53 protein-coding genes and 1 other RNA gene (2 of these 54 running past the window's edge) are annotated in these 56,195 nt (G+C 68.4%); 30 read left to right on the forward strand and 24 right to left on the reverse strand.

Annotated elements, in window-relative coordinates:
• From PV781_RS16945 to PV781_RS16965, 5 genes are all read left to right on the forward strand, one after another.
• Window positions 1–215: the end of an MmgE/PrpD family protein gene (locus tag PV781_RS16945; RefSeq protein ID WP_274776816.1), read on the forward strand. 1,162 nt of this gene lie to the left of the window's left edge; only the last 215 of its 1,377 coding nucleotides appear in the window; its start codon lies beyond the left edge, outside the window; its stop codon occupies window positions 213–215.
• 798 nt (window positions 216–1,013) lie between these two features.
• A complete protein-coding gene (locus PV781_RS16950) occupies window positions 1,014–2,006 on the forward strand; it encodes a Bug family tripartite tricarboxylate transporter substrate binding protein (protein WP_274776817.1) in 993 nt (330 codons plus the stop codon).
• A gap of 10 nt (window positions 2,007–2,016) precedes the next feature.
• Window positions 2,017–3,441: a 3-isopropylmalate dehydratase large subunit gene (gene leuC / locus PV781_RS16955; protein ID WP_274776818.1), complete on the forward strand. Its 1,425-nt coding sequence runs from the start codon at window positions 2,017–2,019 to the stop codon at window positions 3,439–3,441.
• Window positions 3,438–4,142, forward strand: a complete 705-nt coding sequence (gene leuD, locus PV781_RS16960) for a 3-isopropylmalate dehydratase small subunit (RefSeq protein ID WP_274776819.1) — start codon at window positions 3,438–3,440, stop codon at window positions 4,140–4,142. Before leuC ends, leuD begins: the two co-directional genes overlap by 4 nt.
• Window positions 4,132–4,914, forward strand: coding sequence for an SDR family oxidoreductase (locus PV781_RS16965; protein WP_274776820.1), 783 nt, complete (start codon window positions 4,132–4,134; stop codon window positions 4,912–4,914). Before leuD ends, PV781_RS16965 begins: the two co-directional genes overlap by 11 nt.
• 6 nt (window positions 4,915–4,920) lie before the next feature.
• Here PV781_RS16965 and PV781_RS16970 read toward each other — a convergent pair whose 3' ends face one another.
• On the reverse strand, window positions 4,921–5,976 hold the full coding sequence (locus tag PV781_RS16970; protein WP_274776821.1) for an AI-2E family transporter: 1,056 nt from the start codon (window positions 5,974–5,976) through the stop codon (window positions 4,921–4,923).
• Window positions 5,977–6,131: 155 nt separating this feature from the next.
• On the opposite strand from PV781_RS16970, the gene PV781_RS16975 reads away from it, so the two are divergent.
• The 7 genes from PV781_RS16975 (at window position 6,132) to PV781_RS17005 (ending at window position 15,122) form a co-directional block, all read left to right on the forward strand.
• Window positions 6,132–7,265: an alpha/beta hydrolase gene (locus PV781_RS16975; protein WP_274776822.1), complete on the forward strand. Its 1,134-nt coding sequence runs from the start codon at window positions 6,132–6,134 to the stop codon at window positions 7,263–7,265.
• A 299-nt stretch (window positions 7,266–7,564) separates the two neighbouring features.
• Window positions 7,565–8,572, forward strand: coding sequence for a Bug family tripartite tricarboxylate transporter substrate binding protein (locus tag PV781_RS16980; RefSeq protein ID WP_274776823.1), 1,008 nt, complete (start codon window positions 7,565–7,567; stop codon window positions 8,570–8,572).
• 162 nt (window positions 8,573–8,734) lie between these two features.
• Window positions 8,735–9,238, forward strand: a complete 504-nt coding sequence (gene nikR, locus PV781_RS16985; RefSeq protein WP_274776824.1) for a nickel-responsive transcriptional regulator NikR — start codon at window positions 8,735–8,737, stop codon at window positions 9,236–9,238.
• Between the two features lie 171 nt (window positions 9,239–9,409).
• The gene (locus PV781_RS16990) at window positions 9,410–10,063 is read left to right on the forward strand and encodes a hypothetical protein (RefSeq protein WP_274776825.1); all 654 of its coding nucleotides are present in this window, start codon (window positions 9,410–9,412) and stop codon (window positions 10,061–10,063) included.
• 113 nt (window positions 10,064–10,176) lie between these two features.
• The gene (locus tag PV781_RS16995; RefSeq protein WP_274776826.1) at window positions 10,177–12,606 is read left to right on the forward strand and encodes an ATP-dependent helicase; all 2,430 of its coding nucleotides are present in this window, start codon (window positions 10,177–10,179) and stop codon (window positions 12,604–12,606) included.
• 151 nt (window positions 12,607–12,757) lie between these two features.
• Complete coding sequence (locus tag PV781_RS17000) at window positions 12,758–13,975, forward strand: GGDEF domain-containing protein (RefSeq protein ID WP_274776827.1); 1,218 nt, start codon at window positions 12,758–12,760, stop codon at window positions 13,973–13,975.
• A 199-nt stretch (window positions 13,976–14,174) separates the two neighbouring features.
• A complete protein-coding gene (locus PV781_RS17005; RefSeq protein ID WP_274776828.1) occupies window positions 14,175–15,122 on the forward strand; it encodes a 50S ribosomal protein L11 methyltransferase in 948 nt (315 codons plus the stop codon).
• Between the two features lie 156 nt (window positions 15,123–15,278).
• On the opposite strand, the gene PV781_RS17010 is transcribed toward PV781_RS17005, so the two are convergent.
• Together PV781_RS17010 and PV781_RS17015 are read right to left on the reverse strand one after the other, a co-directional pair.
• Window positions 15,279–15,449: a hypothetical protein gene (locus tag PV781_RS17010; RefSeq protein WP_274776829.1), complete on the reverse strand. Its 171-nt coding sequence runs from the start codon at window positions 15,447–15,449 to the stop codon at window positions 15,279–15,281.
• A 274-nt stretch (window positions 15,450–15,723) separates the two neighbouring features.
• Window positions 15,724–16,251, reverse strand: coding sequence for a thioesterase family protein (locus tag PV781_RS17015; protein ID WP_274776830.1), 528 nt, complete (start codon window positions 16,249–16,251; stop codon window positions 15,724–15,726).
• 222 nt (window positions 16,252–16,473) lie between these two features.
• Here PV781_RS17015 and PV781_RS17020 point away from each other — a divergent pair, with 222 nt between their 5' ends.
• On the forward strand, window positions 16,474–17,886 hold the full coding sequence (locus tag PV781_RS17020; protein ID WP_274776831.1) for an FAD-binding oxidoreductase: 1,413 nt from the start codon (window positions 16,474–16,476) through the stop codon (window positions 17,884–17,886).
• A gap of 226 nt (window positions 17,887–18,112) precedes the next feature.
• Window positions 18,113–21,940, forward strand: coding sequence for an AsmA family protein (locus tag PV781_RS17025; RefSeq protein ID WP_274776832.1), 3,828 nt, complete (start codon window positions 18,113–18,115; stop codon window positions 21,938–21,940).
• Window positions 21,941–22,128: 188 nt separating this feature from the next.
• Here PV781_RS17025 and PV781_RS17030 read toward each other — a convergent pair whose 3' ends face one another.
• On the reverse strand, window positions 22,129–22,449 hold the full coding sequence (locus tag PV781_RS17030) for a YbaB/EbfC family nucleoid-associated protein (RefSeq protein ID WP_274776833.1): 321 nt from the start codon (window positions 22,447–22,449) through the stop codon (window positions 22,129–22,131).
• Window positions 22,450–22,763: 314 nt separating this feature from the next.
• Here PV781_RS17030 and PV781_RS17035 point away from each other — a divergent pair, with 314 nt between their 5' ends.
• On the forward strand, window positions 22,764–23,000 hold the full coding sequence (locus PV781_RS17035; protein ID WP_274776834.1) for a hypothetical protein: 237 nt from the start codon (window positions 22,764–22,766) through the stop codon (window positions 22,998–23,000).
• Window positions 22,951–23,931: an MvdC/MvdD family ATP grasp protein gene (locus PV781_RS17040; protein ID WP_274776835.1), complete on the forward strand. Its 981-nt coding sequence runs from the start codon at window positions 22,951–22,953 to the stop codon at window positions 23,929–23,931. Before PV781_RS17035 ends, PV781_RS17040 begins: the two co-directional genes overlap by 50 nt.
• A 253-nt stretch (window positions 23,932–24,184) precedes the next feature.
• On the opposite strand, the gene PV781_RS17045 is transcribed toward PV781_RS17040, so the two are convergent.
• The 3 genes from PV781_RS17045 to ffs form a co-directional block, all read right to left on the reverse strand.
• Window positions 24,185–26,071: a DNA polymerase III subunit gamma/tau gene (locus PV781_RS17045; protein ID WP_274776836.1), complete on the reverse strand. Its 1,887-nt coding sequence runs from the start codon at window positions 26,069–26,071 to the stop codon at window positions 24,185–24,187.
• An 89-nt stretch (window positions 26,072–26,160) separates the two neighbouring features.
• Entirely contained in the window at window positions 26,161–26,385 is a 225-nt protein-coding gene (locus PV781_RS17050; RefSeq protein ID WP_274776837.1) for a hypothetical protein, read from the reverse strand.
• Between the two features lie 365 nt (window positions 26,386–26,750).
• An RNA gene (ffs, locus tag PV781_RS17055) (signal recognition particle sRNA small type) lies at window positions 26,751–26,849 on the reverse strand.
• Window positions 26,850–26,976: 127 nt separating this feature from the next.
• Here ffs and PV781_RS17060 point away from each other — a divergent pair.
• The gene (locus tag PV781_RS17060) at window positions 26,977–27,387 is read left to right on the forward strand and encodes an HIT domain-containing protein (protein ID WP_274776838.1); all 411 of its coding nucleotides are present in this window, start codon (window positions 26,977–26,979) and stop codon (window positions 27,385–27,387) included.
• 251 nt (window positions 27,388–27,638) lie between these two features.
• Here PV781_RS17060 and PV781_RS17065 read toward each other — a convergent pair whose 3' ends face one another.
• The gene (locus PV781_RS17065) at window positions 27,639–29,435 is read right to left on the reverse strand and encodes an acyl-CoA dehydrogenase family protein (RefSeq protein WP_274776839.1); all 1,797 of its coding nucleotides are present in this window, start codon (window positions 29,433–29,435) and stop codon (window positions 27,639–27,641) included.
• A gap of 221 nt (window positions 29,436–29,656) precedes the next feature.
• Between PV781_RS17065 and PV781_RS17070 the strand changes: the two genes are divergently transcribed.
• On the forward strand, window positions 29,657–30,688 hold the full coding sequence (locus PV781_RS17070; protein WP_425532413.1) for an L-threonylcarbamoyladenylate synthase: 1,032 nt from the start codon (window positions 29,657–29,659) through the stop codon (window positions 30,686–30,688).
• Window positions 30,689–30,690: 2 nt separating this feature from the next.
• A complete protein-coding gene (locus PV781_RS17075) occupies window positions 30,691–31,131 on the forward strand; it encodes a GNAT family acetyltransferase (RefSeq protein WP_274776840.1) in 441 nt (146 codons plus the stop codon).
• A 119-nt stretch (window positions 31,132–31,250) separates the two neighbouring features.
• Here the strand turns inward: PV781_RS17075 and PV781_RS17080 are convergent, their stop codons facing one another.
• A complete protein-coding gene (locus PV781_RS17080; RefSeq protein WP_274776841.1) occupies window positions 31,251–32,225 on the reverse strand; it encodes an NAD(P)H-dependent flavin oxidoreductase in 975 nt (324 codons plus the stop codon).
• Window positions 32,226–32,324: 99 nt separating this feature from the next.
• Here PV781_RS17080 and PV781_RS17085 point away from each other — a divergent pair, with 99 nt between their 5' ends.
• The 3 genes from PV781_RS17085 to PV781_RS17095 all read left to right on the forward strand — a co-directional run bounded on the left by PV781_RS17085 (window position 32,325) and on the right by PV781_RS17095 (window position 35,126).
• The gene (locus PV781_RS17085) at window positions 32,325–33,200 is read left to right on the forward strand and encodes a LysR family transcriptional regulator (RefSeq protein WP_274776842.1); all 876 of its coding nucleotides are present in this window, start codon (window positions 32,325–32,327) and stop codon (window positions 33,198–33,200) included.
• 173 nt (window positions 33,201–33,373) lie between these two features.
• On the forward strand, window positions 33,374–34,225 hold the full coding sequence (locus PV781_RS17090) for a type IV toxin-antitoxin system AbiEi family antitoxin domain-containing protein (protein WP_274776843.1): 852 nt from the start codon (window positions 33,374–33,376) through the stop codon (window positions 34,223–34,225).
• Complete coding sequence (locus PV781_RS17095; protein ID WP_274776844.1) at window positions 34,212–35,126, forward strand: nucleotidyl transferase AbiEii/AbiGii toxin family protein; 915 nt, start codon at window positions 34,212–34,214, stop codon at window positions 35,124–35,126. The genes PV781_RS17090 and PV781_RS17095 overlap by 14 nt, the downstream gene beginning before the upstream one ends.
• Window positions 35,127–35,180: 54 nt before the next feature.
• On the opposite strand, the gene PV781_RS17100 is transcribed toward PV781_RS17095, so the two are convergent.
• Genes PV781_RS17100 through PV781_RS17110 form a run of 3 tightly spaced genes read right to left on the reverse strand, consistent with a single transcriptional unit; the run spans window position 35,181 to window position 37,617 of the window.
• Window positions 35,181–35,765, reverse strand: coding sequence for a DNA-3-methyladenine glycosylase I (locus tag PV781_RS17100; protein WP_274776845.1), 585 nt, complete (start codon window positions 35,763–35,765; stop codon window positions 35,181–35,183).
• Window positions 35,766–35,770: 5 nt separating this feature from the next.
• On the reverse strand, window positions 35,771–36,805 hold the full coding sequence (locus PV781_RS17105) for an Ldh family oxidoreductase (RefSeq protein ID WP_274776846.1): 1,035 nt from the start codon (window positions 36,803–36,805) through the stop codon (window positions 35,771–35,773).
• Entirely contained in the window at window positions 36,802–37,617 is an 816-nt protein-coding gene (locus PV781_RS17110; RefSeq protein ID WP_274776847.1) for a creatininase family protein, read from the reverse strand. The genes PV781_RS17105 and PV781_RS17110 overlap by 4 nt, the downstream gene beginning before the upstream one ends.
• Before the next feature lie 285 nt (window positions 37,618–37,902).
• Between PV781_RS17110 and PV781_RS17115 the strand changes: the two genes are divergently transcribed.
• From PV781_RS17115 to PV781_RS17130, 4 genes are all read left to right on the forward strand, one after another.
• Window positions 37,903–38,394 carry a MarR family winged helix-turn-helix transcriptional regulator gene (locus PV781_RS17115; RefSeq protein ID WP_209105076.1) on the forward strand — a complete coding sequence of 164 codons (492 nt, stop codon included), beginning with the start codon at window positions 37,903–37,905 and terminating at the stop codon, window positions 38,392–38,394.
• Window positions 38,395–38,565: 171 nt separating this feature from the next.
• Window positions 38,566–39,318 carry an SDR family NAD(P)-dependent oxidoreductase gene (locus PV781_RS17120; RefSeq protein ID WP_274776848.1) on the forward strand — a complete coding sequence of 251 codons (753 nt, stop codon included), beginning with the start codon at window positions 38,566–38,568 and terminating at the stop codon, window positions 39,316–39,318.
• A gap of 11 nt (window positions 39,319–39,329) precedes the next feature.
• Window positions 39,330–40,280, forward strand: a complete 951-nt coding sequence (locus PV781_RS17125) for a DMT family transporter (RefSeq protein ID WP_274776849.1) — start codon at window positions 39,330–39,332, stop codon at window positions 40,278–40,280.
• A gap of 85 nt (window positions 40,281–40,365) precedes the next feature.
• Entirely contained in the window at window positions 40,366–41,259 is an 894-nt protein-coding gene (locus tag PV781_RS17130) for a type 1 glutamine amidotransferase (protein WP_274776850.1), read from the forward strand.
• 252 nt (window positions 41,260–41,511) lie between these two features.
• Here the strand turns inward: PV781_RS17130 and PV781_RS17135 are convergent, their stop codons facing one another.
• Both PV781_RS17135 and PV781_RS17140 read right to left on the reverse strand, forming a co-directional pair.
• Window positions 41,512–41,922 carry a group III truncated hemoglobin gene (locus PV781_RS17135; RefSeq protein ID WP_274776851.1) on the reverse strand — a complete coding sequence of 137 codons (411 nt, stop codon included), beginning with the start codon at window positions 41,920–41,922 and terminating at the stop codon, window positions 41,512–41,514.
• Between the two features lie 2 nt (window positions 41,923–41,924).
• Window positions 41,925–43,139, reverse strand: a complete 1,215-nt coding sequence (locus PV781_RS17140; protein ID WP_274776852.1) for an HPP family protein — start codon at window positions 43,137–43,139, stop codon at window positions 41,925–41,927.
• Window positions 43,140–43,495: 356 nt separating this feature from the next.
• Here PV781_RS17140 and recR point away from each other — a divergent pair, with 356 nt between their 5' ends.
• Window positions 43,496–44,101 (forward strand): recombination mediator RecR, encoded by a 606-nt coding sequence (gene recR / locus PV781_RS17145; protein ID WP_274776853.1) that lies wholly within the window; start codon window positions 43,496–43,498, stop codon window positions 44,099–44,101.
• Between the two features lie 106 nt (window positions 44,102–44,207).
• Here the strand turns inward: recR and PV781_RS17150 are convergent, their stop codons facing one another.
• Window positions 44,208–45,503 carry an aminotransferase class I/II-fold pyridoxal phosphate-dependent enzyme gene (locus PV781_RS17150; RefSeq protein WP_274776854.1) on the reverse strand — a complete coding sequence of 432 codons (1,296 nt, stop codon included), beginning with the start codon at window positions 45,501–45,503 and terminating at the stop codon, window positions 44,208–44,210.
• A gap of 60 nt (window positions 45,504–45,563) precedes the next feature.
• Entirely contained in the window at window positions 45,564–46,511 is a 948-nt protein-coding gene (locus PV781_RS17155; protein ID WP_274776855.1) for a LysR family transcriptional regulator, read from the reverse strand.
• A gap of 150 nt (window positions 46,512–46,661) precedes the next feature.
• Here PV781_RS17155 and PV781_RS17160 point away from each other — a divergent pair, with 150 nt between their 5' ends.
• The 3 genes from PV781_RS17160 (at window position 46,662) to PV781_RS17170 (ending at window position 49,217) form a co-directional block, all read left to right on the forward strand.
• Window positions 46,662–47,486, forward strand: a complete 825-nt coding sequence (locus tag PV781_RS17160) for an aldo/keto reductase (protein ID WP_274776856.1) — start codon at window positions 46,662–46,664, stop codon at window positions 47,484–47,486.
• 10 nt (window positions 47,487–47,496) lie between these two features.
• Window positions 47,497–48,708, forward strand: coding sequence for an MFS transporter (locus tag PV781_RS17165; protein ID WP_274776857.1), 1,212 nt, complete (start codon window positions 47,497–47,499; stop codon window positions 48,706–48,708).
• Window positions 48,709–48,830: 122 nt separating this feature from the next.
• On the forward strand, window positions 48,831–49,217 hold the full coding sequence (locus PV781_RS17170) for a VOC family protein (protein ID WP_274776858.1): 387 nt from the start codon (window positions 48,831–48,833) through the stop codon (window positions 49,215–49,217).
• A 27-nt stretch (window positions 49,218–49,244) separates the two neighbouring features.
• Here PV781_RS17170 and PV781_RS17175 read toward each other — a convergent pair whose 3' ends face one another.
• The 8 genes from PV781_RS17175 to PV781_RS17210 all read right to left on the reverse strand — a co-directional run.
• The gene (locus PV781_RS17175; RefSeq protein ID WP_274776859.1) at window positions 49,245–50,225 is read right to left on the reverse strand and encodes a Bug family tripartite tricarboxylate transporter substrate binding protein; all 981 of its coding nucleotides are present in this window, start codon (window positions 50,223–50,225) and stop codon (window positions 49,245–49,247) included.
• 68 nt (window positions 50,226–50,293) lie between these two features.
• Entirely contained in the window at window positions 50,294–50,986 is a 693-nt protein-coding gene (locus tag PV781_RS17180; protein ID WP_274776860.1) for a 4-carboxy-4-hydroxy-2-oxoadipate aldolase/oxaloacetate decarboxylase, read from the reverse strand.
• Window positions 50,983–51,705 carry a PIG-L deacetylase family protein gene (locus tag PV781_RS17185; RefSeq protein WP_274776861.1) on the reverse strand — a complete coding sequence of 241 codons (723 nt, stop codon included), beginning with the start codon at window positions 51,703–51,705 and terminating at the stop codon, window positions 50,983–50,985. Before PV781_RS17185 ends, PV781_RS17180 begins: the two co-directional genes overlap by 4 nt.
• A 26-nt stretch (window positions 51,706–51,731) precedes the next feature.
• A complete protein-coding gene (locus tag PV781_RS17190) occupies window positions 51,732–52,817 on the reverse strand; it encodes a 4-oxalomesaconate tautomerase (RefSeq protein WP_274776862.1) in 1,086 nt (361 codons plus the stop codon).
• A gap of 30 nt (window positions 52,818–52,847) precedes the next feature.
• Window positions 52,848–53,732, reverse strand: coding sequence for an amidohydrolase family protein (locus tag PV781_RS17195; protein ID WP_274776863.1), 885 nt, complete (start codon window positions 53,730–53,732; stop codon window positions 52,848–52,850).
• Between the two features lie 33 nt (window positions 53,733–53,765).
• Window positions 53,766–54,728, reverse strand: coding sequence for an amidohydrolase family protein (locus PV781_RS17200; protein WP_274776864.1), 963 nt, complete (start codon window positions 54,726–54,728; stop codon window positions 53,766–53,768).
• A 41-nt stretch (window positions 54,729–54,769) separates the two neighbouring features.
• A complete protein-coding gene (locus tag PV781_RS17205) occupies window positions 54,770–55,585 on the reverse strand; it encodes an NAD(P)-dependent oxidoreductase (protein WP_274776865.1) in 816 nt (271 codons plus the stop codon).
• Window positions 55,586–55,686: 101 nt separating this feature from the next.
• Window positions 55,687–56,195, reverse strand: partial view of a LysR family transcriptional regulator gene (locus PV781_RS17210; protein WP_274776866.1) — the 3' portion only. 427 nt of this gene lie beyond the right edge of the window; 509 of the gene's 936 nt are visible here — the last part of the coding sequence; the start codon falls outside the window, past its right edge; its stop codon occupies window positions 55,687–55,689.

The following is a 56,195-nucleotide window of genomic DNA, read 5'->3' on the forward strand; positions in this document are numbered from 1 at the left end:
CCCTCCGCTTCGCGGATGGCCGCACTGTGACCGAGGTGGTGGCCCATGCGCTGGGCAGCCGGGGGCGCCCGCTCTCGGATGGGGACTTGGAGCACAAGCTGCGCACGCTGGCCCCCCTCGCCGAAGGGTGCGCCCCCGATGCGCTCATCGACGCGGTGTGGGCCCTGGAAGACCTCCCCGACGCCGCCACCCTCCTGCGCCATGCGCGGCCGTGAGGCGGGGGCTTGAAGCCGCCCGCCCGCCGGCCCTGCTCCCTCTCCCGCGTGCGGGGGAGGGGTGGGGAGGGGGGCGTGCGGGGAAGGGTCGGCGCGACGGCCCGCTTTCGCCTTGCCCGGTTCTTCAGCATTGCCTTGGTGGCGCGGTCGCCCTTTCGCCCCCTCCCCTGCCCTCCCCCGCTTCGCGGAAGAGGGAGTCTGGCGCGCCGGGTGGAAAGCCGGGTGCAGGCTTCCGCAAGGCGGACCGAGGTTCGGCGCCCCGTGTCTTCTCAAGCGAAGGGAAGCATCCCGCCGGCCCTGCTCCCTCTCCCGCTTGCGGGGGAGGGGTGGGGAGGAGGCGTGCGGGGAAGGGCCGGCGCGGCGGCCCGCTTTCGCCCTGCCCGGTTCTTCAGCGTTGCCTTGGTGGCGCGGTCGCCCTTTCGCCCCCTCTCCACCCCTCCCCCGCTTCGCGGGAGAGGGAGTCTGGTGCGCTAGGTGGAAAGCCGGGTGCAGGCTTCCGCAAGGCGGGCTGAGGCTTGGCGCCTCGTGTCGCCTCGGCGATGAGAAACGTCCCGCCGACACGCTCCACGCCCGCGCCGCTGGCCGGCCCCCACCCTCCCCCGCTTCGCGGGAGAGGGGGCGCGGCGCGTCGGAGAGGGCAGAGTTGCACGATGCGGGAATCCAACGCCGGCTTGATCTTCATGTCTGATTGTATGATCATAAGACCATTCTGACGGTACACCCATCACACGCGCGGCGACGGCCGGGTTACCCGGACCGAAACAATCCAAGAAAAGCCGCGCCCAGGAGGAAACGCCAATGACCCTTCACGCCCTCTCCCGCCGCCGCGCCTTAAGCGTGCTCGCGGCCACCACCCTCGCGCTGGCTGCCGCGCCCGCATTCGCGCTGGATTATCCCACCCGCCCGGTGACCATCGTGGTGGGCTCGCCCCCCGGCGGCGGCACGGACATGGTGGGGCGCCTCGTGGCCTCCGGCCTCCAGAAGGAGCTGGGCCAGCCCTTCGTGGTGGAGAACAAGGGCGGCGCCTCCGGCAATATCGGCACCGGGGCGGTGGCCCGGGCGGCGCCCGACGGCTACACGCTGCTGATGGCCTATTCGGGCTATCAGGTGGTGAACCCTTCGCTCTTTCCCACCTCGCTGCAGTGGGACCCCATCAAGAGCTTCGCGCCCATCGCCTTGGTGCTGAAGGCGCCGCACATCGTCACCGTGAAGGCCGGCCTGCCGGTGAAGACGCTCGCCGAGCTCATCGCCTATGGCAAGGCCAATCCCGGCAAGCTCAATTATGCCTCCGTGGGCCAGGGCTCGCTCAGCCATATTGGCGGCGAGATGTTCTCCCAGCAGACCGGCGTGACCATGACCCATGTGCCCTATCGCGGCTCGGGCCCGGCGGTGACGGACCTGGTGGCGGGCAATGTGGACCTGTTCATCAACACGCCCCAGTCCCTGGTGGGCTTCCTCCAGAACGGCACGGTGCGTGGCCTCGCCGTGACCAGCGACCAGCGCCTGCCCATGGTGAAGGACATTCCCACCGTGGTGGAAGCCGGCCTGCCCAACCTTCAGCTGGAGGCTTGGTACGCCCTCTATGCCCCCGCCGGAACGCCGCCCGCCATCATCGAGAAGCTGGCCGAGGCGGTGAAGACGGTGGTGGCCACCAAGGCGTTCCAGGACGCGGCGGAACAGAGCGGCTCCTATGCGGTCTATATGGGCCCCAAGGAACTGGGCGCCTACACCGCCAGCGAACTGAAGCTGTGGTCGGGCGTGGTGGAGAAGGCCGGCATCAAGCTGGAGTGAGGACCGACCGATGACGCCAGCACGCCAGCGGCCCTGCACGCTTTACGACAAGGTGTGGGACGCCCATGTGATCCGCACCTATGAGGATGGCTCCTGCCTCCTTTATGTGGACCGCCACTTCGTGTTCGAGGTGACCAGCCCGCAGGCCTTCGAGGCGCTGCGGGACGCCGGCCGGCGGGTGCGCCGGCCGCAGGCCACCTTCGCGGTGGCCGACCACAACATCCCCACCCTCCCCGGCCGGTCTGACGACAGCGGCGAGGCAGACGGGCGCGCCCAGCTGGCTTTGCTGCGGGCGAACACCGCCGAGTTCGGCATCTCCTATTTCGATATGAAGGACCCTCGCCAGGGCATCGTCCATGTGATCGGCCCGGAACTGGGCCTCACCCAGCCGGGCCTCACCATCGCCTGCGGCGACAGCCACACGCCCACCCACGGGGCGTTCGGCGCCTATGCGGTGGGGGTGGGCACCTCCGAGGTGGAGCATATCCTGGCCACCCAGACCTTGCTCCAGAAGCGCGCCCGCACCTTGCGCATCCGCGCCGACGGGCGGCTCGGGACGGGCGTGACGGCCAAAGACCTCATCCTCACCGTCATCGGCCGCATCGGGGCGGCGGGCGCGACGGGGCATGTGGTGGAATTTGCCGGCGAGACGGTGGCGGGCCTGTCCATGGAAGGCCGGCTCACCTTGTCCAGCATGGCCATCGAGGCGGGCGCGCGGGCGGGCATGATCGCGCCGGACGACACCACCTTCGCCTATCTGAAGGGCCGCCCCTTCGCGCCGCAGGGGGCGGACTTCGACCGCGCGGTGGAGAAATGGAGCCGCCTCTTCACGGACACGGACGCGGAATTCGACCGGGAAGTGGCCATTGATGCGGCGAACGTGGAACCCATGGTCACCTGGGGCACCAGCCCTGACGATGTGGTGCCCGTCTCCGGCCGCGTGCCCGATCCCGCTTGCGCGACGCGTCCGGGAGAGGCCGAGGCCATGGAGCGCGCGCTGGCTTATATGCGCCTGACCCCCGGCCAGCGCATCGCCGACATCCCCGTGGACAAGGTCTTCATCGGATCGTGCACCAATGCCCGCATCGAGGATCTGCGGGCGGTGGCGGCGGTGGCCAGGGGCCGCAAGGTGGACCCGCGCGTGACCGCCTTGGTGGTGCCCGGCTCCGCGCAGGTGAAGCGGCAGGCGGAGGAGGAGGGCCTCGCCGCCATCCTGAAGGAAGCGGGCTTTGAATGGCGGGAGGCGGGCTGCTCCATGTGCATCGGCCTCAATGCCGACCGGCTGAAGCCGGGAGAGCGCTGCGCCTCCACCTCCAACCGCAATTTCGAAGGGCGCCAGGGCCCGGAGGGGCTCACCCATCTCGTCAGCCCGCCCATGGCCGCCGCCGCCGCGCTCGCCGGCCATTTCGTGGATGTGAGGACGTTGGCCCCATGAGCGCGCCCCCCATGAGCGACACCCCGATGAGCGAGACCCCGATGAGCGAGACCGTTCCCACCGAGCGGCGTTTCACGCGCCTGAAGGGCATTGCCGCGCCGCTGCCCATCGCCAATGTGAACACCGACATCATCGCCCCCAAGGACCTGATGCGCGCGGTGACCCGCAAGGGTCTCGGCTGGGGCCTGCTGCGGCCCTATCGCTTCGATGGCGAAGGCCGGGAGCGGCCGGACTTCGTGCTGAACCGCGCGCCCTGGCGGCACGCCGTCATCCTGGTGGCGCACGAGAATTTCGGCTGCGGCTCGTCCCGCGAACACGCCGCCTGGGCGCTGGCGGATTTCGGCATCCGGGCGGTGATCGCACCCTCCTTCGCCGAGATCTTCCAGAACAATTGCATCAAGAACCGCCTGTTGCCCGTGCCCCTCCCCCGCCCACAGCTGGACGCCGTGATGGCGGCGGCGGAGGCGGGCGAAGAGGTGGAGGTGGACCTTGAGGCGCAGGTGGTCCGGCTCGCCGATGGCCGCGCCCTGCCGTTCGAGGTGAGCCCGCTCGCCCGGCATCGCCTCCTGGAGGGCATCGACGACATCGCCGATACCCTGCGCTACGAAGACGACATCCTGGCCTTCGAGGACCGCCATTTCCAAGATAGCCCCTGGCTGGCCGGCCGTACAAAAATTGAGGAACAGACCCATGGATCTTGAGCTGAAGGGCCGCTGCGCCGTCATCACCGGGGGAAGCCGGGGCCTGGGTGCGGCCATTGCGCGGGAACTGGCCAAGGAGGGTATGAACCTCGTGCTGCTCGCCCGCGACGGTGCCGCCCTCGCCCGCTTCGGCGCGGAGCTGGCGCAGACGTTCGGCGTGAGCGTGGCCACCCACGGAGCGGACCTCTCCACGCTGGAGGGCGTGGAAGGCGCGGCGCGGGCGGCTGAGGCGCAAGGCGCGATCCATGGCCTCGTCAATTGCGCGGGCGCCACCAAGCGCGGCGACTTCTTCTCGCTTAACGAGGCGGACTGGGACACCGGCTATGACCTGAAGCTGCGCGCCGCCGTGCGGCTCTCGCGCGCGCTGTGGCCCAGCCTGAAGGCGGGGGGCGGCGCCATCGTGAACATTGCCGGCCTCGGCGGGCGCATGCCCGCCGGCGATTTTACCATCGGCGGGTCGGTCAATGCCGCCCTGCTCAATTTCACCAAGGCCCTGGCGGACGTGGGCATCCGGGACGGGGTGCGGGTGAATGCCATCAATCCCGGCTTCTTCCGCACCGACCGCCTCGCCCATTCCCTGCGGGCCACCGTGGAGCAGACCGGCTGCGCGCCGGAGGAGGCCGAGGCCGTGCTGCTGCAGAAGCTCGGCGTGCGCCGCTTCGGCGAGCCGTCGGAAGTGGGGGAACTGACCGCCTTCCTGCTCTCCCGCCGGGCGGACTATCTGAACGGCTCGGCCATCGAGATCGATTCCGGCGCCCGCCGGGGGATCTGAGCAAGGTCAGGCCGCCGGCGCCTCGTCCGCGGGAGGCGGGGCGACCTCGCCGGACAGGAGATCGGCGATCCAGCGCGCGGAGTTGGAATGGGCGCAGGCGGTGAGCGCGGCGATGACAAGGGGCACGCCGATGAACGCACCCGCCAGGCCCCACAGGAAGGCCCAGAAGAAGACCGAGAACAGCACCATCACCGGCGAGACGGCCACCGCCTTGCCGGCCATGCGCGGCTCCAGATAGCTCCCCGACAGGAACTGGATCACGTTCAGGCAGGCGAACACCAGGAGCGCCATCTGCCAGGATTCGAACTGGGCGAGCGCGAACAGGGTGGGCAGGAAGGTGGCGACGAACGGCCCGATGAAGGGGATATAGTTCAGCGCAAAGGCGATGGCGCCCCAGGCGGTGGCCAGCTCCATGCCCGCCGCCAGCGTGAAAGCCCATACCACCGCGCCGGTGGCGATGCTCATGAAGGTGCGCACGGCCATGTATTTCTGGAAGCGGGCGGCGATATGGGCGCCGGTCTCGGTCAGATAGGCGGCGATGTCCTGGCGCTTGAGCCGCGCCACCTGGCTCTTGAAGGCATCCACCTCCAGCAACCCCAGCAGCACATAGACCAGCGTGATGATGAGGAAGGAGGTGAGCCCCTGGAGGCGCCCCGACACCTCCTGCACGAGGCGCAGCATCCAGCGCACGTCGAAATTCTCGGAGAACACGGAGGCCACCAGGAAGCCGTGGCCCTCCAGCCATTCCGTGGCCTGACCATAGAGCAATTGGAAACGCCCCACATTGGCGAAGATCCACTGCGCCACCCGGCCGAAGCCCCAGACCACCGCGCCCGTCACCGAGGCCACCACGACCAGGGTGACCATCAGCGTGATCGCCACCGCCACGAGGTTCGGCAGGTGCTTCTGCAGTGCCCGCTGGAGCGGCCAGACGATGGCGATGGTGAAGAGCGCGAAGGCCAGCGGCACCACGATGGCCTGCGCCAGCGCCAGCGCGCCGAAGATCAGGATGGCCGCAATGAGCGCCACCGCCACGCTGGTGCCCCGATCCACGCCCGACATGCCCGCCCCTCCAGATCCCGAAAGCAGCAGTGGGAGCCGGCTGACCCATTGTCAACCGGAGCCGGCTGCCGCCCACACCGTTGTGGCGCCGTTCATTTCCCGTGCGCGATGAGATAGGAAGAAGGGACTGGCGGGACTGTGAGGGGCGCGTGGGCGTGGCAGCTGTGATCCGGGGCGTCTGCGTGGCGGGGCTGGTGCTCGCGCTTGCCGCCTGCGCGCGCCCTCAGGGCGTCCTGCTTCCCGTTGCCGATCCAACGGTCGCCACCGCCAAGGTGGACATGCTGGTGGCCACCACCCGCGCGCCGTCCGCAACGCCGGGCGAAGCCTTCACCGGCGAGCGCAGCGACACCTTGTCCTTCACCAATGTGGTGGTCTCGGTGCCGCCCGACCGGCCGGTGGGCTCCATCCAGTGGCCGCGCCAGGGGCCGGGCGATCCGGCGCGGGAATTCGCCGTGACCGAGATTTCCGCCTTGTCCCGCGCCGACCTGCTGCCCTGGTTCAAGGCCCATGCGGGCGGCAAGAGGCGGGTGCTGGTGTTCGTGCACGGCTTCAACACCCGCTTCGACGCCTCGGTGTTCCGCTTCGCCCAGATCGTCCACGACACCGGCTCGCGCTGGGTGCCGGTGCTGTTCTCCTGGCCGTCCCGCGGCAGCGTGTTCGACTATATGTACGACCGGGAAAGCGCCAATTTCTCCCGCTCGGACCTCGCCGACGTGCTGCGGTCGGCGGCGAAGAGCCCGCTGGTGGACGAGGTGGTGGTCATGGCCCATTCCATGGGCGCCTGGCTCACCGTGGAGGCGCTGCGGCAGATGGCGCTGACCGACGGGCGCATTCCGAAAAAGCTCACCAATGTGGTGCTCGCCTCGCCCGATCTCGACATCGACGTGTTCCGCCGGCAGGTGACGGAGATGGGGCCGAACCGCCCCAACATGACCATCTTCGTCTCCCGCAACGACCACGCGCTCAGCCTGTCGCGGGCCATTTCCGGCAATGTGACGCGGGTGGGGGCGGTGGACCTGTCGCAGGAGCCCTACAAGTCGCAGCTGGAAGCCACCAGCGGCATCGTGGTGCTCGACCTCACCGCCTTGCAGGGCGGGGATGCGCTCAACCATTCCAAGTTCGCCACCACGCCAGAAATGGTGCAGATCCTTGGCAACCGGATGATGGCGGGCCAGACCATTTCCGATCAGGAGCTGACGGGCGCCACCGCCGCCGAGGCGGTGGGCGGGGTGATCGGCGCGGTGGTCACGGCCCCCATCACGGTCTTCGCGGCCGGCGCGCGGAACTGATCGCCGCGGCGGGCACCTGCCGCCATTCCACGGATCCGGCGAAACGCGGCGCGACCCTGCGATCGGCGATGAACCGGCTTGCGCGGCCCCACCGGGCCTCGTCTCCCACCCCCCTCCAGCGCCGCGCCCCGCTGCCCGCCTCACGCTGCGGCAGGCCACCACCGGCCGCAGCGGGACGTGAGGCGAAATTGTATGATTGAATTACCGTACCACCTGCTTTAAGGCTCTTGGCCACGCGTCGGCGATTGTCCGTGCCCATCCCGGCGCCACCAATCACAAGGGCACGGGAGGACATGCTCATGCACCCGACCCTGCTGGCCCGCGCCGGCCGCCGCGCCGCGATCCTGGGCGCCGCCCTCGCCGCCTTCGTGGCGGCTCCCTTCCTCACCGAGGCCGCGCGCGCCGAGGACTATCCCACCCGCGCCATCACCCTCATCGTGCCGTTTGCCGCCGGCGGCGGGGCGGATGCGGTGGCCCGCATCGTGGCCCAGCGCCTCGGCGACAAGCTCGGCCAACCCGTGGTGGTGGAGAACCGCACGGGCGCCGCCGCCATCATCGGCACCCAGGCGGTGGCCCGCGCCAAGCCGGACGGCTACACGCTCCTGCTCGGCCAGTCCGGCCCCATCTCCATCAATCCGGCCGTTTACAAGGACCTGAAATACGATCCCATCAAGGATTTCGCGCCGGTGGTCCGGCTCACCGAATATCCCTATGTGATGGTGGTCAACGGGGCCTCTCCCTACACCACCGTCCAGGCCCTGGTGGCCGCCGCCAAGGCCAAGCCCGGCGCGGTAACCTTCGGCAGCTACGGCATTGGCGGGGCCAACCACCTGGTGGCGGAGATGTTCGCCGCCTCCGCGGGCATCAAGCTGCTGCATGTGCCCTATCGCGGCACGGCCCCCGCCGTGACCGATTTGATGAGCGGCCAGTTGGACCTCGTCTTCTCCGACCCCTTCTCGGCGCTGGCCAATGTGCGCGCCGGCAAGCTGCGCGCCATTGCGGTGACCGGCAAGAACCGCTCGCCCGTGCTGCCGGACGTGCCGACCCTGGCCCAGAGCGGCTTTCCCGAATTCGACGCGGTGGGCTGGCACGGCATTCTCGCCCCGGCCGGCACGCCCGACGACATCGTCGCCAAGCTCAACGGCGCCATCGTGAAGATCCTCGCCGACCCCGAGACCAAGGCGCTGCTCGCCGCCCAGGCCACCGAAGCGGTGGGCGACACGCCGGCGCAGTTCGGCGCCTTCATCAAGGCGGACGTGGCCAAGTGGTCGGCCATCGCCAAGGAGGCCAACATCACCGTGGAGTGAACGGTCTTCGCCCCGCGCGACGAGGCCCATGGACCTGCCGGCCCGCCTTCTATCTCTTTGTTTTGACGCATTTCCTTCACGCGAACCGGTTCCCACTTCGCTCGGAAATGCTCTAACAAGGAAAGAAGCGGGCCGTGCCCCGCCTCACCTGCGGGGGACGCCATGCAGCGCGTGACGGTGACGCTGGACGAAGACCTGGTGGCGGAACTCGACCGCTTCATCGAGACGCGGGGCTATCAGAACCGGTCCGAGGCGGTGCGGGATCTCGTGCGCTCCGGCCTGCGGGAAGCCACCGAACAGGCGGGCGAGAGCCAGCACAGCGTCGGCGCCCTGGTCTATCTCTACGACCACGAGGCGCGGAACATGGCCAAGCGCCTCACCGAGGCGCACCATCAGCATCATGACCTGTCCGTGTGCACCATGCACATGCATCTCGACCACGACCAATGCCTGGAAGTGGCGCTGCTGCGCGGCGCGACACCGGATCTGCGGCATTTCTCCGAACACCTGATCGCCGAGCGCGGCGTGCGCCACGGCCGCCTGGTGCTCATTCCCGCCGATCCGCCCCATCAGCACGGGCAAGAGGACAGCCACTCGCACGGCCACTCGCATAGCCACGCCCACGGCTCTTCCCATGCGCATGGGCAGGACGGTGGGGAAGGCTGAGCCCGGCGGGAAAGGGGCGTGCGGGCGGTTTGTTTGGCCGCCGGTTCCGGTATAGGGTCTCGCGCGCTCGACAGCCGGAACCGGCACCTCTCGTCGCGCGAGGCGGCCCAGCACGCGCGAAAGCGCGGGGATCAGGGCGCCCGGCGACGGCACATGAAGGAAGACAGGTCCATGCGTTTCATTGCACCCATGGCAGCACTCGTCCTGGCGGCTTCCGCGTTCGCGGCCTCGGCGCAGACGCCCGCCGCCCCGGCTCCGACCGCCCCGGCTCCGGCCGCGCAAGCCCCCGCCGCTCCCGCCCAGGGCAATGCGGCGCCGGCCGGCCAGGATGCGGGCATGACGGCCGCCGGGACCCCGAAGCGCCCGGAAGTCACCATCGCCCGCCCCATTGAGATGGTCATCATCCAGCAGGCAGCCGGCATGACCTTCGACGGCAAGGTGCTCACCCTCACCGGCGTGCCTCCGGTGACCGCCTTCGCGGTGGACCGGCCCGAGCGCATCGGCGGCACCATGACCACCGAGCAGTTCGTGAAGCTGTGGAACGCCACCGTCCAGGGCCTCAAGAACGATCCGCCGAATGCCGCCCTGACCGTGCTCGGCCCCACCCCCGCCCAGGTGGTGGTGGAACTGGGCACCGTGACCCAGGACGGCACCACGCTGAAGTTCCATGCCGGCCTGCTCGACGGCGACCTGCCCGCCAGCGGCGGCCCGGTGAACATCGTCACCGCCCCCACCGTCTACCGGCCCATGGAGCGCAACGCGACCTTCCTGAAGTGCTGGTGGAGCCCCTATTGGGTCCAGCGCGTCTGCCGCGCCGCCTGGTGAGCCGGCGATACGTCTTCTGATACCTCTCACACCGGGCAAACCGGATTGCGGCGGGCACGCCCCTCGCAATCCGGCCCCGCCGGTGCCATTTTGTTCTCGCATGAGAATCACTGATGCGAGACGAGAACCGTTCTTTGTCCATTCCTGCCGATCCTAAGGGCCCCCTTGCACGGGGCACCGTCGAGGCCCCCGCCCCCCGCCCAGGCGGCATCGCCGAGCGCGCGCGCGCAGGAGCGGCGCCGGCGCGGCCCTATCTGGCCGGCCTCAATCCCGAGCAGCGGGCGGCGGTGGAGACGGTGGACGGCCCGGTCCTGGTTCTGGCGGGCGCGGGCACCGGCAAGACGCGCGTTCTGACCACCCGCATCGCCCATATCCTGGCCACCGGCCGCGCCTTCCCCTCCCAGATCCTCGCCGTGACCTTCACCAACAAGGCCGCGCGCGAGATGAAGGAGCGCATCCATTCCATGGTGGGCGACGCCGTGGAGGGCATGCCCTGGCTCGGCACCTTCCATTCCATCGGCGTGCGCATCCTGCGCCGGCATTGCGAATTGGTGGGGCTGAAAAGCAGCTTCACCATCCTGGACACCGACGACCAGATCCGCCTCCTGAAGCAATTGCTCGCCGCCGAGAGCATCGACGAGAAGCGCTGGCCGGCGCGCCTGCTGGCCGCCACGATCGACGGCTGGAAGAATCGTGGCCTCTCGCCCGAGCACGTGCCGGCGGGAGAGGGCTCCGCCTTCGCCAATGGCCGGGGCAAAAGCCTTTATGCCGCTTATCAGGCGCGCCTGAAGGCGCTCAACGCGGTGGATTTCGGCGACCTGCTCCTGGAGGGCATCCGCCTGTTCCGCGAGCACCCGGACGTGCTGGCCGATTATCACCGGCGGTTCAAGTATCTGCTGGTGGATGAGTACCAGGACACCAACGTCGCCCAGTATCTGTGGCTGCGCCTGCTGGCGCAGGGCTCGCGCAATGTGTGCTGCGTGGGCGATGACGACCAGTCCATCTATGGCTGGCGCGGCGCGGAAGTGGACAACATCCTGCGCTTCGAGAGCGACTTTCCCGGCGCCACCGTCATCCGCCTGGAGCGCAACTATCGCTCCACGGGCCACATTCTCGGCGCCGCCGCCCATGTGATCGCCAACAATGAGGGCCGGCTCGGCAAGACGCTCTTCTCCGAAGGGGAGATGGGCGAGAAGGTAGCGGTGACCGGCGCCTGGGATTCGGGCGAGGAAGCCCGCGCCATCGGCGACGAAATCGAGGCGCTCAACCGCGCCGGCCATCCCCTCTCGCAGGTGGCCATCCTCGTGCGCGCCTCCTTCCAGATGCGCGAGTTCGAGGACCGCTTCGTCACGCTCGGCCTGCCCTATCGCGTCATTGGCGGCCCGCGCTTCTATGAGCGCGCCGAAATCCGCGATGCGCTGGCCTATCTGCGCTGCGTGCTCTCCCCCGCCGACGACCTTGCCTTCGAGCGCATCGTGAACGTGCCCAAGCGCGGCATCGGGGACGCCACCGTCAAGCAGATCCACGATGTCGCCCGCGCCGCCGCCGTCCCCTTGCAGGATGCCGCCCGCGTGCTGACCGAGAGCGAGGAATTGAAGCCCAAGGTGCGCGGCACGCTGCGCGGGCTGCTGCAATCCTTCGAGCGCTGGCGCGAGCAGGCCCGCGCCTTGCCGCACACCGAATTGGCCGAGATCGTGCTCGACGAGAGCGGCTATACGGAGATGTGGCAGAAGGACCGCTCCGCCGAGGCGGCGGGACGGCTGGAAAACCTGAAAGAGCTGATCCGCTCCATGGAGGGGTTCGAGAATCTCCAGGGCTTCCTGGAGCACATCTCCCTCGTCATGGACGTGGACAATGGCGCCGGCGAGGATGCTGTGCAGGTGATGACGCTGCATTCCGCCAAGGGGCTGGAATTCGACACCGTCTTCCTGCCCGGCTGGGAAGAGGGCCTCTTCCCCCACCAGCGGGCGCTGGACGAGCAGGGCAAGGCGGGGCTCGAGGAAGAACGGCGCCTCGCCTATGTGGGGCTCACCCGGGCACGGGCCAGCGCGCGGGTCTATTTCGCCTCCAACCGGCGCATTCACGGCATGTGGAACTCTACCGTTCCCAGCCGCTTCCTGGACGAACTGCCCGACGCCCATGTGGAAGTGCAGGAATCGCGTGGCGGGTTCGGCTGGGGCGGCTCCTCCTATGGCCAGAGCCGGTTCGACCGCGCGGCTACCGTCGAACCCTTCTCCTCCTCCACCTATTCCACCCCCGGCTGGGGCCGCGCCCAGGCGGCGCGGGGGTCTGGCGGCGGGTCGGGCTTTTCCGAGCGGGGGTCCAGCTATGGCCGCTCGGGCGGATCGCGCGGCGCGGTGATCGAGGGCGCGCTGGTGGCGTCCTCCACCGGCGTCGAATCTGCCTTCAAGCTGGGCGAGCGGGTGTTCCACATCAAGTTCGGCTATGGCACCGTGCGTGAGGTGGACGGCAACAAGCTCACCGTGGACTTCGAGAAAGCCGGCGAAAAGCGGGTGCTGGACAGCTTCCTCGACAAGCCCTGAGCCCGGGCCGGGCAGGTGGACGCACGGCACCGGCAGCGGACGGTGCGTTGAGGCGGCTTGTTTGCATGCAAGCCTTCGCTTCTTGGTACACAAGTGGTAACATGGAAGGTCTTCGGCCTTCCATGTTACCACTTGCCCCGTTTGCGAGGTCATGAGCGCGATCAATCCAATCCTCCTGGCCGTGGAAATGCTGGCCTATCTCGGCACCATGCTGGGCCTGTTCCGCATCCGGAGGTTCGTGGGCGTGGGCGCCCTGTGCAGCGCCATGGGCGTCGTGCATGTGATGGCTGTCTATCTCAGCCTCTCTTTCTACCTGACGATGCCGTTCGGACTTTCCGTGACCCCGAGCGGGGCCATCCTGTTTTCCGGGCTTCTGAGCGTGCTGCTGCTGCTGCGGGTGCGGGAAGGCGTCGCGGTGGCCTGGCAACCGGTCTATGGGCTGCTGTTCGGCTGCTTCCTGTTGGCCATCATGCTCGGCCTCCTGGGCCTGGAGAACGGACGGACCTACCTTGAACACATGGCCGACCTGCCGCGCCTCGGTCAGGCCATGATCCTCAACATGTGGTCCGCGCTCGTCATCTTCTTCAGCGCGCTGCTGCTGTTCCCGCTGTTCGACACCTTGCTGAAACGCTTGCGCCAGAAGCTCTGGCCGGCCCTGTGGCTGTCCATGCTGCTCATCGGCACGCTGGCCCAGGCGCTCTATTTTCCGGCCTTGCAGGCGGCGTTCAACATTCCCCTGAAGGTCGCCCTCGACAACTGGATCGCGTCCATCGCCCTGACCGCGCTTTATGCCGGGGTGCTGGTGGCCTTCCTCAAGCATGTGGAAGGCGTGCCGGTGAATGGGGGCCTTGCCGCCATCCTGAGCGCGGATCGCGCGGCCCGGCTGGACCCGCTGACGGGCGCCATCGAGGAGGACTGGTTCGAGGGGATTGTGGCTCGGCTGCTGGATGTGGGCGCCGCCGCCGCCCGGCCGGTGAGCCTGATCCAGCTGGACGTACAAAGCGCCCGGGAGGCCCGGGCGCGGGCCGACCTGGAGTCCGCCGACACCGTCCTGCTCCAGGTGGCGCGCACGGTGACGGGCAGCTTGCGGGTGGCCGACCTGCTGGTGCGGCGCAAGGGGGACGTGCTGCTGGTGGTCGCGCCCGGCATGCCCCACCAGGCCGCCGTCCAGGTGGCGACCATGCTCCGGGACCGCGCGCAGACCGCAGCGCGAGAGCTGAACGGGGCGGAAGTTACGCTGGCCATCGGGGTCGCGACGTCCCCCGCCGACGGAGAAACGCCCGCTACCCTCTTGTCCGCAGCCGATCAGCGGGTCTATGCCGCCAAGGTCGCCGGCCTCAATCGGGTCGTCGGCGCAACCGAAGCCTGACGCGCGCCGCACCCGAGCACGTCCAGAGCCGGGTCCCCTCCCGCTGACTCGTTCAGGCGATTCAACGGGAGGGGAGACTCCGCCTCTGTTCGCGAGTTTAGAAGGCGATCCACCGTTGAGAGCGCCGCGCTGCGGTTCCCTCTGGTCGGATCGTGCTCTAAACGCTCTCCACGGCCCCGCACGAAACAACGAGACCCTCATGTTCGAAGGCCTGCTGCCCTCCGACGCCACCCATTTCATGCGACTGGTCACCACGGAGGCCGAGGCGCGGCGCGTGTCCGACCTGCTTTCGGAGAGCTTCGACCCGGCCGAGGTGGCCGTTGCCAGCTTCGAGGAGGCGGAGGGCGTCTGGGCGGTGGAGGTCTATGCCGGCTCCGCCTTCGATCCCGACTTCCTGCGCGACCTGGTGGCGGTGGCCGGCGGCGAGGCCCTCGCGCAGACTCTCACCTTCGGCGAATTGCAGAAGAAGGACTGGGTGGCGGCCTCGCTGGAGGGGCTGGCGCCGGTGAGGGTCGGCGTCTTCCATGTGCACGGCTCGCACGATCGCGGGCGGGTGCCGCCGAACGGCATTGGCATCGAGATCGAGGCGGCGCTGGCGTTCGGCACCGGCCATCACGGCACCACGCAAGGGTGCCTCCACGCCATCATGGACGCGGCGAAGGCCGGCGGGGGACGCCAGTGGCCGCGCCGGATTCTCGATGTGGGCACGGGAACGGGGGTGCTGGCCATTGCCGCCGCGCGCAAGTTCCGCCGGCCGGTCATGGCGGGGGACCTGGACCAGGTCGCGGTGATCACGGCGCGCGAGAATGCCCGTGCCAACAAGGCGGCGCCCTTCGTGCGGGCGGTGCTGGCGGCGGGCGTGGATGCGGGGGAGATCCGGGCGGACGGGCCCTATGACCTCATCCTCGCCAATATTTTGCTGCCGCCGCTGAAGCGCCTGGCCAAGCCCATCCGCCCGCTGCTGGCGCCGGGCGGCCGGCTGGTCCTGTCGGGGCTGCTGCCCTCCCACGCCAATGCGGCGCTGGCGGCCTATCGGGCGCAGGGACTGAAGCTGGAGCGGCGCCGCGATATTGACGGCTGGACCACGCTGACGCTGGCGGATGCGGGCGCGAGTGCCGTTCCGCTGGCGCGGCGCTGGTGGCGCTGAGCGCCGGCCCCTCTCCCCTCGCCCCTGCGGGCGGCGGGGCGCCCCATCGCCCGCCCGTGAGGGCGGGGCGGCTTCGGTCAGGCCGATGGCGCGGCGAACCTATCCACGCTCACCGCGCGTGCGCAGCCTCCGCACGCGGACCCTCGGTCGTCCCGGTCACTTGCGGGGATCGAAACCGGTGCGCTGGATGTAGAAGGACAGCTCGCGCTCGGCCTGCGCCATGCGGGCGGCGACGATCGCGTCATAGATGCGGCGCAGCAGGGGCTTGCGCGCGATTTCGGACTTCTGGGACAGACCCTTTACGGAAGGAAGCGTTACGACGCTCATGACCGTATCTCCTCATGCTGGACCGCCCTTGCGGCCCGTGTTGCATTGCAAGATAGGCGCGTTTGCAACGCAGCAGAAGTGATAGGTCAGCATGGCTGTCCTGACTGGCCATGCAGGACTCACATGCGTGGGAGGTCGATGCAGGTGCGCGCACCCAAGTGCACGCTTGTCGAAGCACACGCTTCACCAAGCTCACGCTTGCGCGGGCCGGGGTTCTGCACCCCACCGGAGATGAAAGCGTGGGCCATGGCCAGGAGCCAGCCCCGCCTCTCCTTCAGCAGCGGGGAAAAATCTCCACCCGCCGGCCGAGATCCTCCGGCTCCGGTAGGGCGCCATGGACCGCCTTCATGCCCGCCACCCGCTCCAGCATGGTGTCAGGGATGGGCAGTTCCCGGCGCTGATCGGCATCCACATGGGACAGGATCTGCTCGGACGTGGCGCACACCCAGCCCTCGGTGCCGTGGTGAAGGCTCAGATAGACATGGATGTGCACGTGGTCATAGTCGATCAGCCGCACGGTCACCCGCACCGGCGTATGGGCCGGCAGGTCCTGCAGGTAGCGCACATGGGCTTCGCTGGCGATGAAGGTCGCGCGGTCCTCGCCCAGGATTTCGTCGTCCCGGCGCGCAAGGCCATCCTGGCCGAGCAGACGCAGGGCTTCTTCCAGCCCCCGCTCGAACAATACATTGAAGTAGGACGGCTTCACGAGCCCGCTGGGATCGCTCCACGCACCGTCGATCGCCATCATCGACGACACGAAGGGGGCAAAGAACACTGGTTCGAAGTCGATCCGGTTCCGCATGGAAATCCCCGTCATTGCTGGTGAATGCACGGTGAAGACGCAGTGTGACGCGTCTTGGAACATTGGTCACTTCCGAAGTGGCGCAAAAATGTCACCGCTGCGGAATAACCGTGCAGCTCAAGGCCCTTTTGCCGCCCCATATTGGGCCTTTGACGCGCGGGCCGGGATGGATAATCTGCACCGCGCGCCGCGCGTGGACTGTGAGTTTTAAAGGATTTTTAAATGGTTGCCGTTGCCGCCCAGGTAGAGCCTTCCCTCGCGCCCCAATTCGCCGCCGGGCTCGAAGCACTCACGGCCGCGCTTGGTAACAAAGTCGTGATGTCGCAAGCTGTGCGCGAGCAACACGCCAATATCACCACGTATTTGCCCAATGAGCCGGCAAATGCGGTGGTCTTCGCCGAGTGCACAGAGGATGTGCAGGCCGTTGTGCGGGTCTGCGCGGCCCATGGCATGCCGGTGATTGCCTGGGGCGCGGGCACTTCGCTGGAGGGCCAGGTGAATGCGCCGCGCGGTGGCGTGTGCATCGACATGTCCCGCATGAACCGCATCCTCGCCGTCCATCCCGAGGATCTCGACTGCGTCATCCAGCCCGGCGTCACCCGCAAGCGCCTCAACGAGGAACTGCGCGACCAGGGCGTCTTCTTCCCCATCGATCCCGGCGCGGACGCCTCCCTGGGCGGCATGGTGTCCACCCGCGCGTCCGGTACCAATGCGGTGCGCTACGGCACCATGAAGGACAATGTGCTGGCGCTCAAAGTGGTGCTGGCCAATGGCGAGGTCATCACCACCTCCCGCCGGGCCAAGAAGTCCTCCGCCGGCTATGATCTCACCCGCCTGTTCGTGGGCGCGGAGGGCACGCTCGGCATCATCACCGAAATCACGCTGCGCCTTTATGGCATCCCGGAAGCCATCACGGCGGGGGTGTGCCCCTTCCCCACCATCGAGGATGCCTGCAACGCGGTGATCGCCACCATCCAGTCGGGCATCCCCGTGGCGCGCATCGAGCTGCTCGACGAGATGCAGGTGCGGGCCTCCAACGCCTATGCCAAGCTCGATCTGGTGGAGACGCCCCATCTGTTCCTGGAATTCCACGGCACAGAAGCCGGCGCCGCCGAGCAGGCCCAGCGCTTCGGCGACATCGCGGCGGAATTCTCCGGTGGTCCTTTCGCCTGGGCGGCCAAGCCCGAGGATCGCACCAAGCTCTGGCAGGCCCGGCACGACGCCTATTGGTCCGTCCTGCCGCTGCGCCCCGGCGCCAAGGCGGTGGCCACCGATGTGTGCGTGCCCATCTCCCGCCTCGCCGAATGCGTGATGGAGACCAAGCGCGACATCATCGACATGGGCCTCATCGCCCCCATTGTCGGCCATGTGGGCGACGGCAATTTCCACACCACGCTCATGGTTGATGTGAGCGACCCGCAGGACCTCGCCAAGGCCAAGCTTTTCATGTCCCGCCTGGTGGACCGGGCGCTGGCCATGGAAGGCACCTGCACCGGGGAACATGGTGTGGGCCAGGGCAAGATGAAGTATCTTCCGGTGGAGCACGGGGAAGCCACGCTCGACGCCATGCGGGCGGTCAAGCGCGCGCTCGACCCGCAGGACATCATGAATCCCGGCAAGATCGTCGCGCTGTGAAGCGCGCGCTCGCGCCGGAGCAGGACGCCGACCCGAGACGGGAGATCAAACGGGACAAGGTCCTGCTCCCTTGAAGACGAGACGGGCGCGCGGTGCGGCCGGATCGGTTCAGAGCGCGATCCGATCAGATTGAAACAATCTGGCCGGAGAATCGCTCTCTGACTTTATGATCAGGCATGGCCCGTCCGCCTGCGGTGGGGCGGAACGTGCTTTAGCGAGGACCACATTGCAGGGCATCCTCATCACGCTGGCAACGGCGGTCATTGTCGCCATCGTGGCGGCCTTCGCCGCCCCCCTGGTGGTGGACTGGAACGCGTGGCGCGCCACCTTCGAGAGCGAGGCGAGCCGCACGGTCGGCGCGCCCGTGCTCATCCGCGGCAAGATCGATGCGGAACTGCTGCCCGTGCCCCGCGTGGTGCTGCGCAATGTCTCGGTGGGCGCCGACGCCATTTCCACCGGCGGCACCATTGCCGAGGTGCGGGCGGATTTCGCGCTGGGCGCGCTCATGCGCGGCACCTTCGAGGCGAGCGCGCTCCGCCTCGTCCAGCCTCAGCTGCGCCTGGTGCTCGACAGCGCCGGGCGGGTGGCCCTGCCCACCGGCGCCGGCGCCCCGTCTGGCCTCGCCGTGAGCCAGCTCACCGTGGACAATGGCAGCCTCGACATTCTCGATCGCGGCGCCGACCGGACCTTGCGCCTGACGGACCTGGACCTGAAAGGCGAGGCGCGCAGCCTCACCGGCCCATTCCGGCTGGAGGGCGAGGTGGAAACCGCCGGGCGGCGCTACGGCCTGCGCTTCAATCTCGGCAAGGCGGGCGCGGAACCCGCCCGCCTGCGCCTCATCGCCGACGACCGCACCCGGCCGCTCACCCTCGACCTCGACGGGAATTTCCGGCTCGACCAGGGCACCCCCCGCTATGACGGTCGGGCCTCCCTGGCCCGCCGGCCCGCCGCCACGGGCGTCGATGGCTGGCGGCTCGCCGGAAATCTGCGCGCCAGCCCCGAGGCGCTGGTGGCGGAGAGCCTCGACCTGACGCTGGGCGACGAAGCCCGCCCGGTGCAGCTCAACGGCTCGGCACGGCTCGCACTGGGGCGGGCCATGGGGCTCGACGTGGTGTTGAACGCCCGCACCCTGGATGCCGACCTCCTGGCCCCGCGCACCGGCACCGCCGGCCGCACACCGGCCGAGACGGTGGCGGACCTCGCGGGGGCCTTCGGCGCCCTGGAGCCCACCGATTTCCCGGTGCGCATCGGCATCGGCGTCGACCAGCTGACCGTGGGCGGCACGGTGGTGCGCGATGCGCGCCTGGACCTGAGCGCCGACGGCGCCGCCTGGCGCGTCGACACGGCGGAAGCCAAGCTGCCGGGACAGACCGTGTTGCGCCTCACCGGCACGCCCGCCGCCGCGCGCACGGGGTCGAGCTTCCTCGGCGACGTGACCTTCGCCTCCGAGGATCCGGTCGCCCTGCTGCGCTGGGCCGCCCCGCGGGCGCCCAATGATTATGTGGCCGCCTTGCGTGGCCCGGTGCGGCTGACGGGGCGCATCAACGCCACCGAAAACGGCACCTCCATCGCCAATCTCTCCCTCGCCCTCGGCACCGCCCGGGCCTCCGGCTCCGCCGCCTACACCCTCGGCACCCCCGCCAGGCTCGACGTATCCCTGGCGCTGGATGGGTTCGACCTCGACCCGCTGCTCGCCGCCACCCGCCTGACGCTCGCCTCCGACATCCCCTTCGCGGGCGACATCGCCATAACCGGGCGCAATCTCGTCCTGTCCGGCCTGCCGCTCGGCGCGCTCGCGGTCGCCGCCAGCGGCCGGGACGGTGCCTGGACGCTTTCCCGCCTCCAGCTCGACGACCTCGCCGGCCTGCGCCTCGACGGCAAGGGCCAGTTCGCGCGCCTGGTGGAGCCGGTGGCCGGGCGGGTGGACGTGTCCGTCTCCGGCGCCCGCGCCGACGGCCTGGTGCCGGTCACACGCATCGTCTCGGGCGCGGAGACCGCGGACATCATCCAGCGCCTCCTGCCAGTGGCAGCGCCGGTCAAGCTGAACGCCTATGCGGAATGGGCCGATGGCGGCCAGCGCACCTTGCGCGCCGAAGGCCAGCTCGGCCAGGTGTCCGGCCTGCTGGCGGTGCGCCGCTCCGCCCATGGCGCCCCCGAAAGCGCCGACCTCTCGCTCGCCGCCACGGACGGCGCGCGGGTGCTGGACGCCATCGGGCTGGGCGGGCTGAAGCCGGGCCAGGGCACCGGCCGCCTCGATCTGTCCGTGCGCGGCGCCGAGACCGGCGGCAGCACGCTGGAAGGCCGCCTCGCCTTGGGCGAGGCCGTGATCGAGGGCCAGGGAACGCTGACCCGTGACGGAGCCGGCAGCCTTCAGCCCAACCTCGCGCTGCGCCTTTCCAACGGGGACCTCGCCCGCATCTTCGCCGCCGCCGGGACCGAAGCCGGCCCGCTGCCCGCGAGCCTCTCCTTCACCTTGTCGCGCCCCGAGGGGCGCTGGCAGCTGGACGGCCTCGCGGGAACGGTGGCCGGCGCGCCAGTGGCCGGATCGGTGGGCATCGAACCCGGCCAGATGCCCCGCCTCACCGGCCGTCTGGAACTGGAGGACGTGTCGGTGCCCCGCCTCATCGGCGTGTGGGGCGCCCGCAGCATCGGGCCCGACGTGGGCACCGGCCCCTGGTCCGCGGCCCGCTTCACCCAGGCGGCAGGGCCCGGCATTGCCGCGGACCTGGAGATCCGCGCCAAGCGCCTTGCGGTGTCCGACAGCTATCGCCTCGCGGAGGGGAGCCTGCGCGTGGTCTCCACGGGGCCGAGCCTGGAGGTGCGCGACCTGTCCGGCCGCCTGGGCGGCGGCCAGGTCTCCGGCACGCTCACCTTGCGCCGTCGCCCCGACACGCTGGCGGCCGACGGCCACCTGACGCTGGACAATGTGGATTCCGCCGCGATCCTGCTGCCGCTGACCCCCCAGCCACGCAATCCGCCGCGCGCCAAGGTGAGCCTCGTCGTGGACCTGTTGGGCACCGGCCGCACGCCGCTCCAGCTGGTGCAGAGCCTGGTGGGCCAGGGCACGGCGACGCTGAGCGACCTGGAAATCCCTTCCGCCGACCCCACCGCCATCGAGGCGGTGCTGGCCGCTACCACCATGGGCCCGCCCCCCGATGAGCGGCGCACGGCCCAGTTCCTGGACCGGGCCATGACGCGCGGCCCGCTGCGCCTGAAGAGCGTGGAGACCACGCTCGGCGTGGTGAATGGCATCGTGCGCGCCTCGCCCGCCCGCACCCAGGCGGCGGGGCTGCGCACCACCTTGTCGGGCAATCTGGATCTGGCGCGCCTCACCCTCGATGCCACTCTGGACATGGAATCCCTGGAGACGGCCGGCGCCGCGCCGGGCGGCACCGTCACCTGGCGGGGACCGCTGGCCGCCCCCGACCGGCAGGTGACCGCCGCGCCGCTGACCGCCGTCATCGCCATGCGCGCCATCGAGCGGGAAACCAAGCGCCTGGAGGAGCGCCAGGGCCTCGGCAGCGAGCCCGCCCAGACGCCGCCGGCCCAGGCACCGCAGGCCCCGACGCAACCGGCCACGCCGCCCGCCGCGAGCCCGACCATCCAGAGCGCGCCGCTGCGCCCCATCCCGCAGGCGGGACCGGCCGCGCCCGCCCCTGTCGCCCCCGCCGCGCCGGCAGCGTCGAACACGGCACCCCTCTCGGCGCCGGGCGCCGGGGTTTCCACCGGGGATGAGCCGAACAGTCCGGCCGCGTCCGCGCCGGGGGGCGAAGCTGCGCCGCAGCCGACCCAGCCCAGCCAGGCTCAGTCTCCGGCCAGCGCGCCTCAGGCCCAGCCGCGCCAGACCCAGCCCCGGCAGGCGGAAGGACGCTCCAGCGCCCCGCCTCTGCCGCCGCCGGTGGATATCGGCCCAGCCAACCGCGCGCAGCCGGCACGCCCGAGCCAGAGCCAAAGCCAAAGCCAGGGCCAGGGCCAGAATGACCTGAACCGCCTGCCGCCGCCCTCGGGCTGGGGCATCATCCTGCGCCCGCCCGGCACGCTGCCGGGCGAGTGACAGCCCGCCGCCCGCGCAGGGCGAGGTCTCGAACAGAGGGGTTCAGGACTTAGAGGGTTTCAGAGTTTCATAGAAACACTGAAACGCTCCATCTCTTTGTTATTACGCATTTCCTTCACGCGAACCGGTTCCCACTTCGCTCGGAAATGCTCTAGATGGCGCGGGCGCGTGACGCCCGGCAAAGCGCCTCAGAACAGCTTGAGGCCGGGCGGAATGGGCATGCCGCCCGTCACCGTCTGCATTTTCTCCTGCATCACGCGCTCGGACTTGGCGCGGGCATCGGAGAGGGCGGCGACGATCAGGTCTTCCAGGATCTCGCCTTCGTCCGCCTTAAGGAGGCTCGGATCGATGCGCACCGCCTTGGTCTCGCCCTTGGCGGTGACGCGCACCTGCACCAGCCCGCCGCCGGAGGAGCCCTCCACCTCGATGGTCTCCAGCTCCTGCTGCATCTGCTGCATGCGCTCCTGAAGCTCTTTCGCCTGCTTCATGATGCCCATCAGGTCGCGCATGGTCGGGGTCCTCTGCTGGTGGTGACGTGGGTCACAGATACTCGGATCACGACGATCCGAAAAGCCGACCGAAACTCGCGCAAACGGTATATGACAGTTCAGGACGCGAAGCCTTGCACCAATCTTCGGAATCGACATCCGAAACGACGCATTGATTCAGTTCACTCCGATTCAGACCTTCAAAACCGAGCTATGGAAAAACTCAGGAAATAGAATTTTTTCGACACACGACATTGATTGACTCCCTAAATCTATGTTAAAGTTATCGGTGTAAATTTGCGCCATCACTCCACTTCTTCATGCAGGAGGCCAGCGTGACAGATCTAATTTCGGGTGAGATGACTAAGCGCCCAATTTTTTTCCTGTCGACCCATGCTGGAGACAAGCCAAGCACAGCTGAAATAACGAAATACTACACTACGGATGACGAAGTGGCGGAGTGGGAACGCATTATGGCTGAGCAAGTCGGTCTAAAAATCGACGGCAAAGCACACATTGCAGGTGGGGGATGCTGTTGCGGCGGCGGCGGCGGCATGTGCGACGCAGATTGAATTGCGCACACTCTGGATAATCAGTTTTTCCAATGATTTGCACGCGCTTGTCGTAAAGAAGCGCGTGCAGGACAGAGGGCTTTTTTCAAAATGCAATATAATTTTTATTGATGAACTTTCCAGAAAATCAAGCGGTTCAAAATATAACGCTTCACACGAAGGAATATCGTTCCGCATTGACGGTGGAAAATATTCAAAAATTGAGGAAGGAGATGTAGTATGGTCGAGACGCTCCAATCCTCTTAATTTCAGTCATTTATTCAGTGAAGACCAGGATCACAAAGAATTTATTGCTCTAGCTCTAAATGATTTAATCGGGTTAGCTTATTTTTCTAGTCCTGGCGCTATTTGGATTAACGATTTACACTGCGCGCGAAGAGCGGAGAATAAATTAATACAATTGATGCAAGCAAAATCCGTTGGACTTCTGACGCCGGATTATATTTCAACTAACGACGATGATAAGTTCAACGACGACATGGTCGACAGATACGTATTAAAAAGCATCAGATCAAATCCTGGTTTTGTTTTCAAAACTATTAATGTTTCTAGAGATCTCGATAAAGATAGCATTTTCAGTAAAAATCTGCCGATTTTACAACTTAAACTAACTGGAGAACGAAATATACGAGCATGTGTATTTGGAAACAGAGTGGTATCCGCTCAGTATTTTTCCAAAATGGTAGACACGCGACCCGATTACAATCAAAAAATGACTCCATGCGAATTGCCTGCCCCGATAGAGCAGAAATTACATCTCTTTCTAAGAACTTCTGGTTTAAGAATGGGAATATTCGATTTAAGAGAAGATGAAAATGGGAACCTCTTTTTCCTGGAATGCAACCAACAAGGACAGTTTATATATTTAGAACCAAAACTAAAGATAAATATTGTCGATATATTTTGTGAATATTTAGCATCTTCATCTTAGCGCAAATTAATTTTGTTTATTTTATTTATGAATTAATATTTTATATTTGAAAGGGTATTTTCAGACGCTTTCTCTCAAACAATATTTTCCCCGACCGCTTAAATGGAAAGAGTGCTTAATACTATTTAGAAACACCGCAATCATTAGCGATATTATAATGTGCGATTACGATCGCACTTAAGATCAGTCTCACCTCATTAAGAATACTCATAATTCTTTCGGTTCCCGGATTTACCTTCCAAATACACTTCCTTCAGAACTCGATCTCGTCGTCCGGGCCGGGGCCGAACCAGTTGTCCTCTTCCAGAACGGGCGCCAGGCCCTCGTCCGGCGGCTCGTCGTCGCGGGTGCGCACGTCGACGATCTGGGCGCCGGGAAAGCGGGCGAGCACCGCCGCCACCAGCGGGTCGGCCCGCAGGCCATCTTCCCGCTCATTGCGGGCGAGCGCCGCCACCTCGGCGAGCGTCGGCTCGCCCTCCCGGTTGGAGAGGGAGACGAGCCAGCGGCGGCCGGTCCATTCGGTGAGCTTGCGGGAGAGGTCCTGAACCAGGGCCCCGCTGGAGCCCGGCACCAAGGCGATCTCAATGCGCCCGTCCTCGAAATGGACCAAGCGGGCCTGGGTCTCCAGCGCGTGCTTCAGGAGGAGGTCGCGCTTGGAGACGGCGAGATTGACCACGTCCTGGAGCGAACCGAGGCGCGGGCCCTCCGCCTCCACCGGCTGGGCACCAGCGAAGGCGCGCGGCGCGCTGACGGGCTGGGGCGCCTCTGAGCGCGCGGCAATGGCGAGGCGCGCGCCACCGCCGGAGACCGCCATGGCACTGGCACTGGCACCGCCACCGCCACCGCCGCTGGCTGGGGCGCCGGAAGCCCCCCCGCCGGACTGGGCCATTTCCCGGATGCGCCGCAGCGCATCGTCGGGCGTGGGGAGGTCGGCGGCATAAGCCAGGCGCACCAGCGCCATTTCCGCCGCCTGGGCCGGCTTGTTGGCGGCCTGCACCTCGGCAATGGCCTTGGACAGCATCTGCCAGGCCCGCGCCAGCACGCGCATGGAGAGCGCCGAGGCCATCTCGGAGCCGCGCACCCGCTCGGCTTCCACCAGGGCCGCGTCGGAGGCGGTCTGCGGCACCACCTTCAGGCGGGTGACGAGGTGGGTGAATTCGGCAAGGTCGGTGAGGATCACGGCTGGGTCGGCGCCGGCATCATACTGGTCGCGGAATTCGGCCAAGGCCCGGGCGATGTCGCCCTTCATGAGCGCCTCGAACAGGTCGATCACGCGCGCCCGGTCGGCAAGGCCCAGGAGCCGGCGCACTTCCTCGCCGCTCACCTTGCCGCCGCCATGGGCGATGGCCTGGTCCAGCAGCGAAAGCGAATCGCGCACCGAGCCTTCCGCCGCGCGGGCGACGGTGGACAGCGCCTCGTCCTCCACCTCCACGCCTTCCTTGGCGCAGATGCGGGACAGGTGCGCCGCCAGCACGCCCGCATCCACCCGCCGCAAGTCGAAGCGCTGGCAGCGGGAAAGCACGGTCACCGGCACCTTGCGGATTTCGGTGGTGGCGAAGACGAACTTCACATGCTCCGGCGGCTCCTCCAGGGTCTTAAGCAGGCCGTTAAAGGCCGCCGTGGAGAGCATGTGCACTTCGTCGATGATGTAGACCTTGTAGCGCGCCATCACCGGGCGGTAGCGGGCGCCCTCGATGATCTCGCGGATGTCGTTGATGGAGGTGTTGGACGCCGCGTCCATCTCCAGCACGTCCACATGCCGGGATTCGATGATGTCCTTGCAGTGCTTGCCCATCACCGAGAGGTCGAGGGTTGGCCCGCCGCCCCCCGACATGGGCTCGTAATTCAGGGCGCGGGCGAGGATGCGGGCGGTGGTGGTCTTTCCCACCCCGCGCACGCCGGTCAGGATATAGGCCTGGGCGATGCGGCCGGAGGCGAAGGCATTGGAGAGCGTCCGGACCATGGCCTCCTGGCCGATGAGGTCGTCGAACGTCTGCGGCCGGTATTTGCGCGCCAGCACGCGATAGGGCGCCGGCGCCGCGGCGGCGCTGGCCGCCGGTGCGGGCGGCGCGCCGAGGTCGAAGCCGAGGGAAGGCTCATCCGCCGCCGGCGGGGTGGGGTCCTGATGGTCCGCGCTCATGGCGCCTTCATAGCATCCCGCTTGGCCGATGCGTCAGGCCATCGCGGCCCTTGCCCGCAAGAAATCCGGGCGTGGACCGCGCGACCAGCTCACTTGGGCGACTTGAAGAGGTCGGCCCCTTCCACCCGCACGCAGACATAGCGGCGATAGCCGTCCTTGAACTGCTGCAGCGGCTCGCCCTCCAGGCGAGCGGGCACCGAGGCGGCGATGCCGGCCTTGCACTTCTCCTCGGTGGAATAGATTCCGGCCTGGGTGACCACATGGGTCTCCGGCCCGGACAAGGCGTGCAGCAGAATCACGGCAACGGCCCACATGCGCAAACTCCTATCATTTCGGGCGCCGCCCTGGTCTCGTCGACACTGACCTGACGCAAGGAGTGCTCCTCAGTCGAGACGTCCTGCCCGGGCTTGTCCCGGGCGTCCACGGTTCTCCGTCGGGACAGGCCGAGCGGAACCGCGTGGATGGCCGGGACAGCCCCGGCCATGACGGCGAGTCAGGAGAGAAACGTTCCAAATGCTTGGGTGTCGATCGTCCCCGGGCGCGCTTATCCCTGCGTGATGCGTTTCCCGCACGCGAAGCCGTCCGCTCCGCGTGGGAACGCCTAGGATATTGCGGGGGAGTGCGCCGAAAGAAGGGCGCGCCAGACAGGCGCCACAAGGGGCCTGCAAAGGGGCGCAGAAGTGGGAGGCTGGACAGAGACCCGAGACCGGGCTCGTTGGGGCTGCTTCCTTCCGGACCTGACCCGGTTGGCGAGTGGCTCGTCCACCGCCAACCTCCCGCGCTCTATATCGTGGCAAAGGATCGGTTTGGCAAGCACCGCGCATGCACCCCGCTGGGGAGGGCTTGCGCGGCGTCTGTGCATAAGCTCCTGTCCGCCTCCCCATTTTCGCGAAGGCCGACCTGACATGACCCTCCCGTTCCAGCTCGATCCGCGCCTTGAAGCCGACGGCCCCGCCCTCGGCGACTTGCCGCTCTGCCATGTGCGGCTGGTGGACGACGCTCGCTTCTTCTGGATCGTGCTGGTGCCCCGCCGGGCGGACTGCGTTGAAATCTTCGACCTCGACGCCGCCGACCGGGCTGTGCTGGTGGAAGAAATCGCCGCCGCCGGCGCGGCCCTCAAGGCGGTCAGCGGCTGCGCCAAGCTGAATGTGGCGGCGCTCGGCAACATGGTGCCGCAGCTTCATGTGCACCTCGTCGGCCGCACGCCCGGCGATGCGGCCTGGCCCGGCCCGGTCTTCGGCGCCGGCACCCGTGAGCCTTTGGGTGACGCGCGCGCCGCCCGCGCCGAAAGGGTGCGGGCGGCGCTGGGGCTTTAAGGCGCGGTCAAAGGTCTCTTTTCAGACGGAAGGAGAGCGAGCGACCTTCGCACGCCCTTGCAAACGGAGTTGCACACGTCCTTGGCGCTCCCGCTCATTGCTGTCATGGCCGGGCTTGTCCCGGCCATCCACGGGGCTCCGTGCGCGCGGTCCCCGGGGAAGAGGCGTGGATGCCCGGGACAAGCCCGGGCATGACGTTAGGAGGAGTCCGAAATTACCTTCGGCTGGTAACTTCACCTCCGCCCTGCCGCTCAGGCGGCGAACACGGTGGCTGCGTCGTTCAGCACCGCCCCGCCGGAGACCACCGCCTGTTCCAGGCCCGAGGCTTCCACCGCCAGATTCTCGGCGAAGAAGCGGGCGATGGCGATGCGGGCCGCCTGGCGCGGATCGGTATCGCCGCCGGCCGCCTCCGCATGGGCCGCAAGGGCGATGCGGGCGAGATAGGCGCCCCCCGCCGCGCGGGCGAACAAGGCGAGATAGGGGGTGGCGCCCGCCAGAACCTTCACCTGCTCATTGTCCGCCAGCCAATCCAGCATCACACGGGTGGCGCGGGCGAAGGCTTCGGTGGCCTCGGCGAGCTTTTCTCCGGTGCGGCCGAATTCGGGCGCATTCAACGCATGGACCGCGCGGGCGGTGTCGCGGCAATCGGCGATCAAGGCTTCCACCACGTCGCCATTGCCCTGGCTGATCTTCCGGGTGACGAGGTCGATGGCCTGGATGCCGTTGGTGCCTTCATAAATGGCGAAGATGCGGGCATCGCGCAGGTGCTGGGCGGCGCCCGTCTCCTCGATATAGCCCATGCCGCCATGAACCTGGATGCCGATGGAGGCCACCTTGATGCCCGCATCGGTGGCGAACGCCTTGGCCACGGGGGTGAGCAGGCTCGCCTCCGCGAGCGCCGCGGCCTTGGCGACCGGGTCCGCCAAGCGATGGGCGCGGTCGAGGGCATCAGCCGTCTTCAGGCAGAGCGTGCGGGCGGCATCGGTCTCGGCCCGCATGGTGAGCAGCATGCGCTGCACGTCCGGATGGGCGATGATGGGGCTCATCTCGCCCCCCGAGGCGCCCGGCGCCTTGCCCTGGCGGCGGTCCTGGGCAAAGGCAACCGCGCGCTGGGTGGCCCGCTCGGCCACCGCCACGCCCTGGACGGCCACCGCGAGGCGGGCATTGTTCATCATGGTGAACATGCAGGCGAGGCCGCGATTTTCCTCGCCCACCAGATAGCCCACGGCCCCCTCGCCCGAATCGCCGAAGCTCATGGTGCAGGTGGGCGAGCCGTGGAGGCCCATCTTGTGCTCCAGGCCCACGGCCTTGACGTCATTGCGGGCGCCGAGGGTGCCGTTGGCACTCACCAGGAATTTCGGCACCACGAACAGCGAGATGCCGCGCGTGCCGGCGGGCGCGTCGGGCAGGCGCGCCAGCACCAGATGGACAATGTTCTCGGCGATGTCGTGCTCGCCATAGGAAATGAAGATCTTGGTGCCGAAGATGCGATAGGTGCCGTCCTCCCGGCGCTCGGCGCGGGTGCGCAGGGCGGCAAGGTCGGAGCCCGCCTGCGGCTCGGTGAGGTTCATGGTGCCGGTCCAGGTGCCGGAGACCAGATTGTGGAGATAGGTGTCCTGGAGCGCCTTGGAACCGTGGGCGGTGAGCGCCTCGATGGCCCCCATGGTCAGCACCGGGCCGATGCCGAAGGCGGGCGAGGCGCTGTTCCAGAATTCCACCAGAGCGGTGGTGACCGAGGTGGGCAAATGCTGGCCGCCAAAGGCTTCCTCCGCCGCCACCGCGTTCCAGCCGGCCTCAGACCACGCCTTATAGGTCTCGCGCCAGCCGGGGGCGGTGGTGACCACGCCGTCTTTGAGCACATTGCCGGTCTTGTCTCCGACCCGATCGAGGGGCTCGATCTCCTGCGCCGCGAACTTGCCGGCCTCTTCCAGCACGCTATCCACCAGGTCGAAGGACAGGTCCACGACACCCTCGTCCATCAGCTTGGGCAGGGAGGTGCAGTGCTTCAGGAAGAAAGCCACATCTTCCACCGGCGCACGATAGGGCATGGGACGGCCTCCGCTTCTCGTTACGGCGCCCGGGCCCGCGCCTCATTGACCTTGACCCGTCTTCGGCCCTAGAGCGTGACGCTTCGGGCGGGCGACAATTCGGAACGAGCCGCGGCTTTCGTCAAGACCCGGACAGACAGGCTTTCGTCGCATATGACCTTCGCCAGGGGCATGGCCCCAGCCACGCGCCGCCGCCGAGACGCGGCAAATGGGGGCCAGACATGGCGACCGTGACCCGGCCCCCCGCCCTTCCGGAGCGGCAGACGCTGCGTCTTTGTGCCCGCGAAGACAGCCAGATCACAAAGGCCGGCGCCCTCATCCGCGCCGGCGGGGTCGTCGCCTTTCCCACCGAGACGGTCTATGGGCTGGGAGCCGACGCCGGCAATCCCCGCGCCGTGGCCGGCGTCTATGCGGCGAAAGGGCGCCCCAGCTTCAACCCCCTCATCGCCCATGTGCCCGACGCCGCGCATGCCGCGCGCCTCGGCGCCTTCACACCTGCGGCCCGGCGGCTCGCCGCCGCCTTCTGGCCGGGGCCGCTCACTTTGGTCCTGCCCTGCATCGACATGGAGGCCATGTGCGACCTTGCCCGCGCCGGCTTGCCCTCCCTGGCCGTGCGGGTGCCCGCCCATCCCGTGGCCCAGGCCTTCCTGAGGGAAGCCGGCTGCCCGGTGGTGGGGCCGAGCGCCAACCGCTCCGGCCATGTCTCGCCCACCGATGCCGACCATGTGGCCGAGGACCTGAACGGGCGCATCGACGCCATTCTGGATGCCGGGGCGACGCAAGTGGGGGTGGAATCCACCATCGTTTCCTGCCTGGAGGACGGGCCCACCTTGCTGCGGCCCGGCGGTCTCTCGCGGGAGAAGATCGAAGCGGTGCTCGGCCATGCGCTTCCCGATGCCCCGCATTTGGACGCGGACCGCCCCTCCGCGCCGGGGCGGCTCGCTTCCCATTATGCCCCCCGCGCAACCGTGCGGCTGGCGGCCGAGCATGTGGCGCCGGGCGAAGCGCTTTTGACCTTTGGCGGCCTGCGCCCGCCCGGAAGCGATGCGGCAGCCTGCATCATCGACCTCAGCCCCGCCGGGGACCTGGAGGAAGCCGCCGCCCATCTTTATGGCGCCCTGCGGCGCCTGGATGGGCTGGGCGTTGCGGGCATTGCCGTGGTACCCCTCCCCCGCACGGGTCTCGGGGAAGCCATCGCCGACCGGCTCGGCCGCGCGGCCGCGCCGCGCCCCATGGATATTGAAGGGGATTGAGGATGGACGCCGCCACCGAGACCGCACATCCCATCGGCCATATGCGCGAGGGCGAGGAAGAGGCGCTCGTGGCGCTGTGGACCGCCACCGGCCTCATCCGCCCCTGGAACGACCCGCGCGCCGACATCACGCTGGCCCGGCGCGGGCCGCACTCCACCATCCTGGTCGCCCGTGCGGACGGAGCCGTGATCGGCTCCGCCATGGTGGGCCATGATGGCCATCGCGGCTGGATCTACTATCTGGCGGTGGCGCCCGACCAGGCCCGCCAGGGGCTCGGCACGGCGCTGACCCGCGCCGCGGAGGACTGGCTGCGGGCGCGCGGCGTGCCCAAGCTCATGCTGATGGTGCGGCCGGAGAATGAGCAGGTGCAGGCCTTCTATGATGCCGCCGGCTATATCCAGGAGCCGCGCATCATCTTCTCCAAGCGCCTCGACGGAAAATAAGGCTCGGGATCGTCCAGCGCTTCATCGAAAAGCTGGACGATCCCGTATCTTTGCTTCGACGCGTTTCCTTCACGCGAACCGGTTCCCACTTCGCTTTTCACACTTCGCTTGGAAACGCATCAAGCCGCAAACCGCATGAGGCATGCCTGCGCCTCCGCGGCGATGCGGCGGACGAGGTCGCCGGCCGGCGGCACGTCGCGCACGAGGCCGATGGCCTCGCCAACCGTCACATTGCCCATGTCGAAGTCGCCCTCTTCAAGGGCGGCCTCCACCTGCCGCATCTCCTCGTGCTTCAAGGCTTCCAGTTCCGCCTCCCGGCCATGCCAGCGGGAAATGAAGCCGTTGCGCAGGAGCCGGCCCGTATAGGGGGAAGGCCAGGCCTTCTGGCGCACGATGTCATAGACGCGGGTGCGTACGGTGTCGTCGCCATCGGCCGCCACCGCCAGGGCCTGGGCGTTGGGATGGATGAGCGCCTCGCGCGTCGCCCAGAAGCGCGAGCCCATGAGCGCCCCGTCCGCCCCCAGCATCAGCACCGCCGCAAGGCCCCGCCCATCGGCGATGCCGCCGGCCGCCAGAAGCAGGCAGTCGGGCGCGCGGGCGGCGATCAGGTCCGCCACCGCCGGCACGAAGGGCAGCGTGGAGCGGGCGGCCTGGCCGTGGCCGCCGGCTTCCGTGCCTTGTGCCACGATCACCTCGGCGCCTACATCCAGGGCGCGGCGGGCATGCTCCAGGGTCTGAACCTGGCAGATGAGCGGCACGCCGGCCGCCTTGATGGCGCCGGCAAAGGGCGCGGGATCGGAAAAGGACAGCATGAGGGCAGCGGGCTTGTGCGCGAGCGCCATGTCCAAAAGCCCGGGATTGCCCGCCAGCGCCCAGGTGATGAAGCCGCAGCCCACCCGGTGATTGCCCGCCAGCGGAAACTCCCGCTCCAGCCGCTCGGTCTCCGCATAGCCCCCGCCGATGAGGCCCAGCCCCCCCGCCGCGCTCACCGCCCCCGCCAGCGCTCCGCCGGACGCCGGGTCCATGGGCGCGAGCACGATGGGCAGGTCGATGCCGAAGCGGCGGGTGAAGCGAGTCTCAAGCAGATGCGCCATGGGGGCCTCCAGCGGGAATGCGCAGCCACGCTAGTCCCCGCCTGCCTTGCGGAAAAGTGATTAATCTGGAACAAAGGCATCTGGATTGGAGATGCCAGAATGAATGCCCTGGACTTGCGCTTCTTCGCCGCCGTCGCGCGCTCCGGGGGGATCGGGCGCGCCGCGCAGATGCTCAACACCGTGCAATCCAACGTCACCACCCGTCTGCGGAGCCTGGAGGCGGAATTGGGCACTCCCCTCTTCCACCGCCACAGCCGGGGCGTGGTGCTGACCGAGGCGGGGGAGCGCCTGCTGCCCTATGCGGAAAAGGTGGGCCAGCTCCTCTCCGAAGCGAAGCGGGCAGCGCTGGATGGCGAGGAACCGGGCGGGGAGCTGCGCATCGGCGCCATGGAGACCACCGCCGCACTCCGCCTGCCCCCGATCCTCGCCGCCTATGTGGCTGACTGCCCGAAGGTGGATGTGCATGTGGAAACCGGGCCGACCCAGGCCCTTGTCGCCCGTGTTCTGGCGCGGGAGCTGGAAGGCGCCTTCGTGTGCGGGCCGATCGACCATCCCGACCTTCACGCTCTGCCCATGATGGCCGAGGAACTGGTGCTGGTGACACCCCCCGCGCCCCTGGAGCGCCAGGGCGGAGAGGGCAAGATCCTGGTCTTCCGCGCCGGCTGCTCCTATCGCCAGCGGCTGGAGGCGCTGCTGGCGGCGCAGGGCGCGGTGCAGGTGCGGCGGATGGAATTCGGCACGCTGGACGGCATCTTGGGCTGCGTCGGCGCCGGCCTCGGCGTCACCCTCCTGCCGCGCGCGGTGGCAGAGCCCGCGGCGCGCACCGGCAAGGTCCGCCTCCAGGCCCTGCCGCCGGACGAGGCGCATGTCACCACCGCCTTCATCACCCGGCACGACGCCTTCATGTCCCGCGCCCTGGACCGCTTCATTGCTATTGCGCAGGGGCTGGGGGCGGGGGAGCGACAGGCGGCGTGAGACGGGCGCGGTAGTCCGGGGAACGATTTCTGAAATGGCCCGGAGGGCAGGTCTGGATGGAGTTCCAAAAGCCCCTGCGAGGTTTGAGAACCAGGCAAAAAACGAAGTTTAACTTCGCAAATGCAGTAAATATCAAACTTGCGCCAGTTTGAAGATCCCGTATTTTACCAAGCATGGCTGCGCAAACCGAAGGCAAGCTAAACCGCCTGGAAAAGACGCTCCCTGATGGGCTGCTGGTCGATGCCGCCTGGATGGAGCAGCACGGCTATTCGACAAGCCTGCGCAGCCAGTATGTGAAGGGCGGATGGCTGGTGCAGCCGGTCCGCGGCACATTCAAGCGGCCGCGCGGCGTGCTGACCTGGGAGAAAGCGGTGATCTCGCTCCAGACGCTGATGGCGCGACCGTTGGTCGTCGGGGGCCGGACCGCGCTCGAACTGCAGGGCTTCGGTCATTACCTATCGCCTGACGGCCCACGCGTCGTGCACCTGCATGGCCGGGAGGCGCCGCCCAATTGGCTTGCGAAGCTGCCACTCGATGTGCGCTTCGTCTTTCGCCGTTCGCAAACGCTGTTCAAGTCCGAGCCGGTCACGAAGGGGCTGACCAGCTTCGCGTGGGATATCGAAGCGAACCGGGGCCAGCATGCGGAGGCCTTCGCAGGAGGCGCGGTGCGGGCCTTTCAGACGGATGCCGAATGGCCGCTGGCCATCTCGACCGCCGAGCGGGCCTTCCTGGAAATGCTCGACGAGCTGCCGGGGCGGGAGACATTTCACAACGTCGACATGATCGCGGAGGGCTTGCGCACGCTCAGCCCGAAACGCCTCCAGAAGCTGCTGGAAGATTGCCGCAGCATCAAGGTTCGGCGGCTCTTCTTCTGGTTCGCTGAACGCCACGGCCATCGCTGGTTGAACCGGATCGACCGGGAGCGCGTGTCGCTCGGCAGCGGGAAGCGCGAGCTGGTCAAAGGCGGGCGGCTCGACACCAAATACCTGATCACCGTGCCGGAGGATCTCAGTGCCCCGGTCTGACCGCTATCGCGCGCAGGTCGCGCTCCTGATCGCCGTCTTGCCGTTTGTCGCGGAGGAAGAGGAGTTCGCACTCAAGGGTGGCACAGCGATCAACCTGTTCCTGCGCGACATGCCGCGCCTCTCGATGGATATCGATCTTGCTTACCTGAGAGTCGCAGAGCGCATGGAGTCGCTCGCCGCCATCGATGCTGCGATGAAGCGTATGGCGGGCGCGATCCGGGCGGACCTTCGTGACGCGCGGGTGAATGAAGTCATGAACACCGCCGAAAGGACCGTCACGAAGCTGACCGTCCAGCGACCGGGCGCGCAAATCAAGATCGAGGTCACGCCCGTGCTGCGCGGCTGCGTGTTTGCGCCGGAGACGCGAACCGTATCCGCCTCCGTTGAAGAGGCATTCGGCTTTGCCGAAGCTCAGGTGGTCTCGTTCGCCGATCTTTATGGCGGGAAGATCATGGCGGCGCTCGACCGCCAGCATCCGCGCGACCTTTTCGACGTGCGGGATCTGCTCGCACGTGAAGGGATAACGGACGCGCTGCGGCAGGCCTTCATCGTCTATCTCATCAGCCATCACCGCCCGATCGCCGAGGTGCTGTGCTCTCCGCAGAAGGAAATCGGGGCGGCGTTCGAGGGTGAGTTTGCGGGTATGGCAAGCGAAGACGTATCGCTTGAGGCGTTGATGGAGGCACGGGCGGCCTTGGTCGCTGACATTGTCGGGCGCATGCCGAAAGAGCACCGACAGTTTTTGGTTGGCTTCAAGGAAGGGACGCCGGACTGGGATCTGCTGGGCGTGCCGGAAGCCCGGACTCTTCCAGCCGTCAGGTGGAAACAACTCAACCTTAACCGGCTCACACCCGAAGACAGGCAGCGGCGCGTCGCGAAGCTGAAAGCCTTGCTGCCGTAGAACGCGCAGTCGAAGGGATCAAACGGCCACCCGGGCGGGAGCAGCGGTTGTCGCCTATTCCTTCGCCCGCCAGCATGCTTCCAGATGGTCGTCCACCAGCCCGCAGGCCTGCATGGCGGCGTAGACGATGGTGGGGCCGCAGAATTTGAAGCCCGCCGCCTTCAGGCGCTTGGACAAGGCGCGGGATTCCGGTGTCTCGGCGGGCACGTCGCCGAGGGTGCGTGGGCGGCGCACGAAGGGTGTGCCACCCACGCTCTCCCACAGGAAGTCGGAGAAATCGACCCCCTTGTCCCGAAGCTCCAGATAGGCGCGGGCGGAGAGCACCGCCCCCTCGATCTTGGCGCGGTTGCGCACGATGCCCGCATCCTGCATCAGCGCCTCCACCTTGGCGGCGTCGTAGCGGGCGATGATGTCCGGCTCGAAGCCATCGAAGGCCCGGCGGAAATTGTCGCGCTTGCGCAGGATGGTGATCCAGGCGAGCCCGGCCTGGAAGCCATCCAGCAGCAGCTTCTCGAACAGCGCGCGCGAATCGCGCTCCGGCACGCCCCATTCCTCGTCGTGATAGGCCACATAGAGGGGATCGGTGCCGCACCAGGGGCACCGATGGCGGCCATCGGCATGAAGGTGCGCCGGGCGCATGGGCGTCAGGCCGCCGTGTGGAAGCGGGTGCCGGCAAAGCCGTGGCCCGCCAGCTCGCGCTCCAGGGCCGGGGTCACCAGCACGCCCTCGGCTTCCGCCTTGGCGCGGGCGGCAATGCGGCGGGTGCCCGGCAGGCGCGCTCCCTCCTGGCCCTCGATGGACTCCACCAGCCGCAGGAGATGATCCAGATAACCCGGCCCGGCGGTGCGGGAGGGGTCGAAGGCGATGATGGTCTGGCCGATGGCCGGGGGTGGGCCTTCGCCGTTGAAGAAGGAGGAGGCATCCATGGAGAAGGTGGCCGCGTTCACCGCCGCCGAGAGGATCTCCACCATGAAGGCGAGCGCCGTGCCCTTGGCTTCGCCCATGGGGACCATGGTGCCGGCAAGGCCGATCTTGGCATCGGTGGTCGGCTTGCCGTCGGCGTCCAGCGCCCAGCCCTCGGGAATGGGCTCGCCCTTCTGGGCTGCGGCGAGAATATAGCCGCGCGCCACCTTGGAGACGGACAGGTCCACCACCGCCGGCGGCCGGCCGGGCACAGGGGTGGCAAACGCGATGGGATTGGTGCCGAACACCGGCGCGCTGCCGCCCCACGGCGCGATGGAGGCCGGCGCATTGGTGAAGGCCATGGCCACGAAGCCGGCTTCCGCGAGGCGCTCCACCGGATGTCCGGCGACGCCGAAATGGCTGGAGCGGCGCACGCCGGCAATGGCGATGCCGGTCTCGCGCACCACCGGTACGAGCGCTTCCTCGGCCATGTGGATGGCGGGATAGGCAAAGCCGTTGGCCGCATCCACCGCCACCACGGAGGGGGCGGCGCGGCGCAAGGTGGGCACGGCGGCGCCGTCGATCTTGCCGGCGCGCACCATCACGCCATAGCTGGGCAGGCGGGCAAGGCCATGGCTGGGCAGGCCGTCCGCCTCGGCGGCGACCAGCGCCTGGGCCACGATGTCCGCATTGGCGGGGGCGGTGCCGAAATGTTCCAGGACCTCGGCGGCATAGGCGCGGGCTTGGGCGATGGTGATCCGGTGGCCGGCGCTCATGGCAGGTCTTCCCCTTCCGGGCGGTTTTCAAGACGGGTGAGATCGAAGCGCGCCACATCCTCAAGCAGCGCGACGAAGGCGTTCGCCCCATAAGCGGCGGCGGCCGCCCCCTTGGCGGCGGTGGCCGGACGGGCATCGCCCATGGCGCCGGCGGGGGAAAGATCCTGGCTCATCCAGCCAAAGCCGATGGGATGGTTGGCCCGCAGCTGGGCGAACTCGCTCTCCATGGCGATGCTCCAGGGCGCGAAATTGCGGGCCTGGCCCATGTCCACCAGATCGGGGCGGAAGGCGAGCATGAGCGAGGTCTCGATGTCCCCGCCATGAATGCCATGCGCGCGTTCGGCGGGCTCGAACAGGCCGTCCGGATAGCCGAAGCGGTGCATGGAGGCCATCACCACCAGCAGGCCGAAGCGCACCCGGAGCGTGCGGGCGACGAGGTCGATCACCGGCACATTGCCGCCATGGGTGTTCATGAGCACCAGGCGGCGGATGCCGGCCCGATGCACGGCGGCGCCCAGCTCGATCCAGGCGCGGAGCGCGGTCTCCGGCTCCAGCGTCAACGTGCCCGCATAGGATTGATGCTCGTCGGACTTGCCCACCGCCTGGACGGGCAGGATCACCACCTTCAAGGCGTCCGGCACCAAAGGCTGGATGCGGGCGAGATAGCCTTCCGCGATGAACAGGTCGGTGCCAACGGGCAGATGGGGGCCATGCTGCTCCACGGCGGCCACCGGCAGCACGGCGAGGGTGGAAGGGCCGCGCAACGCCGCAAGCTGGGGCGAGGAGAGCTCGGCCCAGAGCAAGGCGGTCATAGGACACCTTCCGGGTGAAGCGGGGCGACCATATCGCCGGGGACTGCGCAGGGAAAGCGCGTCGGGCGCAGGGCCGGGGCCCGGCGCTGCATGCCGGAGCCCTCTCCCCTGTGCTTTGTCGTGATCCTGCCTTGCAGCCTTCGCAAAATTGTAAGCCGGCGCGGTGTAAAGGGCATGGCCTTCGCACGCTTGCCTCATGCAAGGTGCTGGCCCGGCTATATTAGAATTGAGCCGCGAAACCGAATCGCCGCCAGCCCCGGTGTGCGGTCGCGTCAGGGGGACGAGATGAAGGACCCGATTGCGAAGACCATCGGCTACCGGCTCACCCATACGGCCCGGCTGCAAAAGGCGCTGTCGGCCCGGCTCCTGTCTGAACTGGGGCTGTTTCCGGGGCAGGAATCGGTCCTGAAACTGCTGATCGAGCAGGACGGCCGCACCATGGGCGACCTGGCCAACGCCCTGCGCGTGCGCCCGCCCACCGCCTCCAAGACCATTGCCCGCCTCACCACCCAGGGCCTCGTGGAACGGCGCACCATGGATGGGGACGGGCGCCTGGTGCGGGTGTTCCTGACCGCCGCCGGCCGCGAGCGGGGGGGCTCCATCGACAAGATCTGGGACACGCTGGAAGGCGAGATGGTCGCCGGTCTCGACGGCAAGGACCGCAAGCGCCTGCGCAAGCTTCTGCGCAAGGTGGAAAAGAACCTGGCCGTGCGCCTCGGCGCCGATGGCGGAGTGGACGAGGACCCCGAGGGCGTCGAGGACGACGACGAGGCCTGATCGCCCGCCTCGACTGGCGCCCCGCGTCCCGCGCCCCGTGCATGAGCGGGCGCGCGGCGCATGCGTGAAAATGCCCTTCCCAGCATCGGGACGGGCGCGGTATGCCTTCTTTCAAACGATTAAGGTCGTGCGGCCGGATGGTCCGGCGCGGGCCAAATCCTGGGGGAATGCATGCCCAACGCCATCGATCTGGAAACCCGCTGCGCCGTCGTTACCGGTGGCGCGCAGGGAATCGGCCGCGCCGTGGTGGAGCGCTTCCTCGCCTCCGGCGCCAAGGTCGCCATCTGGGACATGGACGGCGACCTCGCCCACCGCACGGCGGGGGAACTGGGCCTCGACAAGGTGCTTCCCGTTCAGGTGGATGTCACCGACCTCGCCGCCGTCGAGCGCGCCACCCGCGAGACCCTGGCGGCGTTCGGGCGCATCGACATCCTCGTCAACAATGCCGGCATTTCCGGGCCCAACACCAAGCTGTGGGAGTATCCCCCGGAGGCCTGGATGCAGGTGGTCAACATCAACCTGATCGGCCCGTTCCATTGCTGCCGCGCCGTGGTGCCCACCATGATCGCGCAGAATTACGGGCGCATCGTCAACGTGGCCTCCATCGCCGGCAAGGAAGGCAATCCCAACGCCTCTGCCTATTCCGCTTCCAAGGGCGGGCTGATCGCGCTCACCAAGTCGCTGGGCAAGGAACTGGCCGAGTATGACATCGCGGTCAATTGCGTGACCCCGGCGGTGGCCAAGACCGCCATCTTCGACCAGATGACCGAGGAGCACGTGGCCTACATGCTCTCCAAGATCCCGCGGGCGCGCTTCGTGAAGGTGGAAGAGGTGGCCGCCACCATCGCATTTGCCGCCTCCGCCGATTGCTCCTTCACCACCGGCGCCGTGTTCGATATTTCGGGCGGACGCGCCACCTACTGATCGCGAGTGCCATGCGAGTCCCCTCCGAAGACGGCGCAGCCGCCCCCGTGCGTGCTCCCGGCACGCCCCCTGCGTTGGGGGCGCCCGGAGGGGTCTTCGCCGGCATCGGCCTGATGTGCATCGCGGTGATGAGCTTCGCCTTCACCGATGCCATCGCCAAATGGCTGAGCCTGCAGATCAACGTGATGGTGGTGGTGTGGGCCCGCTATGTGGTCCACTTCGTGGTCTCGCTCATCATCTTCAATCCCTGGACGGTGCCGGGCCTGCTGCGCACCCGCCGCCCGGGGCTGCAACTGATCCGCTCGGGGCTTCTGTTTGCCTGCACGGCGCTCAATTTCGCCGCCCTGCAATTCCTGCAGCTGGACCAGACCGTCTCCATCATGTTCTCGGCGCCCTTCTTCGTCGCTTTGTTCGCAGGCCCCATGCTGGGCGAATGGGTGGGGGCGCGGCGCTGGGCGGCGATCATGGTGGGCTTTGCCGGCATCCTCCTGGTGGCCAAGCCCGGGGCGGGTGGCATCCATCCGGCGGCGCTCCTCTCCGTGGGAGCGGCCATCTGCTATGCGCTCTACGGCATCATCACCCGCATGCTGGCGAGCGTGGACCCCTCGCCCACCACGCTGTTCTATTCCTCGCTCGTGGGATCGGTGGTGGCGAGCCTGCCCCTGCCCTTCGTGTGGGAGACGCCCACCAGCCCCGCCATCTATGGCGGCATGCTGGCGCTGGGCATGGTGGCGGGCGGCGGGCACTTCCTGCTGATCATGGCCCATGCCCGCGCCCCGGCGGCGACGCTCGCCCCCTTCATCTATGCCCAGATCCTGGCCATGGTGGCGCTGGGCTGGCTGGTCTTCGGGGATGTGCCGAGCCTCTGGACCATCTGCGGCGCGGCCATCGTGGTCTCTTCCGGCATCTATCTTCTGTTCCGGGAGCGCCACGTTCAGCGCATGCAGCGCAAGCAAGGCTGATATCGCTTCGCAAAAGCAGCGCGAACCTCGCTTTTGTCAAAATGCGGGTTATTGTGCAGGGCACAGAAATCAGATGCCGTGTGCCATGTCGACGTCCGCTACGCCGTCCCGCTCCCAGTCCGCCCGCCTCCTGGTCATGGAGGGCAATACCGCCGAAGCCCGCGCCCGCCAGGTGCAGTTTGGCGGCGAGGCCGCCAGCGAAGGCTATGCGCGCTTGCTGCGCGAACTGTTCCCGGACGCCGTGGTGGACATCTGCTATCCCGCCGATCCCGGCGCCAACCTGCCCGATCGCGGCGGCCTGGAGAGCTATGACGGCATCGCCATCACCGGCTCCTCGCTGAACATCTATCATGGCGGCCTGCCGATCCAGCAGCAGATCGACCTGCTGCGTGCCGCCTTCGATACCGGCACGCCCATCTTCGGCAGCTGCTGGGGCCTTCAGCTCATCACGGTGGCCGCCGGCGGCGTAGTGCGGCGCAATCCGCGCGGCCGCGAAGTGGGCTTCGGCCGCCGCATCCGCCTCACCGACGCGGGCGCCGGGCACGCGCTGTTCGACGAGAAGCCGCCGGTCTTCGAGGCCATGACCGTGCATCTGGACGAGGTAGAAACCTTGCCCGAGGGCGCGCGGCTGCTGGCCACCAACGAGCATTCCCAGGTCCAGGCGGCCGAGATCCCGTGCGGAAAGTCCATGGCCTGGGGCGTGCAATACCATCCCGAATATCCGTTCCGGGAAATGGCCGCCATCTTCCGCCGCCTCAGCCCCTCCTTGGTGGCCGAGGGCTTCTTCCTGGACGAGGAGGAAGAACAGAGCTTCATCGGCGACCTGGAAGCGCTCGAGCGCGACCCCGCCAACCACGCGCTCGTCTGGCGCCATGGCGTGGACGGGGCGGTCATCTCCAAGGACCTGCGGACCATGGAAATCCGCAACTGGGTCCGCCACCAGGTCATCCCCACCCGCGCCGCCCGCGGCCGCGGCTGAAGGCTGTCGGCGTTCTGGAGCGCCTGACACCAGCCGTTCCCTTGGGCAGCCCGCGGCCGTTGCGATGAGCGCCCCTTCCACATCCGTCATGCCCGGGCTTGTCCCGGGCATCCACGCCTCACCCCACGTGCAACGACCGGAGCCTCGCGCCCGGTCACACCCCGTGGATGGCCGGGACAAGCCCGGCCATGACGGCGCACGATGAGGGCGCACGACAACGGCGCCGCCCCGGCGCGCCTCAAAGGGCCGCCCTCAAGCCGGGCGCCCGCGCCCGGCCTTGGCGGGATCGAAGAACAGGCCGGCCTGGAGGCTGCGGGCGATGCGCTCCGCCTTCTCCGCGAACAGAGCCGCGATGTCGGGCGCGAACAGCTCCGCCGTCGTCGCCCGCCACAGGTCCAGCCAGCGGGGAAACAGCGCCTCGAAGCGCTCCGGCGGCAGCGGCAGCGCGCCATGCACCGCCAGCGGATTGCCCTTGTAGCGGCCGGCCGCCAGCATCACCGAGCACCAGAAGTCGGTGAGGATGGAAAGGTGGGCCTCCCAATCCTCCACCGCCGCCTCGAAAACCGGTCCGAGCTCGGCATCGGCGCGGATGCGGTCATAGAAGCACTCCACCAGATGGCGGATGCGCGTGTCATCCAGAGGCGCGTCGACAGGTTCGGACACGGTCAGGCGTCTTCCTTCTCCTGGTCCGGCACATCCTGCGTCAGCCGGCCCTGGAACAGGCCGCTGATGAGGTCGGACTGGGTGACGATGCCCGCCAGCTTGTCGTGCGCGTCCACGACGGGCAATGCGTGAATGTGCGTATCCCCCATGGGAGCGCCCATGAGGGGGACGAGGTCCGCGATCAGCATGTCGGGCCGCGCAGCGACCAGGCGGGTGCTCATGATCTCCTGCACCGAGCCCTGCGGCGCGCGGGACAGGCGCACCACATGGCGCAGGCGATGGGCAAAGCTCACGCGCGGCCCCCGGGGGCCCCAGCTGGCCTTTTCCATCAGGTCCGTCTGCGTCACGATGCCCAGGACGCGGGCCTGCTCGTCCGTCACCGGCAAGGCCTTGACGTGGTGCGCGCGCATGAGGGCGTGGGCCTCGCGGATGGAGGTGTCGGGGGACACCGCCGTCACGTCGCGGGTCATGATGTCGGCGCAGCGGATCTCCCCCCAACGCCGCCCGAAGGCCCGCACCTGGGCAAGGCGCACCACCCGGTCGATATCAGCCCTGTTCACGTCCAGAAGCTGGTCATAGGTGGCGAGCACCGCGTCGAGGTCCGCGCCGGTGAAGCCGAGCCGGGCGGAGGGCGCGGCAGGTTGCTTCGCCGCCGGGGCGGGGGCTGGCGCAAGATGGGGATAGGCGCGGCCCGTCAGGCGGTTATAGGCAAGCGCGGCCAGCAGCAGCAGGATGGAATTGACCATCACCGGCCACAGCACGAAACCATAGCCGAGCGCATGCACCTGGCTGCCACCCAGGACGGCGGTGAGCGCCACGGCCCCGCTCGGCGGATGCAGGCAGCGCAGCCACAGCATGGCGGCGATGGCAATCCCCGCCGCCAACCCCGCTGCCAAAAGGGGCGAGGGCACCAGCAGGCCCGCCGTGACACCCACGATCCCGGCCACCAGATTGCCGCCCAGGATGGACCAGGGCTGGGCGAGCGGGCTGGAGGGCACCGCGAACAGCAGCACGGAGGACGCCCCCATGGGCGCGATCAGCCAGGGAAAGGCCGGGCCGGTTCCCACCGCGAGCGATGTCACAAAGCCGGTGAGCACGAGGCCGAGGCAAGCCCCAAGGCCGGCGCGCAGCTTCTCGGCCGGGCTGACCGCCGGCAGGGGCACATAGCGCGCGAGGGCGTCGCGAAGGGAGGCGGCGCTGCGGGGGGAAGAGGGCATGTCGGTCTCCCACGGCGACGCAGACTCTCTGCGCGCCTCTGCGTCCCCTGGCGAGCGGGCGCGCCCCTCGGATGGCGGACCCAGGCGGACGGTCGCTCCCTCATGGGCAGGAGAGGGGGGCCCAAGCTGGAATGGCCGCTAAGCGTGTCCTGCCGGCTCGGGTCCGGCTCTCTGTCCGGGCGCATTGTATTGCCTATTTCTTTAGCGGCCTGCCGATTGTCTCGGCAACCATCTCTTGCCGCAGGCGCTCCCCTCCAGTGATGCGCCGGGTGCGGGCCTGCCGGCCGGGGCATGGCGCAGCCCCGGCCGGCAGGCTACATCAGGGGAGCCCTCTGAGATTCCCGCAAGGCCCTGCCATGCCCCGCGCCGTCGCCGGCCCCGAGATTGAACGCCTCATCCAGCTCCTCGCCCGGCTGCCGGGCCTGGGGCCGCGTTCGGCCCGGCGGGCGGCCCTCACCCTCATCAAGAAGCGGGAGGGGCTGATGGCCCCGCTCAGCGCCGCGCTTCAGGACACGCTGAACAAGATCGTCGAGTGCCGCACCTGCGGGAACGTGGATGTGTGCGACCCCTGCACCGTCTGCCGCGACACCTCCCGCGATAGCAGCCTGCTGGTGGTGGTGGCGGAGGTAGCGGACCTGTGGGCGCTGGAGCGTTCCGGCGCGGTGAGCGGGAAGTATCACGTGCTCGGCGGCGTGCTCTCGCCGCTGGACGGCGTGGGGCCGGAGGACCTCAACCTCGCGACCCTGGTGGAGCGCGTGCACCGGGATGGCGTCGGCGAGGTGATCCTGGCGCTCGGCGCCACCGTGGACGCCCAGACCACCGCCCACTACATCACCGATCTCCTGCGCGAGGCACCGGTGAAGGTGACGCGCCTGGCCCAGGGCGTGCCGGTGGGCGGCGAGCTGGACTATCTGGACGAAGGCACACTGTCCGCCGCCATTCGCGCCCGTACGCCCCTTTAGGGCATTTCCGAGCGAAGTGGGAACCGGTTCGCATGAAGGAAATACGTGAAAACAAAGAGATAGAGCCCTTCAGGGTCCATGGAAAGCTGACGGGCCCCAGGTCATCTCAGGCGCCCCGTTCCACCACCTCGTCCCGCAGCACGGCGGCAAGGGCGCGGGCGAAGGCGACCCGGTCCGCCTCGTCCAGCGCGCCCACCGTGATGCGCAGCGCCGGCGGCGCGGCGAGGCGGAAGGCGGCACCCGGCCGCACCGTCCAGCCGGCCTCCGCCAGCCGGCGCACGGCAGTGGCCTCATCCGGCACGGGAATCCACAGATTCATGCCATCACGCCCCAGCGCCGCGATGCCCTCGGCGGCCAGAGCAGCGCGGGCCGCCTCTCGACGGCGCGCATAGGTCGCCCGCGCGTCCGCCACCCGGCGGTCATGGCCGGGCGCCGTGAGCACCGCCTTCACGCAGCCCTGGAGAATGGAGCTGACCCAGCGGGCGGAAAAGGCGGCGAGCGGCAGGCAAGCGCGGCTCACCGCGCGGCTGGAATTGACCACCGCCAGCCGCAGGTCGGGCCCCGCCACCTTGGACACCGAGCGGATGATGGCCCAATGGGGCCGCGCCTCGTCCACCAGCGTCATGGCCGGCGCCACCGAGAGGGAGGCGAAATGGTCGTCCTCCAGCACCAGCACGTCGGGATGGCCGCGCAGCACCTCGCCCAAGGCGGCGCGGCGCGCCGGGCTCCAGAAGCCGCCCAGGGGATTTTGCGCCCGGGGTGTCAGGATCACCGCCCGCGCGCCCGCCTCAAGCGCAACGGCAAGCCCCTCCGGCGTCACGCCGTCCTCATCCACCGCCATGGGGAGGATGGGGTATCCTGCCTGCCGGGCAAAGCCCAGCGTGGTCATGAAGCAGGGATCCTCCACCCCGATCGCCGCGCCCGGCGGCACCATCTTGCGCAGGATCAGCCCCACCGCATCGAAGGTGCCCGATGCCAGCCAGAGATCGCCGAGGGGCAGGCCGTCGCGCGCGAACGCGGCTGAGAAGAGCGCCATCAGTTCGGGATCGTCGGGCGCATCCTCATAGGCGCGGGGCTGCCAGGCCAACGTCTTCAGAACGGCATTGAGATCGGGCAGAAGTGCCGGGTCCGGATTGCCGCCGGACAGGTCGCGCGAGCCCGCGCGCTGGGGCAGCGGCGTGCCGGGAGCCGGGGCGATGCGGCTGCCCTGCCGGCCCCGCCCTTCCACCAGCCCGGCCTCGGACAGATGCCGATAGGCCGCCGCCACAGTGTTGCGGTTCACCCCCAGTTCGTCCGCCAATCCGCGCACCGTGGGCAGCATCTCGCCCCGCGCCAGCCGCCCCGCCGCCACCGCCGCGCGGATGGACTGGGCGATCTCCTGGGGGGTGCGGCCGGTGATCACGGGGCTCTCCTGCACGGGCGGCGGACAAAGAAAGACTAAAAGCGCCCGCGGCAGACAAAGTCAAAGTGTCTGCGCTGCCTGCCTTTCGGAATCGCACGCTGTGCCGCTTCCCTCCAGGAAATGCTGCAGCCGGGGCGCCATGAAATCCAGGAAGGCGCGCACCCGCCGGGGCATGCGCGGGCCACCGAGGAAGACGGCATGGACGCCTTCCTCGTCCGGGGCGACCACGTCGGTGAGCACCTCCACCAGGCGCCCGGCCGCCACATCCCCCCGCATATGGAAGTCGGCGAGGCGGGCAAGGCCGACGCCGGCCAGCGCCATCTGACGCAGCGTCTCGCCATTATTGGCCAGAAGAGGCCCGCGGACCGCCCGCTCGGCCACCCGCCCGCCCTCCCGCATGGGCCAGACCGGGACGGCGCGGCGGAAGTTGAAGCCAAGGCAATTGTGGCCAGCCAGATCCTCCACCGTGCGCGGGATGCCGTGGCGCTCCAGATAGGCGGGCGCCGCCACGATCTTGCGTCGCGCCGTGCCCAGCCGACGGGCGGTGACGCCGGAATCCGGCAGCGGGCCGACGCGAAAGGCAACGTCGGTGCGGTCCAGATAAAGATCCACCAGTTCGTCGGACAAGGAGAGGTCCAGCACGATGTGGGGAAAGGCGCGCCAGAAGTCCGGGAGCAGCGGCTCAAGGCCATGAATGCCCAGAGCCACGGAGATGTTCACCCGCACCGTGCCTTCCGGGCAGGCGGCATCCCGCGAGAGGTCCCGCTCCACCTCGTCCAGTTCCTGGAGCAGGGCCTGGCTGCGCTCATAATAAAGCTGCCCCTCGGCGGTGAGCGAGAGGCGCCGCGTGGAGCGCTCCACCAGCCGCACGCCGAGCCGCGTCTCGATGCGCGCCACCAGCTTGCTCACCGTGGAGGGCGTCATGCGCATGAGCCGCGCGGCCTCGGAGAAGCTGCCCGCCTCCACCACCCGCAGAAAGACCTGCATCTCGCCCGCGCGATTGTCCATGCGCTCCCGCCATCTGTGATCTTGGTTCACAGATCATGGGATGCGGGGGGCGATTATCAAGCCCCCGCCCCTGTCCTATCTGGCGGCCATGATCCCTTCACGCGCCCTTCCGGCCCTGCCGGCCAGGGCGCCCTGCCCGAAAGAGGCTCCATGCAGACCGTCACCGCGCACGGCGCGACCCTCCCCGCCCTCGGCTTCGGCGTCTTCCGCATGTCGGACGCCGAGGTGGAGCGCGTGGTGCCCGCCGCCCTTGAAGCCGGATTCCGCCATTTCGACACCGCCCAGATCTATGCCAACGAGGCCGCGCTCGGCCGTGCGCTGGAAAAGGCCGGCGCCCGGCGGGAGGACCTGTTCCTGACCACCAAGGTGTGGGTGGACAAATATGCCCCCGGCCCCTTCGCCGCTTCCGTGGATGAAAGCCTGGAACGCCTGAGGACCGACCGGGTGGACCTGCTCCTCCTCCATTGGCCCGGCGAGGCGGTGCCCGTCGCCGAGCAGATCGCGCTTCTGAACGAGGTTCAGGCCGTCGGCAAGGCGCGCTTCATCGGGGTCAGCAACCAGAACATCGCCCAGATGCGCCAGTCGGCTGAACTCTCCAGGGCGCCGATCGTCACCAACCAGGTGGAGCTGCATCCCTATCTGCCCCAGCCGGCGCTCGCCGCAGCCGCGCGGGAGGCGGGGATCGCGCTCACCGCCTATTACGGCATGGCCGATGGCGCCGTGCCCAAGGACCCGGTTCTCCAGGCCATCGGCGCCCGCCATGGTAAGAGCGCGGCGCAGGTGGCGCTGCGCTGGCTGGTGCAGCAGGGCCATGTGGCCCTCTCCAAGACCGCCCGCCCGGAGCGGGTGAAGGAGAACATCGCCCTTTTCGACTTCGCGCTGGATGAGGCCGACATGGCCGCCATCGCCGCGCTCGCCCGGCCCGACGGCCGTCTCGTCAACCCCCGCGGCCTCGCGCCGGCCTGGGACGCGTGAGGATCCCGCCATGGAACAGACCACCACCGCACCGCAGGCGGCACACGCGGCCCCCCATGCCGGCTGGGCCTTGTTCGCCCTCGCCATCGGCGCCTTCGGCATCGGCACCACCGAGTTTTCGCCCATGGGCCTCCTGCCCGTGATCGCGCAGGGGGTGGATGTGTCCATCCCCACCGCCGGGCTTCTGGTTTCCGCCTATGCCATCGGCGTCATGGTGGGCGCGCCCATCATGACGCTGGCTTTCTCCCGCTTCGGCAAGCGCACGGCGCTGATGTTGCTCATGACCATCTTCACCATCGGCAACCTCATGTCGGCGCTGGCGCCCGGCTATTTCACACTGCTCGCCTCCCGCGTGGTGACCAGCCTCAATCACGGCGCCTTCTTCGGGCTCGGCGCGGTGGTGGCCGCGAGCGTGGTGCCGAAGGAGCGGCAGGCGAGCGCGGTGGCGGCCATGTTCATGGGGCTCACCATCGCCAATATTGGCGGCGTGCCCGCCGCCACCTGGGTCGGCCAGGAGGTGGGCTGGCGCATGGCCTTTGCCGGCACCGCTGTGCTCGGCCTAATCGCCATCGCCGCGCTTTGGCTGGCCCTGCCGCGCGGCGCGGCCGGGCGCATGCCGGACGTGCGGCGGGAACTCAGCGTGCTCACCCGCCCCGCCGTGCTCATGGCTCTGGCCACGACCGTGATGGGCTCGGCCGCCATGTTCGCGCTCTACACCTATGTGGCCCCTGCCCTCACGACGCTCACCGGCGCCTCGGGGGGCTTCGTGACGCTCGGCCTCGTGCTCATCGGCGTCGGCTTCACCATCGGCAACTGGCTGGGCGGGCGGCTCGCCGACTGGTCGCTGGAGGGCGCGACCCGCCTCTTCCTGGCCTCGGTGGTGATCATCATGCTGGTGCTGCCCTTCGCGCTGCAAAGCCATGCGGGCGCCGCGGTGGGGCTTCTGGTGTGGGGGGCGGCCACCTTCGCTTTGGTGCCGCCGGTGCAGATGCGGGTGATGGAAGCCGCCGCCGAAGCGCCGGGGCTCGCCTCCGCCATCAATATCGGCGCCTTCAACCTGGGCAATGCGCTGGGGGCTGCCGTGGGGGCCGGCGTCATCAGCCTCGGCCTTGGCTATGCGGCGGTGTCCGTTTCCGGGGCGCTGCTGGCGGCCGCCGGCCTTCTCCTGGTGGTCGCCGGCGGGCGCCACAAGGCCCGGACGCTGGCCTCTTGCGAGGCCTGACCGGTTCACCCGGCTGACGCGACAAAGCCCCCGGCTGGCCGCCGGGGGCTTTTTCGTGCCCGCCCGCTTGGCTTATAGCTTCTCCCGCGCGCCGGTTCGGGCGCCCTTTCCCGGAGAGCCCCATGTCGGATGCGTCCAGCCCCTTCCAGTTCGAGCATGTCCACATCCAGGCGCGGGATGCGAAGGCGTCCGCACAGTGGTTCGCGGACATGCTGGGCGCGCAGATCATCCACGGGCCGGTGCGCGCCGAAGCGCGCGTCGGGGGCCTGCGCATCTTCATCGAGCAGGCGGGCGGGGGCCTCACGCCCGAACCGGACCATCCCCATGGCGGCCTTGATCACATCGCCTTCCGCGTGACTGACCTGGAAGCGGTGGTCGCCGGCCTGAAAGCCAAGGGCGCCGTCTTCAGCAAGGACATCACGTCGCCTCGGCCCGGCCTGAAGATTTCCTTCGTCACCGGACCGGACGGCATGTCCATCGAACTTCTGGAGCGCGAACCCGGCGCCTGATGAAGGATCAGGCGCCGAGGCCTCGCCTCACTGCTTCTGGATGCCGGCGGTGTCGATGACCGCCGTCCACTTGGCGATATCCGCCTTCAGCCGGTATTCCAGCTCAGCGGGGGTGCTGGCCTTGGCCTCGATGCCGAGGTCCAACAGCTTCTTCTGCACCTCGGGCAGGGCCACCACCTCGACAATGGCCTTGTTGAGGGTGGCAATCACCTCCGGCGGCGTGCCCGCCGGGGCGAAGATGGCGTTCCAGGAGGTGACCTCGAAGCCCTTCAGGCCGCTTTCGTCCACCGTGACGATGTCGGGCGTCGCCGGCGAGCGGGTGAGGCCGGAGGTGGCCATGGCGCGCAGCTTGCCGTCGGCCATCATGGCCTTCGCGGCCGCCAGGCTGTCGATGGCCACGTCCACATCGCCGCGGGTCGCCGCAATCATCAGGTCAGGCGTGGTCTTGTAGGGCACGATGGTCAGGTCGACGCCGGCCATGGACTTGAACAGCTCCGCCGACAGGTTCTGGCTGGAGCCCACATTCACCGTGCCCAGATTGAGCGCGCCCTTGTTGGCCTTGGCGAAGGCGATCAGCTCCTGCACGCTCTTGTGCTTGGAGGCCCCGCCGGTGACGAACAGGAAGTCGAACTGGCCGAGCATGGAGACCGGGGCGAAGTCCTTCACCGGGTCGAACGGCAGCTTCTTGAACAGCGGCACCGAGATGGCCGTGCCGTTGGTGAGCAGGATCAGCGTATAGCCGTCCTTGCCGCCGCCGAGCGCGGCACGGGCGGCGGTGATGCCCCCGGCGCCGGGCTGGTTGTCGATGATGAATTGCTGGCCGAGCTTCTCGCTCAGCTTCTCGGCCACCACGCGCGCGGTGATGTCGGCGATGCCGCCCGGCCCGAAGGGCACGATCACCCGCACCGGGCGGGTGGGATAGGCGGTGTCGGCGGACGCAGGGGAAAGGCCGGCGCACAAGCTGGCAATCACCGCGCAGCCCGCGGCGATCCTGGCGAACAGGGTCATATCATCCTCCCGTTGAGCGGGCGGCGCCGGTTCCAGTCCGGGGTCCGCCGTGGAATGGCTTGAAATCGTTAGTCTTTGGGCAGTTCGTCCACATAGACGAGGCCGGCGGCGGCCAGCGGCTCGCGCATGGCATACATGTCGAGGCCCAGCACGCCGGAGGCGAGGCGGGCGCGCTTGGAGCCCTCATTGGCCTCGCGGGCGGCGGCCTTTTCGGCCACCTCGGCGGCGCGGGCGCGGGGGACGACGACGACGCCGTCATCATCGGCCACCACCACGTCGCCCGGATGGACCAGGGCACCGGCGCACACCACAGGCACGTTCACCGAGCCGAGCGTCGCCTTCACCGTGCCCTTGGCCGAGATGGCGCGCGGCCACACCGGGAAGCCCATTTCCGTGAGGGTGCGGATGTCGCGGCAGCCGGCATCGATGACGAGGCCAACGGCCCCCTGCGCCTTGAAGGAGGTGGCGAGCAGGTCGCCGAACATGCCGTCCGTATTGTCGGTGGTGCAGGCCACCACCACGATGTCGCCGGGGCGGATCTGCTCGGCGGCCACGTGCAGCATCCAATTGTCGCCAGGCTGGGCGAGCACGGTGATGGCGCTCCCCGCCACCTGGGCGCCGGCATAGATGGGCCGCAGATAGGGCTTCATGAGGCCGATGCGCCCCATGGCCTCGTGCACGGTGGCCGAGCCGAAGCCGGCGAGCTGGTCGATCACCGCCTGATCGGCGCGCACGACCTTGCGAACGACGACGCCGATCATGCCAGCTCCTCCAGTACCATGGGGAAGAGGCGCTGATAGGCTTCGCCATAGGTCATGGCGCGCCCGGAATTGCGCCCGCCCTGCATGCCGCGATTGAGTGCCACGCGGGTGTAATAGTCCCAGAGGTGCTTCTGGGCGGCCAAAACCTCGAAGGCGGCGCGCTTGGTCTCCCACACATCGTCGATATTGAGGATGACATTGGGCTTGAAGTCGCACTGCTCGGGCTGGTGGGGCTCGAACAGGAAGACCGGCGGGGCGGCATAGGCGCGGGTGGGGTCCGGCTTATGGCCCGCCGCCTGGGCGATGATGCGCGCCTCCTGGGCGAGGCGCGTCGCTTCCGGGTGATCCACATTGTAGGGGTCGTTGAGAGAGTGGGTCAGCACGAAGGCCGGCTTCTCTTCCCGATAGATGTCGATGAGGCGGTCGAGGATCGCCTCGGTGCCGCGCAGGGGATAGTCGCCGGCATCGAAGAACTCGATCTCGGCGCCGAGGACCCGGGCGGCCTCCTCGGCCTCGGCCTTGCGCTGGGCCTTCACCTCCTCCAGCGAGACGCCGGCTTTCTTCCAGGCCCACTGGCTCTCGCCGCGCTCGCCATAGGAGAGGCAGGCGATCTTCACCCGGTAGCCCTTGCGGGCATGGAGCGCGATGGCCCCGCCGGCGCGCCAGACGAAGTCGCCGGGATGGGCGGTGATGACAAGGGCGGATTTGGCTTCAGCCATGATGACCTCTGGAGGAGCTTGGATGTTCAGATGACGCCCGGCCGCACGAAGACGCGGCCGTCGAACAGGGGGCGGGCGGTGCGCAACAAGCCGGCGCGCAGCACTTCGGGCGCCGCGTCCGTGCCGCCCATTTCCAGGCGCACGGAAAATTCGCCGGTGGGATGCTCCACGCTCACCGTGCGCAAGCTGCCGCCGGGCATCTGCGCCACCTCGGCGGCGGGCGAGCCCGGAAGGGCGCAGGCGGTGGCCACCGTCACCGCCGCGAACACACCGATGGAGGCGTGGCATTCATGGGGGATGAAGCTGCGGGTGGAGACGGTGCCGCCCGCGCGGGGCGGCGCCACCAGGATCATCTTGGGCACCACCTTGGGTCCAACGTCCCCCAGATTCATCAGCGGGCCGGCGGCGAGGCGGATCTCCTCCAGGCGGGCCTTCAGCGCGGTGTCCTTGTCCAGCACGTCACGCGGCTCATAGCCGGTGCGCCCGACGCTGGCGGCGGTCAGCACCACGCAGGGCATGCCATTGTCGATGAGGGTGGCGCGCACGCCCGCCACCTCGTCCACCACCCGGCCCGTGGGCAGCAGCGCGCCGCAGACCGAGCCGGCGGCATCGAGGAAATCCACCGCGATGGGGCTCGCCGTGCCCGGCACGCCGTCAATGCGCGCCTCCCCCCCATAGACGGGCGTGCCGTCCGGTGTTTCCACGGTGAGTTCGGCGATGGTGCCGGTGTTGAGCGTGCGCACCTTTACCCGCGTGCGGGGCGCGGTGGCCTCAACCAGCCCCCGCTCGATGGCGAACGGGGCGACGCCAGCGAGGATGTTGCCGCAATTGGGGGTGGTATCCACCATCGCCTTGTCCACCCCCACCTGGGCGAACAGGAAGTCGATGTCGCAGCCCGGCAGGTCCGAGCGCGAGATCAACGCCACCTTGCTGGTGAGCGGATGGGCGCCGCCCACCCCGTCCACCTGGCGCGGATCGGGCGAGCCCATGACGGCGAGCAGGATGGCATCCCGCCGGGCCTGATCCACCGGCAGGTCCGAGGCGAGGAAATAGGCGCCCTTGGAGGTGCCGCCCCGGATCAGCATGCAGGGAAGGGAGACTTGATCGCTCATGACATCACCTCGCGCCGCGCGGGGCGCCTCTCATTCGGCAGGGAAGTCGAAGAGGCGGGCGGGATTGTCCACCAGCACCTTGCGCTGCAAGTCGGGCTCGGGCGCGAACAGGGGCACGAGGTCCACCAGGTCGCCGTCATTGGGCATTACCTTCACATTGGGGTGCGGCCAGTCCGTGCCCCAGATCACCCGGTCGGGCGCGGTCTCCAGGATGGTGCGGGCGAAGGGCACGGCGTCATGGAAGGGCGGGCCCGCGGTGGAGACACGCTCGGCGCCGCAGATCTTCACCCAGCACTTCTCGTCGCGCTTCATCAGGTCGATGAGGGTGCGGAAGGGCAATTGGTCGAGCCCCTCATTGGCCTGGACGCGGCCCATATGGTCGATGGTGTAGGGCACCGGCAGGCGGGCCAGCATGTCCGCATAGGTGGGCAGGTCGATGGCATCGAAATGCAGGTCGATATGCCAGCCGAACGGGGCGACCATGGCGACGATGCGATCGAACACCGCCATGTCCGGCACCCCGCCCAGGTGCCGCACGAAATTGAACCGGCAGCCCCGGAAGCCGCCCGCATGGAGCGCCTCGATGCCCTTCTCGTCGATGGTGCCATCGATATTGGCGACGCCGCGGTAGCGGCCATTGCTCTGGGCGATGGCATCCAGCGCCACCCTATTGTCGGTGCCGTGGACGGAGGCGTTGACGATCACCGCCCGCTCGACGCCGATCTTGGCGTGGAGCGCCTTGAACGCCTCCAGCGGAGCGTCCGGCGGCGTGTAGGAGCGCTTGGGATCGTAAGGGTAGACGCTGCCCGGCCCGAAGATGTGGCAATGGGTGTCGCAGGAGAGCGGCGGCAGCTTGAAGGCCGGGGTGCGGGTGTGCGGATCGGGGCCGGGAATGGAGCGGATGGCGGCGGTCATGATCTGTGGCTCTGCTCGCAAAAAAGGGAGGGCTCAGCTGGAGAAGCCGAACAGGCGGACCGGATTGTCCACCAGGAGCTTGTGGCGCTGGCCGGCATCGGGGGCATAGAGGGGGACGAGGTCCACCAGGTCGCCGTCATTGGGCATGACCGGGACATTGGGGTGGGGCCAGTCCGTGCCCCAGACGCAGCGGTCAGGCGCGGCGGCGATGAGGGCCTGGGCGAAGGGCACGGTGTCGGTGAAGGGCGCGCCGGTGGCGGACATGCGCTCCGGGCCGGTGATCTTGATCCAGCCCTTCTCGTCCGTGCGCATCAGCTCCACCAGCGCCTGGAAAGGCGCCTGCTGCAAGCCTTCGGCGGCCTTCACCGCGCCCATGTGGTCGATCACATAGGGCAGCGGCAGAGCGCGGAGCAGCGGCACGAATTCGGGGATCATGGCCGGCTCGAGATAAAGGTCCACGTGCCAGCCATAGGCCTTCACCCTGTCGACGATCTTGTTGAAGCCCGTCATGTCCGGCCGGCCGCCGAGGCGAGCCAGGAAGGTGAAGCGGCAGCCGACGACACCGGCCTCGGTCAGCGCCTGGAGTTCCTTGTCGGTGGTGGTGTCGCTGACATTGGCGACGCCCTTGTAGCGGCCATTGCTGGCGGCGATGGCGTCGGTGACGGGGCGATTGTCGGGGCCGTGGACGGTGGCGTTGACGAGGACGGCACGCTCCACGCCGATCTTGGCATGCACCTCCTGGAACAGCTCCAGCGGCGCGTCCGGGGGCGTGTAGCTGCGCTTGGCCCAATAGGGATATTTGGAATTGGGGCCGAAAATATGGGTGTGGCTGTCCACCGATCCGGCCGGAGCCTTGAAGGTGGGCGTCTTCACGTTGGGATCGGGGCCCATGATCATCGGTGCGGTCGTTCCCGTCTGCGCCCTGGCCGCAAGCGGCAGCCCGCTCAGGGTGGAGGCAAGGCCGGCAAGGCAGGTCCGGCGTGAGATGTGCGGCATGGTGCGTTTCCCCAGATGTCCGCTCTTCCGGCGGCGAGACGTCAGGCTTTCTTGGCGGCGCCCCGCTGCTGGGCATCGGCCACCGCGCGGGCGAGGTCTGGCACCAGGCCGAGGGCGGCCAGCATGTCGGCGGCCTCGCGCATCTCGGCGGCGCGGCGCACGCCGTGGGTGGCCACCCGCTCGGCCATGTTGGGCGCGAGCGCGGGGAAGTTCATGCCGGGGAAGCTGGCATCCAGGGAGGAGAAGACCTCGTTCTCCACATCGAAGGCCTTGGCCGCGCGGGCGCAATCCACGATCAGCGCCTCGATGCCCTTCACCATGATGGAGCGGCAGAGCTTCATGGCCGAGGCGCGCCCATGCACGTCGGACACCGGGCGGATGTTCATGCCCAGCGGCACCAAGGCGGCGGCGACCGCCTCCGCCTTCGGCCCGCCGCCCAGGATGGGCACGGCGATGCGGGGCGCGCCCACGGGGGCCATGACGGCGCCTTCCACATAATCGGCGCCCACCGCCTCCACCGCGCGGGCGGCGGCGACCTTGGTGTGGGGGGCGGCGGAATTGACGTCGAAGAGGATCTGGCCGGGCTTGAGATAGCCGGCCGCGTCCTGCGCCACGGTGAGCGCCTGGTCGGCCGTCACCGCCGAGATGACGATATCGGCGCCCTCGGCCGCCTCGGCCGCACTGGAGGCCGCACGCACGCCATCGGCCTGCGCCCGCGCCAGGAGGGGAGCCGCGAGGGCAGGGTTGGCGAACTTGATGTCATAGACGGCGACGGCGGAAAGGCCGTTCTTCAGGAGGTCATGGGCGAACAGGGTGCCCACTTCGCCATAACCGATGATCGCCAGCCGCAGGGCCATCTTTGCGTCCTCTCCCGTCGTCGCGTCTCAGGCGCGTTGGGCGGAAGGTGACGGTTCGGCACACATGAATCAAATGACAGTTTTTTCGTCATTCATGAAAATCATGCATCTGCCTGGTCACGAGCCTCCCCCGCCTTGCCCCTGCGCCGCGCCTTCAGCCGCGCGCGCACCAGATCCAGCAAGGCGTTGGCGGCGGGGGACAAAGGCGTGCCGCGCTTGGTGAAAACAACCAAGGTGCGGGTGATGGAGGGGTTGCGCAGCGCCAGCAAGGCGAGGCCGGACAAGCGATTGCGCTCCAGCGCCAGATCGGGGACGACGGTGAGCCCGATCCCCGCCTGCACCATGCTCACCGCCGTCTGGATGTGCTGCACCTCATAGCGCCAGTTCAGCGCCTCCCGCCGGCTGCCCAGCGCATCGTCGATCAAGGCGCGGTTGCCCGCCTGGGGGCTGATGCGGATGAGCGGCACGCCTTCCAGCGCGCTCCAGCTGGCGCTGCCCTCCGCCACCAGGGGATGGCTTTTCGGGCACAGGAGCACGAACTGCTCCTTGCGCAGGGGCGTCATGTCCAGGTCCCAGACGGCGGCGGTGACGATGCCGATGCCGAATTCCG

The organism is Aquabacter sediminis (assembly GCF_028863665.1).
Lineage (GTDB): Bacteria > Pseudomonadota > Alphaproteobacteria > Rhizobiales > Xanthobacteraceae > L1I39.

Coding starts and splice junctions, on each gene's coding strand:
- PV781_RS16950 (WP_274776817.1), top strand. CDS start 1,014: ATGACCCTTCACGCCCTCTCCCGCCGCCGCGCCTTAAGCGTGCTCGCG.
- leuC (WP_274776818.1), top strand. CDS start 2,017: ATGACGCCAGCACGCCAGCGGCCCTGCACGCTTTACGACAAGGTGTGG.
- leuD (WP_274776819.1), top strand. CDS start 3,438: ATGAGCGCGCCCCCCATGAGCGACACCCCGATGAGCGAGACCCCGATG.
- PV781_RS16965 (WP_274776820.1), top strand. CDS start 4,132: ATGGATCTTGAGCTGAAGGGCCGCTGCGCCGTCATCACCGGGGGAAGC.
- PV781_RS16970 (WP_274776821.1), bottom strand. CDS start 5,976: ATGTCGGGCGTGGATCGGGGCACCAGCGTGGCGGTGGCGCTCATTGCG.
- PV781_RS16980 (WP_274776823.1), top strand. CDS start 7,565: ATGCACCCGACCCTGCTGGCCCGCGCCGGCCGCCGCGCCGCGATCCTG.
- nikR (WP_274776824.1), top strand. CDS start 8,735: ATGCAGCGCGTGACGGTGACGCTGGACGAAGACCTGGTGGCGGAACTC.
- PV781_RS16990 (WP_274776825.1), top strand. CDS start 9,410: ATGCGTTTCATTGCACCCATGGCAGCACTCGTCCTGGCGGCTTCCGCG.
- PV781_RS16995 (WP_274776826.1), top strand. CDS start 10,177: ATGCGAGACGAGAACCGTTCTTTGTCCATTCCTGCCGATCCTAAGGGC.
- PV781_RS17000 (WP_274776827.1), top strand. CDS start 12,758: ATGAGCGCGATCAATCCAATCCTCCTGGCCGTGGAAATGCTGGCCTAT.
- PV781_RS17005 (WP_274776828.1), top strand. CDS start 14,175: ATGTTCGAAGGCCTGCTGCCCTCCGACGCCACCCATTTCATGCGACTG.
- PV781_RS17010 (WP_274776829.1), bottom strand. CDS start 15,449: ATGAGCGTCGTAACGCTTCCTTCCGTAAAGGGTCTGTCCCAGAAGTCC.
- PV781_RS17015 (WP_274776830.1), bottom strand. CDS start 16,251: ATGCGGAACCGGATCGACTTCGAACCAGTGTTCTTTGCCCCCTTCGTG.
- PV781_RS17020 (WP_274776831.1), top strand. CDS start 16,474: ATGGTTGCCGTTGCCGCCCAGGTAGAGCCTTCCCTCGCGCCCCAATTC.
- PV781_RS17030 (WP_274776833.1), bottom strand. CDS start 22,449: ATGCGCGACCTGATGGGCATCATGAAGCAGGCGAAAGAGCTTCAGGAG.
- PV781_RS17045 (WP_274776836.1), bottom strand. CDS start 26,071: ATGAGCGCGGACCATCAGGACCCCACCCCGCCGGCGGCGGATGAGCCT.
- PV781_RS17050 (WP_274776837.1), bottom strand. CDS start 26,385: ATGTGGGCCGTTGCCGTGATTCTGCTGCACGCCTTGTCCGGGCCGGAG.
- PV781_RS17060 (WP_274776838.1), top strand. CDS start 26,977: ATGACCCTCCCGTTCCAGCTCGATCCGCGCCTTGAAGCCGACGGCCCC.
- PV781_RS17065 (WP_274776839.1), bottom strand. CDS start 29,435: ATGCCCTATCGTGCGCCGGTGGAAGATGTGGCTTTCTTCCTGAAGCAC.
- PV781_RS17070 (WP_425532413.1), top strand. CDS start 29,657: ATGGCGACCGTGACCCGGCCCCCCGCCCTTCCGGAGCGGCAGACGCTG.
- PV781_RS17075 (WP_274776840.1), top strand. CDS start 30,691: ATGGACGCCGCCACCGAGACCGCACATCCCATCGGCCATATGCGCGAG.
- PV781_RS17080 (WP_274776841.1), bottom strand. CDS start 32,225: ATGGCGCATCTGCTTGAGACTCGCTTCACCCGCCGCTTCGGCATCGAC.
- PV781_RS17085 (WP_274776842.1), top strand. CDS start 32,325: ATGAATGCCCTGGACTTGCGCTTCTTCGCCGCCGTCGCGCGCTCCGGG.
- PV781_RS17090 (WP_274776843.1), top strand. CDS start 33,374: ATGGCTGCGCAAACCGAAGGCAAGCTAAACCGCCTGGAAAAGACGCTC.
- PV781_RS17100 (WP_274776845.1), bottom strand. CDS start 35,765: ATGCGCCCGGCGCACCTTCATGCCGATGGCCGCCATCGGTGCCCCTGG.
- PV781_RS17105 (WP_274776846.1), bottom strand. CDS start 36,805: ATGAGCGCCGGCCACCGGATCACCATCGCCCAAGCCCGCGCCTATGCC.
- PV781_RS17110 (WP_274776847.1), bottom strand. CDS start 37,617: ATGACCGCCTTGCTCTGGGCCGAGCTCTCCTCGCCCCAGCTTGCGGCG.
- PV781_RS17115 (WP_209105076.1), top strand. CDS start 37,903: ATGAAGGACCCGATTGCGAAGACCATCGGCTACCGGCTCACCCATACG.
- PV781_RS17120 (WP_274776848.1), top strand. CDS start 38,566: ATGCCCAACGCCATCGATCTGGAAACCCGCTGCGCCGTCGTTACCGGT.
- PV781_RS17125 (WP_274776849.1), top strand. CDS start 39,330: ATGCGAGTCCCCTCCGAAGACGGCGCAGCCGCCCCCGTGCGTGCTCCC.
- PV781_RS17130 (WP_274776850.1), top strand. CDS start 40,366: ATGTCGACGTCCGCTACGCCGTCCCGCTCCCAGTCCGCCCGCCTCCTG.
- PV781_RS17140 (WP_274776852.1), bottom strand. CDS start 43,139: ATGCCCTCTTCCCCCCGCAGCGCCGCCTCCCTTCGCGACGCCCTCGCG.
- recR (WP_274776853.1), top strand. CDS start 43,496: ATGCCCCGCGCCGTCGCCGGCCCCGAGATTGAACGCCTCATCCAGCTC.
- PV781_RS17155 (WP_274776855.1), bottom strand. CDS start 46,511: ATGGACAATCGCGCGGGCGAGATGCAGGTCTTTCTGCGGGTGGTGGAG.
- PV781_RS17160 (WP_274776856.1), top strand. CDS start 46,662: ATGCAGACCGTCACCGCGCACGGCGCGACCCTCCCCGCCCTCGGCTTC.
- PV781_RS17165 (WP_274776857.1), top strand. CDS start 47,497: ATGGAACAGACCACCACCGCACCGCAGGCGGCACACGCGGCCCCCCAT.
- PV781_RS17170 (WP_274776858.1), top strand. CDS start 48,831: ATGTCGGATGCGTCCAGCCCCTTCCAGTTCGAGCATGTCCACATCCAG.
- PV781_RS17175 (WP_274776859.1), bottom strand. CDS start 50,225: ATGACCCTGTTCGCCAGGATCGCCGCGGGCTGCGCGGTGATTGCCAGC.
- PV781_RS17180 (WP_274776860.1), bottom strand. CDS start 50,986: ATGATCGGCGTCGTCGTTCGCAAGGTCGTGCGCGCCGATCAGGCGGTG.
- PV781_RS17185 (WP_274776861.1), bottom strand. CDS start 51,705: ATGGCTGAAGCCAAATCCGCCCTTGTCATCACCGCCCATCCCGGCGAC.
- PV781_RS17190 (WP_274776862.1), bottom strand. CDS start 52,817: ATGAGCGATCAAGTCTCCCTTCCCTGCATGCTGATCCGGGGCGGCACC.
- PV781_RS17195 (WP_274776863.1), bottom strand. CDS start 53,732: ATGACCGCCGCCATCCGCTCCATTCCCGGCCCCGATCCGCACACCCGC.
- PV781_RS17200 (WP_274776864.1), bottom strand. CDS start 54,728: ATGCCGCACATCTCACGCCGGACCTGCCTTGCCGGCCTTGCCTCCACC.
- PV781_RS17205 (WP_274776865.1), bottom strand. CDS start 55,585: ATGGCCCTGCGGCTGGCGATCATCGGTTATGGCGAAGTGGGCACCCTG.